This is a genomic window from Siccibacter colletis (assembly GCF_000696575.1).
Lineage (GTDB): Bacteria > Pseudomonadota > Gammaproteobacteria > Enterobacterales > Enterobacteriaceae > Siccibacter > Siccibacter colletis.
In genome coordinates this window covers 172703-229995 of record NZ_JMSQ01000007.1, presented here as the reverse complement: position 1 = coordinate 229995, position 57293 = coordinate 172703, and the positions used below count along the sequence as shown (strand labels likewise).

The 57293-nt window shown below is 58.0% G+C and carries 53 protein-coding genes and 1 pseudogene (2 of these 54 running past the window's edge); 17 read left to right on the top strand and 37 right to left on the bottom strand.

The genetic code is table 11. From position 1 onward, the window contains the following. Nucleotides 1–1273, bottom strand: the 5' portion of a protein-coding gene (gene pmbA / locus ET34_RS0109970) for a metalloprotease PmbA (protein WP_035891129.1). The gene continues 80 nt to the left of window position 1, outside the view; 1273 of the gene's 1353 nt are visible here — the first part of the coding sequence; its start codon is at nucleotides 1271–1273; the stop codon falls past the left edge of the window. Between the two features lie 105 nt (nucleotides 1274–1378). On the opposite strand from pmbA, the gene yjgA reads away from it, so the two are divergent. Next, nucleotides 1379–1930 (top strand): ribosome biogenesis factor YjgA, encoded by a 552-nt coding sequence (yjgA, locus tag ET34_RS0109965; protein ID WP_031521646.1) that lies wholly within the window; start codon nucleotides 1379–1381, stop codon nucleotides 1928–1930. A gap of 49 nt (nucleotides 1931–1979) precedes the next feature. Here the strand turns inward: yjgA and mpl are convergent, their stop codons facing one another. Further along, nucleotides 1980–3362 carry a UDP-N-acetylmuramate:L-alanyl-gamma-D-glutamyl-meso-diaminopimelate ligase gene (mpl, locus tag ET34_RS0109960; RefSeq protein WP_031521645.1) on the bottom strand — a complete coding sequence of 461 codons (1383 nt, stop codon included), beginning with the start codon at nucleotides 3360–3362 and terminating at the stop codon, nucleotides 1980–1982. Between the two features lie 252 nt (nucleotides 3363–3614). On the opposite strand from mpl, the gene fbp reads away from it, so the two are divergent. Next, nucleotides 3615–4613: a class 1 fructose-bisphosphatase gene (gene fbp / locus ET34_RS0109955; protein ID WP_031521642.1), complete on the top strand. Its 999-nt coding sequence runs from the start codon at nucleotides 3615–3617 to the stop codon at nucleotides 4611–4613. A gap of 46 nt (nucleotides 4614–4659) precedes the next feature. On the opposite strand, the gene ET34_RS0109950 is transcribed toward fbp, so the two are convergent. From ET34_RS0109950 to ytfQ, 5 genes are all read right to left on the bottom strand, one after another. After that, nucleotides 4660–6225: a methyl-accepting chemotaxis protein gene (locus tag ET34_RS0109950; RefSeq protein ID WP_031521641.1), complete on the bottom strand. Its 1566-nt coding sequence runs from the start codon at nucleotides 6223–6225 to the stop codon at nucleotides 4660–4662. Between the two features lie 100 nt (nucleotides 6226–6325). Next, nucleotides 6326–7327, bottom strand: coding sequence for a galactofuranose ABC transporter, permease protein YjfF (gene yjfF / locus ET34_RS0109945; RefSeq protein ID WP_031521639.1), 1002 nt, complete (start codon nucleotides 7325–7327; stop codon nucleotides 6326–6328). Then, entirely contained in the window at nucleotides 7314–8339 is a 1026-nt protein-coding gene (gene ytfT, locus ET34_RS0109940) for a galactofuranose ABC transporter, ATP-binding protein YtfT (RefSeq protein WP_152548378.1), read from the bottom strand. The genes yjfF and ytfT overlap by 14 nt, the downstream gene beginning before the upstream one ends. A 10-nt stretch (nucleotides 8340–8349) precedes the next feature. Beyond that, entirely contained in the window at nucleotides 8350–9852 is a 1503-nt protein-coding gene (gene ytfR / locus ET34_RS0109935; RefSeq protein ID WP_031521635.1) for a galactofuranose ABC transporter, ATP-binding protein YtfR, read from the bottom strand. A 115-nt stretch (nucleotides 9853–9967) separates the two neighbouring features. Beyond that, nucleotides 9968–10924, bottom strand: a complete 957-nt coding sequence (gene ytfQ / locus ET34_RS0109930) for a galactofuranose ABC transporter, galactofuranose-binding protein YtfQ (RefSeq protein WP_031521634.1) — start codon at nucleotides 10922–10924, stop codon at nucleotides 9968–9970. Nucleotides 10925–11325: 401 nt separating this feature from the next. On the opposite strand from ytfQ, the gene ppa reads away from it, so the two are divergent. Next, the gene (ppa, locus tag ET34_RS0109925) at nucleotides 11326–11856 is read left to right on the top strand and encodes an inorganic diphosphatase (RefSeq protein WP_024550899.1); all 531 of its coding nucleotides are present in this window, start codon (nucleotides 11326–11328) and stop codon (nucleotides 11854–11856) included. Nucleotides 11857–12085: 229 nt separating this feature from the next. Continuing rightward, entirely contained in the window at nucleotides 12086–13675 is a 1590-nt protein-coding gene (locus ET34_RS0109920) for a methyl-accepting chemotaxis protein (protein WP_031521631.1), read from the top strand. A gap of 83 nt (nucleotides 13676–13758) precedes the next feature. Here ET34_RS0109920 and ET34_RS0109915 read toward each other — a convergent pair whose 3' ends face one another. From ET34_RS0109915 to tamA, 3 genes are read right to left on the bottom strand one after another with little or no spacing between them, the layout of a single operon-like run. Continuing rightward, nucleotides 13759–14100, bottom strand: coding sequence for a gamma-glutamylcyclotransferase family protein (locus ET34_RS0109915; RefSeq protein WP_035891124.1), 342 nt, complete (start codon nucleotides 14098–14100; stop codon nucleotides 13759–13761). 2 nt (nucleotides 14101–14102) lie between these two features. Beyond that, the gene (tamB, locus tag ET34_RS0109910) at nucleotides 14103–17879 is read right to left on the bottom strand and encodes an autotransporter assembly complex protein TamB (protein ID WP_031521628.1); all 3777 of its coding nucleotides are present in this window, start codon (nucleotides 17877–17879) and stop codon (nucleotides 14103–14105) included. Continuing rightward, nucleotides 17876–19597: an autotransporter assembly complex protein TamA gene (gene tamA, locus ET34_RS0109905; protein WP_201770430.1), complete on the bottom strand. Its 1722-nt coding sequence runs from the start codon at nucleotides 19595–19597 to the stop codon at nucleotides 17876–17878. The genes tamB and tamA overlap by 4 nt, the downstream gene beginning before the upstream one ends. A 360-nt stretch (nucleotides 19598–19957) precedes the next feature. Between tamA and msrA the strand changes: the two genes are divergently transcribed. Continuing rightward, nucleotides 19958–20605 (top strand): peptide-methionine (S)-S-oxide reductase MsrA, encoded by a 648-nt coding sequence (gene msrA, locus ET34_RS0109900; RefSeq protein WP_031521625.1) that lies wholly within the window; start codon nucleotides 19958–19960, stop codon nucleotides 20603–20605. Between the two features lie 64 nt (nucleotides 20606–20669). Here the strand turns inward: msrA and ET34_RS0109895 are convergent, their stop codons facing one another. After that, nucleotides 20670–20951: a hypothetical protein gene (locus ET34_RS0109895; protein WP_031521622.1), complete on the bottom strand. Its 282-nt coding sequence runs from the start codon at nucleotides 20949–20951 to the stop codon at nucleotides 20670–20672. Between the two features lie 7 nt (nucleotides 20952–20958). Then, nucleotides 20959–21486, bottom strand: coding sequence for a hypothetical protein (locus tag ET34_RS20945; RefSeq protein WP_330217972.1), 528 nt, complete (start codon nucleotides 21484–21486; stop codon nucleotides 20959–20961). A gap of 541 nt (nucleotides 21487–22027) precedes the next feature. On the opposite strand from ET34_RS20945, the gene paeA reads away from it, so the two are divergent. Next, nucleotides 22028–23359, top strand: coding sequence for a polyamine export protein PaeA (paeA, locus tag ET34_RS0109885; protein WP_031521620.1), 1332 nt, complete (start codon nucleotides 22028–22030; stop codon nucleotides 23357–23359). A 70-nt stretch (nucleotides 23360–23429) separates the two neighbouring features. Here the strand turns inward: paeA and ET34_RS0109880 are convergent, their stop codons facing one another. Further along, entirely contained in the window at nucleotides 23430–23636 is a 207-nt protein-coding gene (locus tag ET34_RS0109880) for a DUF1107 domain-containing protein (RefSeq protein WP_024548455.1), read from the bottom strand. A 329-nt stretch (nucleotides 23637–23965) separates the two neighbouring features. Between ET34_RS0109880 and ET34_RS0109875 the strand changes: the two genes are divergently transcribed. After that, a complete protein-coding gene (locus ET34_RS0109875; RefSeq protein ID WP_031521618.1) occupies nucleotides 23966–24523 on the top strand; it encodes a YtfJ family protein in 558 nt (185 codons plus the stop codon). Here ET34_RS0109875 and cysQ read toward each other — a convergent pair. Next, complete coding sequence (gene cysQ, locus ET34_RS0109870; RefSeq protein WP_031521616.1) at nucleotides 24513–25256, bottom strand: 3'(2'),5'-bisphosphate nucleotidase CysQ; 744 nt, start codon at nucleotides 25254–25256, stop codon at nucleotides 24513–24515. The two genes, ET34_RS0109875 and cysQ, sit on opposite strands and share 11 nt — an antisense overlap. A gap of 218 nt (nucleotides 25257–25474) precedes the next feature. Here cysQ and ET34_RS0109865 point away from each other — a divergent pair, with 218 nt between their 5' ends. Next, a complete protein-coding gene (locus ET34_RS0109865; protein ID WP_031521614.1) occupies nucleotides 25475–27418 on the top strand; it encodes a bifunctional 2',3'-cyclic-nucleotide 2'-phosphodiesterase/3'-nucleotidase in 1944 nt (647 codons plus the stop codon). Nucleotides 27419–27455: 37 nt separating this feature from the next. Here the strand turns inward: ET34_RS0109865 and ET34_RS0109860 are convergent, their stop codons facing one another. After that, nucleotides 27456–27845, bottom strand: coding sequence for a winged helix-turn-helix transcriptional regulator (locus ET34_RS0109860; protein WP_031521612.1), 390 nt, complete (start codon nucleotides 27843–27845; stop codon nucleotides 27456–27458). A gap of 87 nt (nucleotides 27846–27932) precedes the next feature. Between ET34_RS0109860 and ET34_RS0109855 the strand changes: the two genes are divergently transcribed. From ET34_RS0109855 to ET34_RS0109840, 4 genes and pseudogenes are all read left to right on the top strand, one after another. Next, complete coding sequence (locus ET34_RS0109855) at nucleotides 27933–28781, top strand: SDR family oxidoreductase (protein ID WP_031521610.1); 849 nt, start codon at nucleotides 27933–27935, stop codon at nucleotides 28779–28781. A gap of 111 nt (nucleotides 28782–28892) precedes the next feature. After that, nucleotides 28893–29264, top strand: a complete 372-nt coding sequence (locus ET34_RS0109850; RefSeq protein ID WP_031521608.1) for a lysozyme inhibitor LprI family protein — start codon at nucleotides 28893–28895, stop codon at nucleotides 29262–29264. A gap of 215 nt (nucleotides 29265–29479) precedes the next feature. After that, a pseudogene (locus tag ET34_RS0109845) lies at nucleotides 29480–30298 on the top strand (AraC family transcriptional regulator); the annotation flags it as partial. An 84-nt stretch (nucleotides 30299–30382) separates the two neighbouring features. Further along, nucleotides 30383–31363 carry a DMT family transporter gene (locus ET34_RS0109840; protein ID WP_031521604.1) on the top strand — a complete coding sequence of 327 codons (981 nt, stop codon included), beginning with the start codon at nucleotides 30383–30385 and terminating at the stop codon, nucleotides 31361–31363. Between the two features lie 42 nt (nucleotides 31364–31405). Here ET34_RS0109840 and ET34_RS0109835 read toward each other — a convergent pair whose 3' ends face one another. Continuing rightward, nucleotides 31406–33070 (bottom strand): methyl-accepting chemotaxis protein, encoded by a 1665-nt coding sequence (locus ET34_RS0109835; RefSeq protein ID WP_031521603.1) that lies wholly within the window; start codon nucleotides 33068–33070, stop codon nucleotides 31406–31408. Between the two features lie 389 nt (nucleotides 33071–33459). Here ET34_RS0109835 and ytfE point away from each other — a divergent pair, with 389 nt between their 5' ends. Next, the gene (gene ytfE / locus ET34_RS0109830; RefSeq protein WP_031521602.1) at nucleotides 33460–34122 is read left to right on the top strand and encodes an iron-sulfur cluster repair protein YtfE; all 663 of its coding nucleotides are present in this window, start codon (nucleotides 33460–33462) and stop codon (nucleotides 34120–34122) included. 62 nt (nucleotides 34123–34184) lie between these two features. Here the strand turns inward: ytfE and cycA are convergent, their stop codons facing one another. Both cycA and fklB read right to left on the bottom strand, forming a co-directional pair. After that, a complete protein-coding gene (gene cycA, locus ET34_RS0109825; RefSeq protein ID WP_031521601.1) occupies nucleotides 34185–35597 on the bottom strand; it encodes a D-serine/D-alanine/glycine transporter in 1413 nt (470 codons plus the stop codon). 316 nt (nucleotides 35598–35913) lie between these two features. Further along, nucleotides 35914–36534, bottom strand: a complete 621-nt coding sequence (gene fklB / locus ET34_RS0109820) for an FKBP-type peptidyl-prolyl cis-trans isomerase (protein ID WP_031521599.1) — start codon at nucleotides 36532–36534, stop codon at nucleotides 35914–35916. A 326-nt stretch (nucleotides 36535–36860) separates the two neighbouring features. Between fklB and ET34_RS0109815 the strand changes: the two genes are divergently transcribed. After that, the gene (locus ET34_RS0109815) at nucleotides 36861–37424 is read left to right on the top strand and encodes an OapA family protein (RefSeq protein WP_031521598.1); all 564 of its coding nucleotides are present in this window, start codon (nucleotides 36861–36863) and stop codon (nucleotides 37422–37424) included. 73 nt (nucleotides 37425–37497) lie between these two features. Here the strand turns inward: ET34_RS0109815 and rplI are convergent, their stop codons facing one another. The 5 genes from rplI to yjfP form a co-directional block, all read right to left on the bottom strand. Further along, entirely contained in the window at nucleotides 37498–37947 is a 450-nt protein-coding gene (gene rplI, locus ET34_RS0109810; protein WP_031521596.1) for a 50S ribosomal protein L9, read from the bottom strand. 41 nt (nucleotides 37948–37988) lie between these two features. Further along, nucleotides 37989–38216 carry a 30S ribosomal protein S18 gene (gene rpsR, locus ET34_RS0109805; RefSeq protein ID WP_000135199.1) on the bottom strand — a complete coding sequence of 76 codons (228 nt, stop codon included), beginning with the start codon at nucleotides 38214–38216 and terminating at the stop codon, nucleotides 37989–37991. A gap of 4 nt (nucleotides 38217–38220) precedes the next feature. Beyond that, nucleotides 38221–38535, bottom strand: coding sequence for a primosomal replication protein N (gene priB, locus ET34_RS0109800; protein WP_024548317.1), 315 nt, complete (start codon nucleotides 38533–38535; stop codon nucleotides 38221–38223). Between the two features lie 5 nt (nucleotides 38536–38540). Further along, nucleotides 38541–38936: a 30S ribosomal protein S6 gene (gene rpsF, locus ET34_RS0109795; protein ID WP_031521594.1), complete on the bottom strand. Its 396-nt coding sequence runs from the start codon at nucleotides 38934–38936 to the stop codon at nucleotides 38541–38543. 138 nt (nucleotides 38937–39074) lie between these two features. Further along, nucleotides 39075–39833 (bottom strand): esterase, encoded by a 759-nt coding sequence (gene yjfP, locus ET34_RS0109790; protein ID WP_031521592.1) that lies wholly within the window; start codon nucleotides 39831–39833, stop codon nucleotides 39075–39077. 201 nt (nucleotides 39834–40034) lie between these two features. Between yjfP and bsmA the strand changes: the two genes are divergently transcribed. The 3 genes from bsmA (at nucleotide 40035) to ET34_RS0109775 (ending at nucleotide 42863) form a co-directional block, all read left to right on the top strand. Continuing rightward, nucleotides 40035–40343 carry a biofilm peroxide resistance protein BsmA gene (gene bsmA, locus ET34_RS0109785; RefSeq protein ID WP_035891118.1) on the top strand — a complete coding sequence of 103 codons (309 nt, stop codon included), beginning with the start codon at nucleotides 40035–40037 and terminating at the stop codon, nucleotides 40341–40343. Between the two features lie 124 nt (nucleotides 40344–40467). Next, nucleotides 40468–40755 (top strand): DUF1471 family protease activator YjfN, encoded by a 288-nt coding sequence (gene yjfN / locus ET34_RS0109780; RefSeq protein WP_031521589.1) that lies wholly within the window; start codon nucleotides 40468–40470, stop codon nucleotides 40753–40755. A 182-nt stretch (nucleotides 40756–40937) separates the two neighbouring features. Further along, entirely contained in the window at nucleotides 40938–42863 is a 1926-nt protein-coding gene (locus ET34_RS0109775; protein WP_031521587.1) for a methyl-accepting chemotaxis protein, read from the top strand. A gap of 6 nt (nucleotides 42864–42869) precedes the next feature. Here the strand turns inward: ET34_RS0109775 and ET34_RS0109770 are convergent, their stop codons facing one another. The 14 genes from ET34_RS0109770 to miaA all read right to left on the bottom strand — a co-directional run. Then, the gene (locus ET34_RS0109770) at nucleotides 42870–44504 is read right to left on the bottom strand and encodes an isovaleryl-CoA dehydrogenase (RefSeq protein WP_031521585.1); all 1635 of its coding nucleotides are present in this window, start codon (nucleotides 44502–44504) and stop codon (nucleotides 42870–42872) included. A 90-nt stretch (nucleotides 44505–44594) separates the two neighbouring features. Next, complete coding sequence (locus ET34_RS0109765; RefSeq protein WP_031521583.1) at nucleotides 44595–45767, bottom strand: glutathionylspermidine synthase family protein; 1173 nt, start codon at nucleotides 45765–45767, stop codon at nucleotides 44595–44597. Next, nucleotides 45768–46406, bottom strand: a complete 639-nt coding sequence (locus ET34_RS0109760; protein WP_031521581.1) for a DUF1190 domain-containing protein — start codon at nucleotides 46404–46406, stop codon at nucleotides 45768–45770. It abuts the gene before it with no gap. A gap of 19 nt (nucleotides 46407–46425) precedes the next feature. Then, on the bottom strand, nucleotides 46426–46824 hold the full coding sequence (locus ET34_RS0109755) for a DUF350 domain-containing protein (protein WP_081826921.1): 399 nt from the start codon (nucleotides 46822–46824) through the stop codon (nucleotides 46426–46428). 308 nt (nucleotides 46825–47132) lie between these two features. Then, nucleotides 47133–47864 carry a 23S rRNA (guanosine(2251)-2'-O)-methyltransferase RlmB gene (gene rlmB / locus ET34_RS0109750; protein WP_031521578.1) on the bottom strand — a complete coding sequence of 244 codons (732 nt, stop codon included), beginning with the start codon at nucleotides 47862–47864 and terminating at the stop codon, nucleotides 47133–47135. Between the two features lie 75 nt (nucleotides 47865–47939). After that, a complete protein-coding gene (gene rnr / locus ET34_RS0109745) occupies nucleotides 47940–50405 on the bottom strand; it encodes a ribonuclease R (RefSeq protein WP_031521576.1) in 2466 nt (821 codons plus the stop codon). Nucleotides 50406–50546: 141 nt separating this feature from the next. Beyond that, entirely contained in the window at nucleotides 50547–50972 is a 426-nt protein-coding gene (gene nsrR, locus ET34_RS0109740) for a nitric oxide-sensing transcriptional repressor NsrR (RefSeq protein ID WP_031521574.1), read from the bottom strand. 298 nt (nucleotides 50973–51270) lie between these two features. Beyond that, complete coding sequence (locus ET34_RS0109735; protein WP_031521572.1) at nucleotides 51271–52569, bottom strand: adenylosuccinate synthase; 1299 nt, start codon at nucleotides 52567–52569, stop codon at nucleotides 51271–51273. 102 nt (nucleotides 52570–52671) lie between these two features. Further along, nucleotides 52672–52869, bottom strand: coding sequence for a DUF2065 domain-containing protein (locus ET34_RS0109730; RefSeq protein WP_031521570.1), 198 nt, complete (start codon nucleotides 52867–52869; stop codon nucleotides 52672–52674). A 121-nt stretch (nucleotides 52870–52990) separates the two neighbouring features. Continuing rightward, complete coding sequence (gene hflC / locus ET34_RS0109725) at nucleotides 52991–53995, bottom strand: protease modulator HflC (protein WP_031521568.1); 1005 nt, start codon at nucleotides 53993–53995, stop codon at nucleotides 52991–52993. Between the two features lie 3 nt (nucleotides 53996–53998). Further along, nucleotides 53999–55261 (bottom strand): FtsH protease activity modulator HflK, encoded by a 1263-nt coding sequence (hflK, locus tag ET34_RS0109720; protein WP_031521566.1) that lies wholly within the window; start codon nucleotides 55259–55261, stop codon nucleotides 53999–54001. A 90-nt stretch (nucleotides 55262–55351) separates the two neighbouring features. After that, nucleotides 55352–56632, bottom strand: coding sequence for a ribosome rescue GTPase HflX (gene hflX, locus ET34_RS0109715; protein WP_031521564.1), 1281 nt, complete (start codon nucleotides 56630–56632; stop codon nucleotides 55352–55354). A gap of 75 nt (nucleotides 56633–56707) precedes the next feature. Continuing rightward, nucleotides 56708–57019, bottom strand: a complete 312-nt coding sequence (gene hfq, locus ET34_RS0109710; protein ID WP_031521563.1) for an RNA chaperone Hfq — start codon at nucleotides 57017–57019, stop codon at nucleotides 56708–56710. Between the two features lie 93 nt (nucleotides 57020–57112). Continuing rightward, a protein-coding gene (miaA, locus tag ET34_RS0109705) for a tRNA (adenosine(37)-N6)-dimethylallyltransferase MiaA (protein WP_031521561.1) crosses the window boundary here: on the bottom strand, nucleotides 57113–57293 show its 3' end. Its footprint extends 770 nt past the window's final position; the window shows 181 of its 951 coding nt (coding positions 771–951); the start codon falls outside the window, past its right edge — the gene reads right to left on this strand; the stop codon is at nucleotides 57113–57115.

The window sequence follows — 57293 nt, the reverse complement described above, 5'->3', positions numbered from 1 at the left end:
TGGTCACGATATTGCTCCACATATCCTTCAGGTTGCCGGCAATGGTGATTTCGCTCACCGGATACTGGATTTCGCCGTTCTCTACCCAGAAGCCCGCCGCGCCGCGCGAGTAGTCGCCGGTAATACCGCTGACGCCCTGGCCCATCAGCTCGGTGACGATAAGCCCGGTGCCCATCTCTTTTAGCAGCGCGTCAAAGCCGAGGCCCTGGCCCTGGATGCGCCAGTTGTGGATGCCGCCCGCGTGACCGGTGCTTTTCAGCCCCAGCTTGCGCGCGGAATAGTTAGTAAGCAGCCACTGCGTCAGAATGCCGTCTTTGATGATGTCGCGACGCTCGGTGCGCACGCCTTCGCTGTCGAACGGCGTCGAGGCGAGGCCTTTAAGCAGGTGCGGGTGCTCTTCGATGGTGAGCCACGACGGCAGGATCTGCTTGCCAAGGGAGTCCAGCAGGAAGGTGGACTTGCGGTAGACCGCGCCGCCGCTGATGGCACCTACCAGATGTCCGAACAGACCGGTCGCCACTTCACGGGCAAAGATCACCGGCGCTTTCATGGTCGGCAATTTGCGCGGCGACAGGCGCGACAGGGTACGACGGGCGCACTCCTGGCCGACCCACTCCGGGGACTCCAGATCGCCCAGCGCGCGGCCAATGGTATAGGCGTAATCGCGCTCCATGTCGCCGTTCTCTTCAGCAATCACGCAGCTGGAGAGCGAGTGGCGGGTCGAGCAGTAGCTCTGCAGCATGCCGTGGCTGTTGCCGAATACCTTCACGCCGTAGTGGCTGTTAAAGCTGCCGCCCTCGGTGTTGGTGATGCGCGGATCGCCGTTCAGGGACGCCTGTTCGGCGCGGGCCGCCAGTTCGATGGCGCGATCCGGGTCGATGTCCGCCGGATGGAACAGGTCGAGATCCGGTGCTTCAAAGGCCAGCAGTTCTTTCTCCGCCACGCCAGCATACGGGTCCGGAGAGGTGTAGCGCGCAATGTCCAGCGCCGCCTGCACGGTACGGGCAATGGCCTGCGGGCTTAAATCGGTTGAGGAGGCGCTGCCCTTGCGGTTCTGGTGGTACACCGTGATGCCGAGTGCGCCATCGCTATTAAATTCAACGTTCTCCACCTCTCCGTAGCGGGTGCTGACGCTGATGCCGGTGGTTTTACTTACCGCCACTTCGGCGCCGTCTGCTTTACCGGAAGCAAGTTCAAGTGCCTGAGATACCGCCTCTTCCAGCGCTTTGCGCTGCTGCGCTACTTGTGTGATTACTTTCATCGCGAATGCCATAATGTAGGATGGAGTGTTAGTACGTCTTTTTGAGTCTAACAGAGAACCATTTCGCAGTGCGCGCCTTAACTGGTAGTATTAGCCTCTTTTTTAAGGAGCCTGAGAATGACTAAGCAGCCCGATGACTGGCTCGATGAAGTCCCTGATAATGAAAACGAAGACGACGATGATGAAATTATCTGGGTCAGTAAAAGCGAAATTAAGCGCGACGCCGAAGAGCTGAAACGCCTCGGCGCCGAGATGGTTGAGCTGGGCAAAAACGCCCTGGATAAAATTCCGCTGGATGACGATCTGCGTGCCGCCATTGAGCTGGCGCAGCGCATCAAGAAAGAAGGCCGCCGCCGCCAGATGCAGCTGATTGGCAAAATGCTGCGCCAGCGCGACGTGGAGCCGATTCGTCAGGCGCTCGACAAACTGAAAAACCGCCACAACCAGCAGGTTGCGCTGTTCCATAAGTTAGAGCAGCTGCGCGATCGCCTGATTGAGAACGGCGATGACGCGGTGCCGGAAGTGCTGAACCTATGGCCGCAGGCGGATCGCCAGCAGCTGCGTTCGCTTATCCGCAACGCCAAAAAAGAGAAAGAGGGCAATAAGCCGCCCAAATCCTCGCGCCTCATCTTCCAGTACCTGCGCGAACTGGCCGAAGGTCAGCAGTAACGCAAAAAAAACGCCTCTCATTGAGAGGCGTTTTTCATTTCCGGCGGGCTTAAAACCGGTCGTTAGCTGCGTCGGCTTTTTTTGCCAGCGCGTCGAGCAGCTTCTGATGAATGCCGCCGAATCCGCCGTTGCTCATCACCAGAATGTGGTCACCCGGCTGCGCGGCTTTGGTGATCATCTCCACCAGCGTGTCGATGTCGGCACTCCAGTGCGCCGGCTGAATGCAGGCTTCCGCCACTTCCGCCACCTGCCACGGAATATGCTGCGGCTGCAGCAGGAACACTTCATCGGCGCGGCCCAGCGACGGGGCGAGATCGTTCTTGCTGATGCCCATCTTCATGGTGTTGGAGCGCGGCTCCAGCACCGCGAGAATACGCGCGGTACCGCCCACTTTGCCGCGCAGCGCGGCCAGGGTAGCCAGAATTGCGGTCGGGTGATGGGCGAAATCGTCATACACGCACACGCCATCCGCTTCGCCACGCAGCTCCAGACGACGACGGGCATTGATGAACGAGCCCAGCGCCTGCGCTGCGTCCGCCGGGGTGATACCGATATGGCGTGCCGCCGCGATAGCCATCAGGCCGTTCTGCATGTTGTGCTCGCCCACCAGCGACCAGTTGACCTGGCCGACGCACTCGCCCGCCAGCCACACTTCCCAGGAGGCCGCGTCGTTGGTCAGCTTTTTCGCCTGCCACATACCCTGCTCGCCGGTCAGCTCCTGCTCGCTCCAGCAGCCCATCGCCAGCGTCTGCTTCAGGTTGATGTCGTTCTCCGGAGAGATGATACGCCCCTGCCCCGGCACGATACGCACCAGGTGATGGAACTGCTTCTGGATCGCTTTCAGATCGTCAAAGATATCCGCGTGGTCAAACTCAAGGTTGTTGAGGATCAGGGTGCGCGGCGCGTAGTGCACAAACTTGGAACGCTTGTCGAAGAAGGCGCAGTCGTATTCGTCGGCTTCAATCACGAAGAACGGCGTGTCGCCAAGACGCGCAGAGACGTCGAAGTTCCCCGGTACGCCGCCGATCACAAAGCCCGGTGCCATGCCGCAGGATTCCAGAATCCAGGTGAGCATGCCGGCGGTGGTGGTCTTGCCGTGGGTACCGGCAACTGCCAGCACCCAGCGGTCGCGCAGCACGAAGTCATGCAGCCACTGCGGCCCGGACAGATACGGAATGCCCTGCTCCAGCACCGCTTCGACGCACGGATTGCCACGCGTCATGGCGTTGCCGATGATCACCAGATCCGGGCGCGGCTCAAGCTGGCTCGGATCGTAGCCCTGAATTAACTCGATGCCCTCTTTTTCAAGCAGGGTGCTCATCGGGGGATAAACATTGGCATCCGAGCCCGTTACCTCGTGGCCAAGCGAACGGGCCAGTACGGCCAGGCCGCCCATGAAGGTGCCACAAATCCCCAATATGTGAATGCGCATACGTCACGATCCTTTATATGTGCCTGTCCCATCAGGCGCTGCTGTTGCTGCCCGCCAGTGATACAGCGGAGGAAAAAGGCCTGATGGGACAGGCGCGAAGTTCGGCGCACATTCTAACGCCTCGTTTGCAGGGGATAAATGCATTTCAGGATAATCCGCATTTTGCTGGCGCGATTCACCTGTGCGCTACTATTCGATAGTTTGTTACTATCACGGCATCGCTTTACTCAATCTCAGAGCAGGGAAAGTGTTATGAAAACGTTAGGTGAATTTATTGTTGAGAAGCAGCATGAGTTCTCGCACGCCACCGGGGAACTGACCGCGCTGCTGTCGGCAATAAAGCTCGGTGCGAAAATTATCCATCGCGACATTAACAAAGCCGGTCTGGTGGATATTCTTGGTGCCAGCGGCGCTGAAAACGTCCAGGGCGAAGTGCAGCAGAAACTCGATCTGTTCGCTAATGAGAAGCTGAAATCGGCGCTGCGCGCCCGTGATATCGTCGCCGGTATCGCTTCTGAAGAAGAAGATGAAATCGTGGTGTTCGACGGCTGTGAACACGCGAAATACGTGGTACTGATGGACCCGCTGGACGGCTCGTCCAACATCGACGTTAACGTATCGGTAGGCACGATTTTCTCCATCTACCGCCGCGTCACGCCGGTCGGAACCCCGGTCACCATGGAGGACTTCCTCCAGCCGGGCAACAAGCAGGTTGCCGCCGGTTATGTGGTGTACGGCTCGTCCACCATGCTGGTCTACACCACCGGCTGTGGCGTGCATGCCTTTACCTACGACCCGTCGCTGGGCGTGTTCTGCCTGAGCCAGGAGCGCATGCGCTTCCCGGAACGCGGTAACACCTACTCCATCAACGAAGGGAACTACATCCGTTTCCCGCTGGGTGTGAAAAAGTACCTGAAATACTGCCAGGAAGAGGACAAAGCCACGCAGCGCCCGTACACCACGCGCTACATCGGCTCACTGGTGGCGGACTTCCACCGCAACCTGCTGAAAGGCGGCATCTACCTCTACCCGAGCACCGCCAGCCACCCGGAAGGGAAACTGCGTCTGCTGTACGAGTGCAACCCGATGGCGTTCCTGGCTGAACAGGCCGGCGGCAAGGCGAGCGACGGTAAAGAGCGTATTCTCGATATCCAGCCGGAAAGCCTGCACCAGCGCCGTCCGTTCTTTGTCGGCAACGAGCACATGGTGAATGACGTCGAGCGTCTGATACACGACTACCCGGACGCGTAAGCTTCGCCGGAAAAAACAAAGGGCAGCCGAGGCTGCCCTTTTGCATTTACGCCTGAGGCTGCAACCGGAAAGAAGCCATCGCTTCGGTCAGCTGCTGAGACTGCTCCTCCAGCGAGCGCGTGGCCGCGGACGACTCCTCCACCAGCGCGGCATTCTGCTGGGCTGATTCATCCATCTGGCTGACGGCGATATTTACCTGTTCAATACCGCGACTCTGTTCGTGCGAGGCGCTGGCGATCTCTTTCATCAGACGCGTCACGCGCATTATCTCGGCGGCGATATCATCCATCGTCTCACCGGCCTGCTGCGCCAGCTCGCGCCCTTCCCCGACGTGGGTCCGGGAGTCGCTGATCAGCGTGCGGATCTCTTTCGCGGCTTCACCGCTGCGGCTGGCGAGGTTGCGCACTTCGGTCGCCACGACCGCGAAACCACGCCCCTGCTCGCCGGCACGCGCCGCTTCCACCGAGGCGTTGAGCGCCAGAATGTTGGTCTGGAAAGCGATACCGTCAATTACGCCGAGAATGTCAGCGATACGATCGGAGCTGGTGGCGATGTCGCGCATTTTCTCGATGACGTAGCACACCATCTCGCTGCCGTGATCGGCGGTGTCGGAGACCGCCTGCGCCAGCTTGTGCGCCTGCTCGGCGTTCTCTGCGTTCTGCTTCACGGTAGCGGTGATCTGCTCCATGCTGGCGGCGGTTTGCTCCAGCGAGGTGGCGGTGGACTCGGTACGCTGAGACAGATTCAGGTTACCGGCGGTCAGCTCGCGGCTGCCGGTATCAATCTGTGAGCTGGCATCGCGCACGCGCTGCACCGACTCGCGCAGCGCCTGGCGCATGGTTTCGATGGCGTGCGCCAGCCGACCCAGTTCGTTATCGCTGGCGGGTGGCAGCTCGCGGCTAAGATCCCCCGCCGCGACGTATTCCAGCTGCGCTATCGACTGTTCAAGCGGCTTCAACAACAGGTGGCGCAGCGCCAGCCACACCAGCACGATGATGCCCGCGGTCAACGCCGCAGCAATGATCATCAGCGTCAGCACCACGTTTTTCTGGGTGGCAACCGCAGCTACTTCCGCTTTACCCCGCGCGTCGCCCCAGGCCTTGAAAGCCTGCATGGCGTTGTTGAAATCCCGGGCCACCGGGATCAGGCCGTTTTCCAGCAGGTCATAATATTGATCCGGACTCTGGGCGTGCAGCGCCGCCAGCATCGGCGTGATGCCGTTGCTGTCATAAGCGCTGAACGCTTTCGCCAGGCTGGCGACCAGCCGCTGCCCCTCTTCATCATCGACCGGGGTGGCGATAACGGCTTTCAGCTGCGCCCTGGCCTTAACCACTTCATTTTCGATGGCTTTAGTGGCGGCCGCCGCATCGTCGAGCATGCCGACTTCCATCTGGCGTACCGCCTGCCCGGCTTCGTTGCGGGCGCGCAGCATCAGGGTATAGCCATCGCTGAGCTGCACCATCTGCTCACCCTGGAGATGATTGATACGTTGCAGCGCGTTGGAGCTTTGTGTGAGGGAGTAAATACCGATACCACTAACTACTAACAGCAGCAGCGTCATAACTGCCAGCAGGGACAACAAACCAGTACGAACAGACAGATTTTTCAGCATGTGACGTTTCCCGGTCATCGCGATAGCGTGTGAAATGGTCAGAAAATCGTTATCGGCAATAACCGGGGAAATATTAGGTATTTCTTTCCATAACAAAAACTTATGGAAGGCGCGGGGCGACGTTAACCCGCGTTACGGCGGCATTCTGGCGGTTTTCCCACAGCACTGTCAGACCCCGTTGCAACGCAATAAAAATGAACAGCAGCAGGCCAATGGCGATTTTGGTCCACCACGAACTGAGCGTGCCGTCAAAGTTGATATAGGTCTGGATCAGCCCCTGAATTGCCACGCCAAACAGCGTGCCCAGTACCGTTCCCACCCCGCCGGAAAGCAGCGTACCGCCGATGACCACCGAAGCGATGGCGTCCAGCTCCACCCCGACGCCAGCCAGCGCGTAACCTGCCTGGGTATAGATGGAGAAGACAATGCCGGCCAGCGTCGCCAGCCCGGTGGAGAGCATATAGATGCGGATCGTGGTGCTGCGGGTGGAAATCCCCATCAGGTTCGCCGAGGTGGCGTTACCACCGATGGCGTACACCTGATTGCCAAAGCGGGTGCGATGGGCGAGGAAGATACCGAGTACCACCACGCCCAGCATCAGCAGCCCCATCGCACTCAGGCGTCCGCCGCCGGGGATCTTCCACGCCAGGCTGGAAAGAGTATCGTAGATGGGGTGATCGATGGGGATCGACTCCTCCGACACCAGATAACTGACGCCGCGCAGAAAGAACATGCCGGCGAGGGTGATGATAAACGCCGGAATTTTCAGCGCATCGATCAGCAGCCCCATAAAGGCACCGAAGGCGCAGCCCATCGCCAGCACCAGCGGGAACGCCACCAGCGGCGACAGACCCCAGTAGCCGATGGCTTTAGCAAGGAATACCCCGGTAAAGGCGATCACCGACCCGACCGAGAGATCGATACCGCCGGAGAGGATCACAAAGGTCATACCGACGGCAATAATGCCGAGAAAGGCGTTATCAGTCAGGATATTGCAGATCACTCTCGTCGAGGCGAAACCGGGGAACTGCGTCAGGCAGTAGAGATACCCCAGCACGAACACCGCGAGGGTAATCATCAGCGGCAGGTTACGTTTTATCATGGCGTCGTGCTCCCTTAATCAGCGTAATAAAGCGCGGCGACTGGACAATCAGCACGCAGAGCACCACCACCGCTTTCACTACCTGGTTCAGCTCCGGCGGGAAGCCGGACAGCAGAATCCCGGTATTCATGCCCTGAATAATCAGCGCCCCGACAACCGACAGCGCCAGGTTAAAGCGCCCGCCCATCAACGACGCGCCGCCAATCACCACCGCGAGGATGGCATCCAGCTCCAGCCACAACCCGGCGTTGTTGGCATCCGCCCCGCGAATATCGGCGGCGACGATAATCCCGGCGATGGCGGCGCACAGACCGCTCAGCACGTAGCTCAGCATCACTACGATGCGGGTGTTTACCCCGGCGTTTTTCGCGGCGCGGATGTTGATGCCCACCGCTTCGATAAACATGCCGAGCGCGGTTTTGCGGGTCAGCACCCAGAACAGGATCAGCGTGACCAGGGCGATGGTGACCGGCGTCGGGAACAGCAGCAGCGAGCCGCTGCCGAGCCAGGAGAGCGACGGCGAGTTGAAGGTCACGATCTGACCGGAGGTGATGAGCTGCGCCACGCCACGCCCGGCAACCATCAGGATCAGCGTGGCGACAAACGGCTGGATTTTGAGAATGGCGACCAGCACGCCGTTCCACAATCCGCACAGCACGCCGGCACCAAGCGCGGCGAGGATCACTACCGCCAGGCTATGGCCTTCAACAGTGAGCGTTGCCGCTGTGGCGCCAGCAATGGCGATGATCGCCCCGACGGAGAGATCGATGCCGCCGGTGGCGATCACCAGCGTCATGCCGATGGCGAGCAGCGCGACCGGTGCGGCACGGTTAAGAATATCGATCGGGCTGCCGAACAGGCGGCCATCCTGCAACAGGATCTGGAAAAAATGCGGGGCGACGAGGCTGTCCACCAGCAGGATCAGCGCCAGCGCTGCCAGCTGTGGGACACCCGGCGGCCAGCGGAAGCGGCGTTCAGCTCGCCCGGTTTGAGGCAGGGAACGGGGCATCACGTCTCTCTCCTTACGCCGCAATGGCATTCATGATGGCCGGGACCGACAGCTCGCTGAGCGGGATCTCCGCCACGTGCTTGCGGTCGCGCAGAATAATGACCCGGTCGGCGTAACCCACCAGCTCCTCCAGTTCAGACGAGATGACCAGCAGCGCCAGACCATCAGCGCACAGGGTTTCAATCAGGCGAATAATTTCGGCGTGAGCGCCCACATCGATGCCGCGCGTGGGTTCATCAAGGATCAGGAACTGCGGGCGCGTCAGCAGCCAGCGCGACAGCAGCACCTTCTGCTGATTGCCGCCGGAGAGAAACTCCACCGGCTGTTCGGCGCTCGGGGTGCGAATGCCTAACTGGCGGATAAAACGTTCGGCGATCTGATTCTGCTCCCGGCGCGGGATGGGCCGCAGCCAGCCACGCTGGGCCTGCAGCGCCAGGATGATGTTCTCGCGTACCGATGCGGCAGCGATGATGCCATCGGTTTTGCGATCTTCCGGGCAAAAGCCGATCCCGACCCGGGAGGCGATGGCCGGCGATCGCAGCGTGCGCGGGCTACCCTTGATCAATGCGCTGCCGCTGTCGGCAGGCCGGATACCGAAGATCACTTCGGCGGTTTCGGTGCGGCCGGAACCCAGCAGGCCGGCGAGGCCGACGATCTCACCGGGGCGAACCTCAAGATCGAACGGGGTAATCACGCCTTTCTTGCCGAAATCCTTAAATGCCGCCACGGGTTTCTCACTCAGCAAGGTACGCCCGGCGCGCTGCAGCGCGTTGGTTTCCAGCTCGCGGCCCAGCATCATTTTGACCAGCTCGATCTGCGGCAGATCGGCGGTGTCGCGCGTGCCGACAAACTGCCCGTTGCGCAGGATGGTAATGCGGTCAGTGACCTCATACACCTGATCGAGGAAGTGGGTGACGAAAATCAGACTGACGCCCTGATCCCGCAGCTGACGCATCAGGGTAAACAGCATCTCAACCTCTTTGGCATCGAGGCTGGCGGTGGGTTCGTCGAGGATCAGCACCTTCGCTGAGAGATCGATGGCGCGGCAGATGGCGACGATCTGCTGCATCGCCACGGAAAAACGGTTCAGCGGCTCGCGCACATCAAGGGCAAAGCCATAGGACGCCATCAGCGCCGTGGCGCGTTTTTCCATCTCTTTACGTTGCAGAAAGCCGAAGCGCCGTGGCTCCCGGCCAATAAACAGGTTATCCGCCACCGACATATTCGGCAGCAGGTTCACTTCCTGATAGACGGTGCCGATACCCAGTTGCTGGGCATGGGCGGTATTTTTAGGTGCAATGGGCTGGCCTTCCAGCCAGACGGTCCCGCCATCCGGTTGATAAACGCCGGTCAGGGATTTAATCAGCGTCGATTTTCCGGCACCGTTTTCCCCCAGCAGCGCCATGATTTCGCCGCGCCGCAGGTTGAAGTCCACCCGATCGAGCGCCTTCACGCCGGGAAAGGTTTTACTTAATCCTTCGGTGCGCAAAATTTCCTGATATTTGTCATGGGGCATGGCCACCTCCTCACTGCCTGCATGCTGCCAACAGCGTGGATGCGCTAACGCTTATCCACCCATGTAGCCTGAATGTCGGGATGGATAAGCGCAGCGCACCCGCCGCCACGCGGGATCAGTACCCCATGTTTTTCTTCTTCTCTAACTCTTCTTTTGCCGTATCCGGCAGGTAGAGCGTCGATTTGGTCATGGTCATTTTTTCAGGCTCGGTGCCGTCTTTTTTGAATTTTTCCAGCGCATCGAACGCCGGCCCGGCCATGTTTGGCGTCAGCTCCACGCTGGCGTTGGCTTCGCCGTCAATCATGGCTTTGAAGATGTCCGGCACGCCGTCGATAGATCCGGTGAGAATATCTTTGCCAGGTTTCAGGCCGGCTTCTTTGATGGCCTGGATTGCGCCAATCGCCATGTCGTCGTTATGGGCATAGACCATGCAGATGTTTTTGCCGTTGTTCTCAGCCTTGATAAAGCTTTCCATCACCTCTTTGCCTTTAGAGCGAGTAAAGTCGCCGGACTGAGAGCGGATGATTTTGATGTTGGAGGCGTTGCTGATGGCTTCCGCGAAGCCTTTCTTGCGGTCGATGGCCACGCTGGCACCCACCGTACCCTGCAGCTCCACCACGTTACACGGCTTGCCGTTTACGGTTTTGATCAGCCACTCACCGATAAGCTTCCCTTCCAGCACGTTGTCTGCGGTTACGGTGGTCATGTAGAGCGATTTATCTTTCACATCAATGGTGCGGTCGAGCAGGAAAACCGGGATTTCAGCGTCTTTCGCTTCTTCCAGCACCGGTTGCCAGCCAGTCGCCACCACCGGTGCGATGAAGATGGCATCCACGCCCTGAGCGATGAACGAACGCACCGCTTTGATCTGATTTTCCTGTTTCTGCTGCCCATCGGCGATTTTCAGCGTGATGCCGCGCTTTTCAGCTTCGCTTTTGGCAACGTTCGTTTCCGCTGCGCGCCAGCCCGATTCGGAGCCGACCTGAGAGAATCCCACGGTTAATGGAGCGGCCATCGCGAAAGACGACATCGCCGCCGACACTGCTGTGACAAGAAGTAAGCGCTTCCACATATTTTTATCCTCGTAGGGTAGTGTGAGTGACGACTTCACCTGCGGGATGACTATAGACAACGTGCTATGTAACTGAATGCGTTACATCACAAATCGAAAAAGTAACGAAAATGTTAAAGTCAGGTATAGCGCGGCATGACGGCGAACAAGCGCAGTGGCGCGCCTGGCCCGCTATCTCACTGATGAGGAAAAAGTTATAGCGATATGCGCAAAAAAACGCGCTTTGTAAGCGGTTACAAGAATTTATAAATGATGCGGCTGTGATTATGGACAAATCACTCCGAATAACGTTCTGAAAAACAGGCCGCGGGCCGCCCGCGGGTAAAAACAACCTGAGACAATTAGCCGCAGTTAGCTATAATACCCGGCACTTGTTTGCCATACATTTTAAGGAAACAGACATGAGCCTTCTCAACGTTCCGGCGGGTAAAGATCTGCCAGAAGATATCTACGTTGTTATCGAAATCCCTGCCAACGCAGATCCAATCAAATACGAAATCGACAAAGACACCGGTGCGCTGTTTGTTGACCGTTTCATGTCCACCGCGATGTTCTATCCGTGCAACTACGGTTACATCAACAACACCCTGTCTCTGGATGGCGACCCGGTTGACGTCCTGGTCCCGACCCCGTACCCGCTGCAGCCGGGTTCTGTTATTCGCTGCCGTCCGGTTGGCGTGCTGAAAATGACTGACGAAGCGGGCGAAGATGCCAAGCTGGTTGCCGTTCCGCACACCAAGCTGAGCAAAGAATACGATCACATCAAAGACGTGAACGACCTGCCGGAACTGCTGAAAGCGCAGATCGGCCACTTCTTCGAGCACTACAAAGATCTCGAAAAAGGCAAATGGGTTAAAGTTGAAGGCTGGGCCGACGCCGCTGCTGCGAAAGCAGAGATCGTTGCCTCCTTCGAGCGTGCTGCGAAGAAGTAATTCTTCCGCTTACGCAAAAAGCACCGCCTTCGGGCGGTGTTTTTGTTTGTGCTGTCATATTCTTGTCATATAACTGCAATAAAACCCTGATATCACGACATATCACCGCCAGATCCTGTATTTAAACGTAAATTTCCCGCCGTTTTTATAAAGTCTTATACTTAATTTCCGATAACATCGGCTTAAGCCCCGGTTAAGTCGGGTTTGATGTTCACCTCGGAAATCATCTATGAAACTCAATCATCTCACCATCGGACAGCGCCTCGGCTTGCTGGCTACCCTGCTGCTGCTCGCTACGCTGTTCATTGGCCTGCGCGGCATCACCATTAACGCCGACAGCCTGGCGCAGAGCAATGACACCATGCGTACCCAGATGCTGATCGCGCAGAGTATCGATACCGCCAGAAATGCGCAGGTGCAGTTCAAAATCCAGGTTCAGGAGTGGAAGAACACGCTGCTGCGCGGCACCCAGGGGGAGGAAGCGTTCACGAAGTATCACACCGCCTTTGTGGCGCAGAGCGAGAAAACCCAGGCGCTGCTTGCGCAGCTGATCACCCTGCTGCCGCAGCTCGGTATGGACACCGCCACAGCGCAGCAGACCCGCACACTGCATGCCCAGCTGGAGCGGGAATACAGTGCGGCGCTGAAGCAGTACGTGCCAGGTGATATCAACAGCTCGCAGCACGTCGATAAACTGGTGACCGGTATCGACCGCCAGCCGACGAAGATGATCGACGATCTGGTGGCGGCCACCCTCGCCCACGCTGCGCAGCTGCATCAGCAGATTGACGCCCGCAACCTGGCGCAGTTTGAGAAAACACGGCTGATGCTGGTTATCGCCATGGCGTTCACGCTAATTGTCGGGGCGCTGATCACCATGTGGCTGATCCGCAGCATTACCCGTCCGCTGGCCCAGGCGGTAAACATCGCCCGCACCGTTGCCGCCGGCGATCTGCAGGCCGATATTCCGGTAACCGGGCGTGATGAAACCGCCGAGCTGATGCGCGCGCTGCGCGAGATGAACCATAACCTGACCGACATCGTCTATGGCGTGCGCGAAGGCACCGAAACCATCGCCACGGCTTCCGCACAAATCGCGCAGGGCAGCCGCGAGCTGTCATCACGCAATGAGGCGCAGGCCAGCGCGCTGGAGCAGACGGCGGCCTCAATGGAAGAACTGACCTCGGTAGTGAAGAACAATGCTGATAACTCGCGCCACGCCAGCACGCTGGCGCGCAATGCCTGCGACGTCGCGGGCCAGGGCGGCGATGCGGTAGAGAAAGTCGTCCACACCATGAGCGAGATCCATCAGTTCTCCACCGAAATCAACAGCATCATCAGCGTGATCGACAGCATCGCCTTCCAGACCAACATTCTGGCGCTCAACGCTGCGGTGGAAGCCGCGCGAGCCGGCACTGAAGGGCGCGGTTTCGCCGTGGTCGCCGCCGAAGTTCGCGCCCTGGCGCAGCGCTCGGCCTCGGCCGCCCAGGATATTCGCGTGCTGATCGACCGCTCGGTATCACGTATCGCCGACGGTAATCAGCTGGTGAAAGAGGCGGGAGATGCGATGGACGAGATCCTGCAGCGCGTGAAGCAGGTGAGCGAGCTCATCGACACCATCTCAATGGCGAGCCATGAACAGAGCACGGGTATCGACCAGGTGAATGTGGCCGTGACGCACATGGATGCCGCTACCCAGCAAAACGCCACGCTGTCTCAGGAGTCGTCCAGCGCAGCGCAGTCGATGCATAGTCAGGCGGAACGTCTGCTGGCGTCGGTTAGCGTATTCAAACTGCGCGGTGCGGTCGACCACGCCTGATGCGTTAAACGTAAAACGGATAACCACAGCGAGTAACAGCCCCAAAAAAACAACGCCACCCGAAGGTGGCGTTGTGCGTTTTATTACGGGGTTCTGTCTAACCAGTTCCCGCTTTCTATTCTTGTGCGTCCAGCGACCGAATGTTGGTACACGTACATCCATGCACTTCCATACGGCGTCTGAATCAGCTGACGCTTATATTCACCGCGTGCGGTGCGCAGGGCATCAAGCTCAGCGAGGGTGCTGGCATCGATTCGATACACTTCGCCTTTCACGCTACCTTCGCCAGGTACCGCGCCCGGATAGTGGCCCAGGCTAAAAAGCTGATAGTTATCGACGTCGAAGTCCCCCAGCCACTGGGCGTTGGTCATCCAGTGGCTGTTGCCTTGTTTGCGTCGTAAACTGCCGTAGACAAATATTCGCATTGCTAAAACTCGAACTGATAGAGCAAATCGAGTGCCTGATCGACCCCAGACACGGCTTCCAGATATAGCTTAGGCATCAGGCGATAGCGTAGGGTAAGCGTCGCCAGAGAGTCAAAAATGCCCACCCCATATTTCACCTGCAGACCCGGCAGCACATAGCCGCTGACCACCACCTGGGAGGAGTCGCCCACCCCTTCGGTGTCCAGCGCCAGATTGCTTACGCCAAACGTCTCGCCGATTTTACCCACAACCTGCCCACTTTGTGCAACCCCCAAGCCAATAAGCATGGAGGTCATGGCTTCGCTGTCGCTCTGCGTACTCTCCAGACCCTGGCCGCGAAGCAGGTAGGACAAGGCTTCCTGCTGCGACATCGCCGGATCGGAGAACACTTCTGCCTTCGGCTCATCCGCCGACCCGGTCACCCTGACGCCGGCAATAACGTCATTTTCCGTGGCGTCCGGGTTACGAATCGCTTCGATATTCAGCAACGGCTGGTCCGGCGGGCCGGAGAACAGCAGCTCGCCCTTGCGCACAATCAAATCCTGGCCGTAGGCATGGAAGCGCCCTTCCGGGATGTTGATCTGGCCGTTAAGCCCCAGCCCCTGGCTGTCCTGCGCCACTTTCAGATCGCCGGTAAGGCGCGCTTTCAGCCCGAAGGCGTCGAGCCGCACGTTATTGCCGACGTGGACGATCAGGTTGCTGTTAATCGGAATTCCCGCGCTCTGCGTCTCTTCCGGCTTAAGGTTGTTATCGAGCAGCACCTCATCGCTGGAGACACCGACCGCGCTCTCCGGCAACTCATGCACTACGATACGCGCCCAGGGCACATCAACGCGGCCATCCAGCGTAAACAGGTTCGGCGTGGCTTCAAACACCACATCCGGCGAGACGTCGAGCCGTACCATCGGCGGCACGGTAATGCGTACCCGGCTGCCTTTGGCGGCAATACGCGCCCGCCAGTTATCGATCTGGCTCCAGTTGGCGTCGCCGCTCAGGGCGATTTCACCCTGGCGGGTGCGCACCACGCCCTGCAGGGTGGAACTCATGCCGTTGAAGTTCAGCGCCAGCTGGCTCGGCTGCATGTCGAACGGCATAAAGTTTCCGTCAACCTCTGCGCCATTGAGCTGCATCTGCCCGAACAGCTGCGGCTGCTCAACGTTGCCGCCGAGGCGCAGGCTGGCCCCCAGCGTACCGGTCACCTTCTCGCCACGGGAGAAGATCGGGTTCACCATCGCCAGCGAGAAGTTGCGGATGTTGATGTTACCGCCGAGATTGCGGCGGTTCTGCGGGTCGGTAACCTCGACCTGGCCGTCAAACTGGCCGTTGTTCGCCAGGCGAATCAGCCAGTCGAGACGGGCGCGGTTGTTACGCAGCTCGGCGTTGAGGTTGAGCGTATCAAAGGCTACCGGCAGCGCCGCATCGTTCACCGTCTGGGTCACCTTCACGCCGCGCCCGGCCAGGCGAACCTGCCCCTGCGGCAGCCCTTCCTGGGTGGTATCCCAGCTGACATCCGCATTCCCGGTAAAGACGCCGCTGGCCTGAGTGGTTTCCGGCATAAAGGGTTTCAGCATCGCCAGGTCGAAACGGTTGAGGTTCACCTGGGCACGCCCCGCGGCGCCCGCGTCGATGGTCTGCGGCACGCACAGCTGGGCGTTCGGGTTATTCCAGCAGTGCGGCCCGATGCTGACCTTCTGCTCTTTACCGCGGTAATCGAGCGCGATAGCGCGGCTGATCGACCACGGGCCTACCGGCGTGTCGAAACGGGTATTGTTCAGGTTGCCGCGCCAGCGCTGTTCAGCGCGATCGAAGCTGCCTTCAAGATTCAATTGGCCCGCTACCGGCTCGCCCTGCACGCGCAGCGCCAGCTTATGCTGCTTCTCGCTGCCGCTGGCATCCAGCGTCACCAGACCGATATTCACGCCCGGCTGCACCACGCGCTCCACGCGCAGATTCAGCTTGCCGCCCAGTTGGTCGGTAGACTTAACATCCCCTTTCAGCTGCATCTGAGCCACGCTCAGTTCCTGCCAGCGCAGCCCGCGGGCGGTAACGTCCGCCTGCAGCTCCGGCGCATCCACGGTGCCGCGAATGTTGACAAGCCCTTTCGCCGTGCCGCCAAGACCCGGCAGCGCATTATTCAGATTGGGGGCATCAATCTTCGCGTCCAGCGCCAGCTCTTTTACCCCCAGCTCGCCCTTCACATCGGCGCTGTTAGGGCCAAGCTCCAGATGCAGATCCGGAATGGTCCACTGCAGATAGCTGTTGCCCTTAAGCTGACCGGCGACCTTCACGCGGTTCTGCTTCACGTTGCCGTCCAGCTTCAGCTCCGGCACATCAAGCTGCCAGGTGCCGCCATAGAGGCTGCCGCGCATCTTCATCAGGCCGTTCAGTTTTGCCGGCCACTCCGGGAAGGCTTTCGCGGTATCGATGCCTTTGAGCGTCAAATCGCCACGCCAGCTGATCGCCTGCTGCCAGTCGAGCAGGGCTTTCAGCTCGGTGGTGCCTTCCAGCGCCGCCACGCGCAGGCTGTCGAGGTTAATCTGCTGCTCGTTACCTTTGGCATCGAGCGTGATGGTGGCCGGCGGGATCTGCGCGCCGCGCACGGCGGTTTTAAACGACAGCGCGTAGTCGGTCATTTTGCCGCTGAGCTTCAGCTTCAGATCGTCGGCCTGATACTGCCGTTCGCCGGTAAACGGCCAGTAGAGCTGCTCGCTGGTGATATCCAGATTAAGCGGCAGCCCGGCTTCCGCCAGCCGCGTCTGGGCGCGCAGCGCCATATCTACAGGGCCAGAGAGATTCACCCCGACGTCAAGCTGCTCGCGCAGCGCCCCGCCGATTTTCAGCTTCACCTTCTCGCCCTTCAGCGGCTCGACGTTGAGCGTGCTGTTGAGGGTGAGATCCACCGGCCAGCTGTTGCGCAGCTCGGCGGTGCCGGTGGCATTGAGCGTGCCCTGGTTGGCGTCGATATCCAGCGTGTCGAGGGAGGTTTTGCCATCAATGCTGCTCACCTTCAGCAGCAGGTTGCGCACCGTCAGCTCGGTCGGACCGGTGACGCGCAGCTGCTCGCCGCGAAACGACTCAATATTCAGGTTGAGCGGAAGATGGACATCGGTCATCTCCGGCAGCACCGGTTTGGCGAACAGGTCTTTCAGCGTCTCGCCAAGCGGTTTCTCGTCCGGCTTCGGCTGATTGATTTTCGGATCCACCACCTCTTCCTGCGCCACTTCCGCGACTTCCGGCAGCGCGATCAGCAAGCCCTGCAGGGTGGTCGGGCGCAGCGTCAGGTTTTTCTCCTGCCAGTTCAGGCCGGAGGTGAAATCCATCACCGACACCAGGGTGTCGTCGATTTTGATGTTGATGTTGTTGAGCGCTACCCGGCTCAGGGTGATGGGATATGGCGTCGAGAGATCAAGCGGGCCGCTCTCCTCCTCTTCCACCTGGGCGGCAGGCGGCATCTTTTTGGTGTCCACCACCACGTTGATGTCGCTCAGCGACAGATCGTTGACGCACAGGCTGCTGTCGCGCAGGCAGGCCAGCTTCACGCCGAGGTGTATCCGCCCGGCGTTGACGCTTACCCCCGGCTGGTCATAGCGAATATTTTGCAGCGTCAGGTCGCGCCATCCGCCGGTAACAGAGCCGATTTCCAGCCCCGGCACCCAGCGGTTCGCGGCATTAAACAGCAGGTGAAGCCCGGTGGTGGTGCCCACCAGAAAGGCCACGGTGCCCAGCAGCAGCAGGATAAACACCAGGATGCCGAGGCTGATTTTCTTCCATAAACTCATAATTCAGGTCCCAGACCGATGTAGAACTGCAGATCGTTTTTCTTCTCTTCGTCACCGATGGGGACGGCGAAATCAAGCTTGATCGGGCCTACCGGCGACTGCCAGCGCACGCCGACACCGGCCCCGGTTTTGAAGTTGCTACGGCGAATGTCCATCACCGCTTCACCCGAATCGATAAACGCGGCGCCCCACCACTTGCCGGTGACGTTGTACTGATACTCCAGCGATCCGGTGGCAAGCTTTGACGCCCCGGTCAGCTTACCTTCGCTGTCTTCCGGCGAGATGGATTTATATTTGTAGCCGCGAATGCTGCGATCGCCCCCGGCGAAGAAGCGCAGATCGGGCGGGACACGGTCGAAATCACCGGTTTCGATCCAGCCCAGGTTGCCGCGCACCACGAAGCGGTGGCGATCCTGCAGGGTGCGGATCCAGACGTTCTGCGCCTGCCACACCACGAAGTCCACATCGGATCCCCATGCGGTATTAGAGTAATCCACCGAATAACGCTGTGAATCGCCCCAGGTGGGCATCAGCCCGCCGCGCGAGCGGGTACGGCTTATCATTACGCCCGGATAGAACAGCATGGTGGTGTGGGTGACATCGGCCTGGGTAAAGTGATCGAGGCTCCAGCGCAGGTTGATGGCTCGCTGCCAGCCGCTGGAGAGATCCCAGTAGCGCGACACCGCCAGGGTGGTGGAGTCAGCTTCGGTATCATTTAAATCGGTGCGTTTCAGGCCGCCCTGCACCAGGTAATACTGCTCCAGCGGATTTTTCAGCAGCGGAATTTTGTAGCTGAAATCAAGCTGCTGCTCCGGCGCGGAGATGCTGGCGCTGGTAGTGAAGCTGTGGCCGTATGAGTTAATCCAGGGCTTGCGCCAGGTCGCTTTCAGGCGTGGCCCGACATCGGTGGAGTACCCCACCCCGGTTTCAATGGTGTTCTGGGTGCGTGGCGAAACCACGCCCTGCAGCGGCAGGATTTTGGTTTTGCGGGATTTTTCGAACTCCGGGGCTACCACCACCGAATTAAACCAGCCGGTTGCGGAGAGCCGACGGTTCAGCTCGGCGAGATCGCTGGAGGTGTAGTAGTCGCCCTCATCGAACGGCACCAGGTTTTGCAGGTATTCATCGCGGATCTGCGAGTTCCGGAAGGTTACCGGCCCAAAACGGTAGCGCTGGCCGCTGTCGTAGTCGATATCCCAGAACGCCTGACGACGCTCCACCGCCACCCCGAGCTGGCTTTTCTTATAAGCGCTGTCGAAGTAGCCCTTGCGCAGTGCGACGCTGGTGAGTCCTTTTTTGAAGCTGTCGTAGTCGTTGTGATTCAGTACCGTGCCCACCGCCGGGCGTTTTTTCAGCAGGCCGATAAAATCTTTATCATCACGCGCACCGCCGCGCAGGATCACATCCGTGCCGCCGATACGCACCGGCTCGCCGGCAGTGACTTTTGCCAGCAGCACCTGCCGACCGCCGTTAGCCGGCGGCGGACGCAGTTCGAAATCAATCGTCGGTTCGTAGTAGCCGAGGGCTTTCAGCCCTTCTCTTATCGCATCATCAACGCGCGCCTGAAAACGACGGTCTGGCGTGACCTCGTCGCTCTGGATAGTCGAGAGCTGAGCGCGGACGTTTTTTTCCAGCGCGCCGGATAACCCTTCAACCTGCAACCGCACCGACGCCGCGCTCGCGGCACCCGATGCCAGCAGCAGGCTGGCAATACACATAAGACGGAATCGTGGCACGTTCTCTCCTGAATATCCTTGTTTCCACCCCTGAAGGAAACGTGGTACCGCTCCGCGGCGTAACAAAACTCCAACAACCGGAGTTGAAAAACAGACGATCACCCAAATATTTCTTATGTTTTAATTTAGGCGGTGTGCGGCAAAAGTCACGCTGCGTCTCGCTTTACGTGAGCGAACACGCGCAGACCATACCCTGATGACCCGCGCCGCCGTTTGGCTGCCGCAGTAATCGCCTTCAGTACGTTTCGCTTAAAGCGAAAGCGTATTGTCCGCAAACAGGCACCCTGTGACAACCTTAGTAAAGGTTGTTAACACTTCATTCATTCGCGGGAGACCACTATTGTGACGTTATTTGATAAGAAACACCTCGTATCCAGCGACGAAGCGCTGCCCGGCCGCAGCACGCCGATGCCGGTTGCCACCCTGCATGCGGTTAATGGCCACTCGATGACTAACGTGCCGGAAGGGATGGACGTTGCGCTGTTCGCGATGGGCTGCTTCTGGGGCGTGGAGCGCCTGTTCTGGGCGCTGCCGGGAGTCTACAGCACCGCGGCGGGCTACACCGGTGGCTATACGCCAAACCCGACCTATCGTGAAGTGTGCTCCGGCCAGACCGGTCATGCTGAAGCGGTGCGCGTGGTGTACGACCCGTCCGTAGTCTCTTATGAGCAGCTGCTGCAGGTGTTCTGGGAAAACCACGATCCGGCCCAGGGCATGCGTCAGGGTAACGACCACGGTACCCAGTACCGCTCGGCGATTTATCCGCTGACCGCAGAACAGGATGCCGCTGCCCGCGCCAGCCTGGCGCGTTTCCAGGCGGCGATGGACGCGGCCGGTGACGATCGCCGCATCACCACGGAAATCGCCGAGGCAACGCCGTTCTATTACGCGGAAGACGACCACCAGCAGTATCTGCACAAAAAACCGTATGGCTACTGCGGTATCGGCGGGATTGGTGTCTGCCTGCCGCCGCAGTTAAACGCTGGCTGATTCCACTGTAAAAGCGCCGCACTGCGGCGCTTTTGATTTTTCAGCCTGACTGAGGTGAGGTAATTCAAAAAGCCAGAATTAACGCTAACACAACCAGTATTAATGACAGGGTACGTTCGGGGAGCAATAGCGATTTCAGCATAATAATTAACTGTGCCCCGGTAATGACTATCAGGATCAGGATACGAAATAACATGCGGTTATCGCTATCTTGCGCAATAAGAGAAGGTGATACGCCAGGGTCAACCTCTGACATCCACTCATATTTCGAGCCAGAAAAAAGCATAAGCAACACAATCCCTGCCAGATAGGTAAGATATATATCCGTTCGCCAGTACTTATTCATTTTTACATCACCATAGCAGCTGTGAATAATGGTTCCAGTTGCTGACAATAAAATCGCCGTAGCTGGTGTTTTTTCTGATTGCATCAAGCGTCAGCGCACTGCCGCGGTTGTAACGCGCACCAATTATGCGTACCTGGTCTCTGTTTATTTCACCAGTAAATCCGTCTTGATTTGCTAACTGGCGAAGGTGTCTGGCAACGATATCAATGTTGAAAGCGTCATACTCCAGACATGATGCCAGTTGGGTTAGCTGCAGGAGACTCAAATCAGCTGGGTTAAGCCCAAGCGTATGGGCAGCGGTACGCAACTGCATACTGACCGAGCCGAAGGAGGTTTTTTCTGGTGGGCTCGTTTGCGTGAGCGTTTTATCGACGATGGAAGGCCCACTCCAGTCAATCAGTCTGGCGATAAAAGCGACGCGATCGATAAAATTTGGGTCGCCTGCCACCTCGATCCAACAAACGCCAGCAATTAACTCAGCGGGTAAACGCTGCTTCTGCGCCGCTGCCCTGATGTTTTGCTTATTAAACCTCACCAGGCATTTTTGAATTCCTGAATATAATCAATGCCGCCGCCGAGTTGCTTCGATAACACTTTCCATTTAAATAAATCCACTAATCCCCAGGTCGGCGCCCGGAATTTATTCTTACAGTCAAACGTAACCGTTATTCCATTCATAATCACTCCATGCAGGGTGTATGCGTTTTCCTCAAGCGCAGCACGCGTTGGGAGTAAATTATCTGGGTCGATGACTGAACCTTCAAATTTATTATTACGGAGTGAAGATAAATCAGAATTCTGCGTGAAGTGATTTATATTTTATGTTATTTACCGTCCACCTTCAGATACCGTGCTGGGTTTGAAATCTTCTTTCCGGTACAGGCCGGTCACGAGGCTATCTACACGGTTGCGCACACCCCCTCATCACTCCCCTCTGGCAGCCCTTCCCGCCCTGCTGCTATACTAGCCGTTGAAATTATGGGCTATCGTGGTTTTTGACCCCATTTTTCACGTGGTTACCACATGGATTTTTCAACTTTCCCTTCCGAGGATCTGGCCTGCAGGCTGGATAAGATATGTTAAACAGTATTCTACTGATACTTGCTCTCATCGCCGTCAGTGCGTTCTTCTCACTCTCTGAGATCTCGCTGGCCGCTTCGCGAAAAATCAAACTTAAGCTGCTGGCTGACGATGGCAACATCAATGCCATGCGCATCCTTAAAATGCAGGAAACGCCAGGCACCTTCTTCACTGTGGTGCAGATCGGTCTCAACGCCGTCGCCATTCTTGGCGGTATCATCGGCGACGCGGCATTTTCCCCGGTGTTCCGCAGCGTACTCGACAACTTTATGTCGCCGGAACTGGCAGATCAGTTCAGCTTTATTCTCTCCTTTACGCTGGTGACCAGCCTGTTCATTCTGTTTGCCGACCTCACCCCGAAACGCATCGGTATGATTGCGCCAGAAGCCGTGGCTTTGCGCATCATCAACCCGATGCGCTTCTGCCTGTTCCTGTTCCGGCCGCTGGTCTGGTTCTTTAACGGCATGGCAAACATCATCTTCCGCATCTTCAAGTTGCCGATGGTGCGTAAGGACGACATCACTTCCGATGATATCTATGCGGTAGTGGAAGCCGGCGCGCTGGCTGGGGTGCTGCGCAAGCAGGAGCACGAGCTGATTGAGAACGTGTTTGAGCTGGAGTCGCGTACCGTGCCGTCGTCGATGACCTCGCGCGAAAACATCATCTGGTTCGATCTGCATGAAGACGAGCAGAGCCTGAAGAACAAAGTGGCCGAGCATCCGCACTCCAAGTTCCTGGTGTGCAATCAGGATATCGACCACATTGTCGGCTATGTCGATTCAAAAGAGCTGCTGAACCGCGTGCTGGGCAACCAGAGCCTGAAACTCACCAGCGGCGTGCAGATCCGCAATACCCTGATTGTGCCGGACACCCTCACGCTCTCTGAAGCGCTGGAAAGCTTTAAAACCGCCGGTGAAGACTTCGCGGTGATCATGAACGAATACGCGCTGGTGGTAGGCATCATCACCCTGAACGACGTCATGACCACGCTGATGGGCGACCTGGTGGGCCAGGGGATGGAAGAGCAGATCGTGGCGCGTGATGAGAACTCGTGGCTGGTCGAGGGCGGTACGCCGATTGATGACGTGATGCGCGTGCTGGATATCGACGACTTCCCGCAGTCCGGCAACTACGAGACCATCGGCGGCTTTATGATGTTCATGCTGCGTAAAATCCCGAAACGCACCGATTCGGTGAAGTTCTCTGGCTACAAATTCGAAGTGGTGGATATCGACAACTTCCGCATCGACCAGCTGCTGGTCACGCGGCTCGATACCAAAACCTCGCCGCTGACGCCGAAGCTTCCTGACGCGAATACCAGCGCCTGACCGCACAAACATCAACGGCCCCATCGGGGCCGTTTTGATTTACTGCTGTTTACTGCATAGCACGTTGTGGTTACGCCATCTCGGTATGCAGACGCGTAACCTGACGGTTAACTTCAGACATCACAGACAGATGCTGTTTGTCTTTCACTTTCGGGATAAGGATTTTGCCCTTATCGAACTCAAAAGCGCCTACGTCCTTGATGTATAACCGTCCACGGAACAGGATTTTCACGTACTTCGCCACCTGCAGTGGGTTGTACCGTTGGAAGATTTTCACTTTTTTACTCCTGCTTAGTATTACGCCTCAGCGGAGCCACTCTTGGTCCGACAGGGACAGGCGCAAAATTTATAGCCAGATGACTATAGACCACAAAACTCAGGAGACACAGTCTCTATAAGTTTTTTTACCTTTTGATGACATTTTTTAAGAGTATTCTTTTCAGTAACAAACCTACGCCAGAATAAGACGCCATTTTTGTGCTGTTCTGTGCGATTGCGCGCAAACTGGCATCAAGGTTGCGGGAAAAGCGGCGGGATAGCACATATGCTTTAACAGGGTCGGCGGAGTGGTCCGATCACTTATTCAACAACCTTATGGAGTTAACCATGATCCTGCGCGGTACCCTGGTAGTTACCCTCTTGCTGATGCCGCTTCTGGCCTCGGCGCATAACTTTCAGCAACATCAGCGGGTCTCGCCTGTCGGCATCAACGACAGAGGAGAGCTGATGCTGGATAACGATAAGTTTAGCTACAAAAACTGGAATAGCGCGCAGCTGCCGGGAAAAGTTCGTGTTCTGCTTCACATGGCGGGAAGAACCTCAGCCAAAGAGAAAAACGCCGGCGTAATTGAGGCCATCAAAGCCGCGAATCTGCCGCATGACACCTACCAGACCACCACTATCGTTAACACCGATGATGTGATTCCTGGCTCCGGCATGTTTGTGCGCAGCGCGCTGGAGACCAATAAGAAACAGTTCCCGTGGTCGCAGATCGTGGTTGATGAAAACGGCGCGGCGCGCGGGGCATGGCAGCTGGAAGAGGAAGGTTCTGCGGTGGTGGTGCTCGATAAAGACGGGCGCGTGCAGTTCGCCAAAGATGGCGGACTGACGCAGGATGAAGTGCAGCAGGTCGTCAGCCTGCTGCATAAGCTGCTCAGTAAATAGAGACGCGGAAGCCGGGGTTGAGGAAGGATTCACGCGGAGTGTAGTCGAGGGTTTTCCCCTGCCAGTCGTGAACCTGCGCCCCGGCGGCCATAGCGACCGCATGGCCTGCGGCGGTATCCCAGATGTTGGTCGGCCCGAAGCGCGGATAAAGCTGGGCCTGCCCCTCTGCCACCAGGCAAAACTTCAGCGAGGAGCCGACGGCCGTCGTCTGATGCTCGCCCAGCTGTTCAAGATACTCCTGCAACTCAGCGTTATTCCCGTGCGAGCGGCTGACCACCACCAGCGGCGGACGCGCCTCCCGTACCTGAATCTCTTTGCGCACGCCGCACTCCTCTTTCCAGGCTTTGCCATCCGCCGCGGCATACAGCGTATTCAGCACCGGGGCATAGACCACGCCCATTACCGGCTTGCCGTCCTCTATCAGGGCAATGTTCACCGTGAACTCACCGTTACGCTTCAGGAACTCTTTGGTGCCGTCCAGCGGGTCCACCAGCCAGTAGCGGTTCCAGCTTTTACGCACATCCCATGCCGGCGGATCTTCTTCTGAGATCACCGGAATGTCCGCCGCCAGCGCCTGTAGCCCGGCGACAATAATACGGTGCGCGGCGATATCGGCGGCGGTGACGGGAGAGTCGTCCAGCTTACTGGTGGCCTCCAGCGGTTGCTCACCCTGGTAAACCTGCATGATGGCCTCTCCTGCCTCACGCGCCAGTTGGCAAATTTGTTCTAACATCGTCCACCTCATGTTGTGCCGCAGCCAGCAGGGGCTGCTTATGAATAACTCATTGTTTTTGCGTCATAGTTTTTTTATATCGTATTGCGTCTGATTACGCTATCTGTGAAGCAATGCAGATTAACGCCGTGCGCTTTCTGGCAGCATTCACACTTTTGTAAGCAACAGACTGTAAGTACATACTTTTCTGTGGCTCAGATCGAAAAAGGACCCCTCTCATGATTAAGTTTAGCGCAACGCTCCTGGCCACGCTGATTGCCGGGAGCGTGCACGCCGCCACGGTGGATCTGCGTATTCTGGAAACCACTGACCTCCACAGCAACATGATGGACTTTGATTACTACAAAGACGCGCCGACGGAAAAGTTTGGCCTGGTGCGCACCGCGTCGCTTATCAATGCGGCGCGCGAAGAAGCGACCAACAGCGTGCTGGTGGATAACGGCGACCTGATTCAGGGCAGTCCGCTGGGCGACTATATGGCGTCGAAGGGGCTGAAAGCGGGCGAGATCCACCCGGTTTATAAAGCACTGAACACACTGGATTACGCTGTCGGTAACCTCGGCAACCACGAGTTCAATTACGGACTGGATTACCTGCATAAGGCGCTGACGGGGGCAAAATTTCCATACGTGAACGCCAACATCATTGATGTGAAAACCCAGAAGCCGCTGTTCACGCCGTGGCTCATTCAGGATACCGCGGTAAAAGATCAGGACGGGAAATCCCATACCCTGAAAATCGGCTACATCGGCTTCGTGCCGCCGCAGATCATGACCTGGGATAAAGCCAACCTTGAGGGCAAGGTGACGGTCAACGACATCACTGAAAGCGCGCGCCGCTATGTACCAGAGATGCGGGAGAAAGGCGCTGATATTGTGGTAGTGATTGCTCACTCCGGCCTTTCTGCGGAGCCATATAAAACCCTGGCGGAGAACTCGGTGTACTACCTGAGCGAAGTGCCGGGCGTCGATGCCATTCTGTTCGGCCACGCCCACGCGGTCTTCCCCGGCAAAGACTTTGCTGCGATCAAAGGCGCAGACATTGAGAAAGGCACCCTGAACGGTATTCCGGCGGTGATGCCCGGCATGTGGGGCGACCATCTTGGCGTAGTGGATCTGGTGCTCAACAACGACGGCGGCAGCTGGAAAGTGGCGCGATCAAAAGCCGAAGCGCGTCCCATCTACGATGCGGCGGCGAAAAAAGCGCTGGTAGCCGAAGATACCAACCTGGTGAAAGTCCTGAAAGCGGATCACGATGCGACCCGCGAGTTCGTCAGCCAGCCCATCGGCAAGTCAGCGGACAACATGTATAGCTACCTGTCGCTGGTGCAGGACGACCCGACCGTACAGGTGGTGAACAACGCGCAGCGCGCATACGTGGAGCACTTCATTCAGGGCGACCCGGATCTGGCGAATCTTCCGGTGCTGACTGCCGCCGCACCGTTCAAAGCGGGCGGGCGTAAAAACGACCCGGCGAGCTTTGTCGAAGTGGAAAAAGGCCAGCTGACCTTCCGCAATGCCGCCGACCTCTATCTCTATCCGAACACCCTGGTCGTAATGAAAGTGACGGGCCAGGAAGTGAAGGACTGGCTGGAGTGCTCTGCCGGGCAGTTCAACCAGATCGATATTCACAGCAGCAAGCCGCAGTCGCTGATCAACTGGGATGACTTCCGTACCTACAACTTCGACGTGATCGACGGCGTGAACTACCAGATTGACGTCACCCAGCCAGCGAAATACGACGGTGAATGCCAGGTCATCAACCCGCAGGCCGAGCGCATCAGGCAGCTCACCTTTAACGGTAAACCTGTCGATCTGAACGCTACGTTCCTTGTGGCCACGAACAACTATCGCGCTTACGGTGGCAAGTTCGCTGGCACCGGCGACAGCCATATTGCCTTTGCCTCGCCGGATGAAAACCGCGCGGTGCTGGCCGCATGGATTGGCGCGGAAACCAAACGCAACGGCGAGATCCACCCGGCAGCCGATAACAACTGGCGACTGGCACCGATCCACAGCGATACGCCGCTGGATATCCGCTTCGAAACCTCACCGGGCGACAAAGCGGCGGCGTTCATTCGCAGCCACGCGCAGTACCCGATGCAGCAGGTCGCTACCGACGATATCGGCTTTGCCATCTATAAGCTGGATTTGCAGAAGTAATTAAAAAAGCGCACGGGGCAAAGCGTGCGCTTTTTCATCACGCCGCATCCACCCCTTCACGCCCGGCGCGGTATGCCATGACGTCCGGCAGATTAAGCTCTATCCAGTCGGCCAGCGCGGCGACCTTTTCACTGACCTGCTCCCCGGATGGCGTCAGGCTGTACTCGACATGCGGCGGGACCACCGGGAAGGAGACGCGGTTCACAAACCCGTCCATTTCGAGCCACTGTAGCGTCTGGGCCAGCATTTTTTCACTGACGCCGCCGATACGGCGACGCAAATCGCTGAAGCGCAGCGTCCCGTCACGCAGCGCGACGAGGATCAGCACGCCCCAGCGGCTGGTGACATGTTTGAGCACATCGCGGGAGGGGCACTCGCCAGCAAACAGATTGCCGGTGCGCAGCTGGTCGGTGAGAGACTGGGTCATTGACACTTACCTTTTTGTGCGTACTTACTAAAAGTTAGTTTGGTTGCTATTGTGCCACAACACACACCAGACAAGAAGGACAACACCATGATTGCTGTTACCGGCGCAACCGGCCAACTGGGCCAGCTCGTTATCAATGCACTGCTGAAAACCGTGGCAGCCAGTGAGATCGTCGCCCTTGTGCGTGACCCGGCCAAAGCGCAAGCCCTGAGCGATAAAGGCGTGCAGGTACGCCGCGGCGACTACAACGACAAGGCGGCGCTGGATCGGGCGCTGCAGGGCGTGGAAAAGCTGCTGCTGATCTCCTCCAGTGAAGTGGGCCAGCGTACCAGCCAGCACCGCAACGTGATTGAGGCGGCAAACGCGGCAGGCGTTCAGCTCATCGCTTACACCAGCCTGCTGCATGCCGATACCTCACCGCTCGGCCTGGCGGCTGAGCACGTTGAAACGGAAAAGCTGCTGGCGGATTCCGGCCTCGCTTACGCCCTGCTGCGTAACGGCTGGTACAGTGAAAACTATCTGGCAAGCGTACCGGCGGCGCTCCAGCACGGCCTGTTTATCGGCAGTGCCGGTGAAGGAAAAATCGCCTCGGCGACCCGGGCAGATTACGCCGAAGCCGCAGCACGCGTGCTGACGCTCGATGACCAGGCGGGACGCGTCTACGAACTGGCAGGGGATGACGCCTGGACGCTGAGCGATCTCTGCGCTTCCCTGAGCGCACTCAGCGGCAAAACCGTGGCGTATCAGAACCTGAGCGAAGCGGACTTCGCGGCGGCGTTGATGGGGGCCGGTTTACCGGAAGGGTTTGCGAAACTGCTGGCGGACTCGGATGCTGGCGCGGCGAAGGGCGGGCTGTTTGATGACGGCCGCCAGCTCAGTGCGCTGATTGGTCGCCCGACCACGCCACTGGCCGCGAGCCTGAAAGCCATGCTGTAAGCCGCAGGCTGGCCTGTCAAAAACTGGCAGGCTGCCTGACGTTTCGTTACCCGCTATGATAGCGGCGTGGCGCATCGCCACGCCTAAAATTACAGGTAACAAGGACGAATCATGAAAGCACTTCTTCTGGCAGGTTCCCTCTTCATCGCTTCCGGCAGCGCCTTCGCCATCAGCTGCGACAGCCCGCGCACCCCTTACGATCGCGCCTACTGCGCCTCGCTGGAGCTGGTACAGAGCGATGAAGAACTCAATCAGCAGTACAAAAAAACCATCACGACGCTGAACGCCGGGCAGAAAAAGAGTCTCAAGGACTCGCAGATCGCCTGGCTGAAGGTGCGCGACCGTGACTGCACCGAAGGCGACACGCTGCTGCTGATGTGTGCCAATGAAAAAATGCGCAGCCGCATCGACCTGCTGAAGCGGATTGAGCGCGAATGCCGCAACGCCGGGTGCGACAGCGCGCAACTCTCCCGCGTCGAATAGCCCTTTCGCCTCCCCGCCGGGGTAATCCTTGTCAGTAAAGGTGATCCGCCGCTGCTGCGCATCCACCGGTGGGTGCGCTACGCTTACCCACCCTACATGCTTAACTGACTGGCATTACTCCCCGCCGGGGGAGGTTTTTCATGCTCATGTTAATAATCTGTTAGCAGCGGGCGGGCGAATTCCTATAATGGAGTGAATCCACTGAGGGGGTGACGGTGCAAGGAGTTCCTGACCAGTTTACCGATGAACGTGACCGTGCCAGCTTTCGCCAGCTCCCGCACCTGCCCGGCGTTGAGCTGTATCACGCCCATATCGCGCAGCACAGCTTCGAGCCGCACACCCATGAAGCGTTCGGTATCGGCGCGGTGGAAACCGGTGCGGAACGGTTTCGCTATCGCGGCGTGCAGCATATCGCCTCTGCCAATTCGCTGCTGACCATGAACCCGGACGAGCTGCACACCGGAAAAGCCATCACCGATGACGGCTGGCGCTATCGCATGATCTATCTTGAGCCAATGCTGCTGGAGCAGGTCACCGGGAAGCAAAACTGGTGGTTTGACGGGGTGGAGCGGCACGATCCGCAGCGCGCCCTGCGCGTCAGCCAGCTGATTAACAGCCTGTGGTACTACGACGATCCGCTCGCTCAGCAAAGCATTCTGCTGGAGCTTATCGAGGCGTTTCTGCCCTACGCCCGGCACTCGCCGGTCTCCCGGTCGTCTGCCGCTCCCCGTTTTGACCGGGTGCGTGACTACCTGCACGACAACTATGCCCGATCCCTGACGCTGGACGAGATTGCCCGCGTCGCGTCGCTCAGCCCGTATCACTTCCTGCGCCAGTTTAAGGCGCATTTTCACGTCACGCCGCACCAGATGCTGATGGCGATCCGCCTGTGGCGCGCCAAGCTGTTTCTGGCCCAGGGAATGCCGGCGGCGACGGTCGCGGCGGCCACCGGGCTCACCGACCAGTCACACCTGACCCGCGCCTTTATGCGCCGCTACGGCATCACGCCGGTACGCTACCAGAAGCAGGTCGCCGGCACGTCAGTGCGCAATCTGGTACAAGAACCGCCCTCCCTGCTGCCCTACACTCCGTCTCTTCTGACCAGAGGCGATAAGTGAATGTTAAGTGGCGTAGCGTATGCCCTGCTCGCAGGGTTGATGTGGGGGTTGATCTTTGTCGGCCCGCTGATTGTTCCTGACTATCCGGCGGCGTTGCAATCCACCGGGCGCTATCTGGCCCTCGGGCTGATTGCGGTGCCGATTGCCTGGCTGGGCCGGGCGCGTTTGCGCCAGCTCACGTCACGCGACTGGCTGACTGCGCTGGCGCTGACCCTGGCGGGCAACCTTATCTATTATCTCTGCCTGGCCAGCGCTATTCAGCGTACCGGTGCACCGGTCTCTACCATGATTATCGGCACGCTGCCGGTGGTGATCCCGGTGTTCGCTAACCTGCTCTACCGCCAGCGCGACGGGCATCTGCCGTGGCGGCGGCTGGCACCGTCGCTGGCGATCATCGCCGTTGGCATTTTGCTGGTAAACCATGCGGAATCCGCCAGCGGTAGCGCCGGAGGAGATACCTGGCGTTATCTCAGCGGCGTCGGGCTGGCCTTTATCGCTGTGGCCTGCTGGGCCTGGTATGCGCTGCGTAACGCCCGGTGGCTGCGTGAACATCCGGATAAACATCCGATGATGTGGGCCACCGCCCAGGCGCTGGTTACGCTGCCGGTGTCGCTGGTGGGCTATGTCGCCGCCTGCTGGTGGATTGCCGCAGATGATGCCGCCTTCAGCCTGCCGTTTGGGCCACGCCCTGCGGTGTTTATCGGCCTGATGCTGGCGATTGCGGTGCTGTGTTCATGGGTGGGTGCGATGTGCTGGAATGAAGCGAGCCAGCGCCTGCCGACGGTGATCCTCGGTCCGCTGATCGTTTTTGAAACCCTGGCGGGACTGCTCTATACCTTCCTGCTGCGTCAGAGCCTGCCTCCGCTGATCGCGGCGATCGGCATTGCCTGTCTGGTGGTGGGCGTGGTGATTGCGGTGCGGGCGAAGCCGATAAAAAGCGAGGTGCTGTCGTCTGAAGCGCACGCCGCTACCCGGAAGTAACGGCGTAATGCCCCGGCGGCTATGCCGGGGCGTTAAAGGGACTCAGAACGTTTCCCAGTTGGAATCGCTGGCACCCGCCGGTGCGGCAACCAGCGGCCTCTTCAGGTCTGGCTTCACCAGTTCGCTGCGCACCGCAGCGGCAGCCTGGCTACGGCTGACCTTGAACACCGCAACGGCCTGGCTCAGACGGCTGGCCTGATCTTCCAGTGCTGCTGCTGCAGAGGCAGACTCTTCCACCAGCGAGGCGTTCTGCTGGGTAACTTTGTCCATCTCAGAGACCGCCTGACCCACCTGGTCGATACCGCGGCTTTGTTCATCAGACGCCGAGGCGATTTCACCCATGATGTCGGTCACGCGGGTGACGGCCGCCACGATCTCTTTCATGGTGTCACCTGCTTCACGTACCAGCTCGGTACCCGCATCCACGCGGGAGCCGGACGCTTCGATCAGGGTTTTGATCTCTTTTGCGGCCTGGGCGCTGCGGCTTGCCAGCGTACGCACTTCCCCTGCCACCACGGCAAAGCCACGGCCCTGCTCGCCAGCGCGGGCAGCTTCTACCGCGGCGTTCAGCGCCAGGATGTTGGTCTGGAAGGCGATACCGTCAATCACGTTGGTGATCTGGGCAATCTGGCTGGAGCTGGAAGCGATTTCGGTCATGGTACGCACCACGCCATCCACCACTTTGCCGCCTTTGCCTGCGGTTTCCGACGCGTTAAGCGCCAGTTGGGTTGCCTGACGGGCGTTGTCGGCGTTCTGCTTCACGGTCGCGGTCAGCTGCTCCATGCTGGCAGCGGTCTCTTCCAGCGAGGCGGCCTGCTGTTCGGTACGCGAGGAAAGGTCGTTGCTACCAGCAGAGATTTCACCCGCGCCGGTGAAGATGGTGTCGGTGCTGTCGCGAACGGCGCTGACGGTACGCACCAGCGACTGCTGCATCTCTTTCAGGTTAGAGGAGAGCAGGCTCATTTCGTTGCGGCCACTTGCGTCGATCTCTTTGGTCAGATCGCCGGCAGCGATAGTGCGGATGTGTTCGATAATCTGCTTCAGCGGCGTGAGCAGCACGCGCTGCAGACCGATCCAGCTCATTACGATGACGGCAATCACGATCGCCATGATGGCGCTCAGCCCCCAGATCATGCTGCGGAAGCCCTCTTCGTTCTCGACCACGCCTTTCTCAGCCAGTTTGGTCTGGGCTGCGCGCCAGTCGAGATAGACCGCCTGCATGGCGTTCTGTTTCTGCTCAGCGTTGAGTTTGAACATCGCTTCCAGCTGATTGGCGGCCATAAGCTTATTCATCTCAGTCAACGTACCGTGATAAATGGCGTATTGCTCTTCCAGATCTTTCGTCAGCTGAGGGTCAAGGCCCGGGGTTTCCGGAATGGCTTCGTAATTTTTATAGTGCTTCTGCGCCTGGGCCAGCAGACGATCGGCATTTTTCACCAGCGCATCGAGATCGCCACCGTTGATGGCGCCCGCCATGCTGCTTTGCAGGCGCAGCATACCGCGGTTGAGGGTGATACGCGTCTGGTTCAGGCTGATCCAGGCGTCGGTAAATTCCGTCACGTTATTGCTGGAAATTTGTGATAAAGCGAAGTTGTCTTTATCTTTTGTCAGCGCGCTAAGGAATAGCCCCCCGGAGATTAATTGCAGGGAGCCCAACACTGCCAGCACCAAAATTAACATGGTGATAACTTTAATTTGCTTAAACATATTTAACCTTATTGTTTTGCAGGATATTGCCTTCACAGGTTATATCGGCAAAATATGATATATGTTTGATTAAAAGCGCTTATGCGAATGACTAAAACCTTTAAATACAATAATTTAATATGATAATTTTTATTTCACCTCGCCGCTAATTTTAATGACGCTGATAACCCTTTGCAGGGTTAATAATTATTTATTCAGTTGTGCTATTCCCTTATTCATTTCTGACTGGAATTACGCCTTACAAATACCTTTCCATAACTTGCTGGTAATAAATAAAAAACCTTTTATTAACCTCAACAAAAATGGTGGTACTGACCCCAAAGAGTAATAGCGTCGCCTTAAAGTTGCATTTAATATGCATCTTATATTTTCAACTAAGGGTATCGATGATGAACTTCCGTGACCGCTCTTTAGGGGAACTGGCGCTGTCTGTCCCTCGCGCTTCCGCCCTGTTTCGCAAACACGATCTCGACTTCTGCTGCGGCGGCAGGCAGACGCTGTTAAAGGCGGCGACGCGCCAGAATCTGGATCTGGAAGCGATTGAGGCCGAGCTGGCTGCGCTTTCTGCCACGCCGCTGGAGAAAGACTGGCGCAGCGCGCCGCTGCCGGAGATCATTGACCACATTATCGTGCGCTACCATGACCGCCACCGCGAGCAGCTCCCGGAGCTGATTCTGCAGGCCACAAAAGTTGAGCGCGTGCACGCCGCGAAAGCCTCGGTGCCGCGCGGGCTGACCAAATATCTGACGATGCTGCACGAGGAGCTGACCAGCCACATGATGAAAGAGGAACGCATCCTGTTCCCGATGATCAAACAGGGGATGGGGAGCCAGGCGGGCGGGCCGGTGAGCGTGATGGAGAGCGAGCACGATGAGGCGGGCGAACTGCTGGAAGTGATCAAGCACACCACCAATAACGTCACCCCGCCGGACGATGCCTGCACCACCTGGCGTGCGCTGTATAACGGCATTAATGAGATGATTGACGATCTGATGAACCACATCAGCCTGGAAAACAACGTTCTGTTCCCGCGTGCCCTCGCAGGCGAATAAAAAAAGGTGCCCGAGAGCACCCTGATTTATGCATGTTTACGGCCGCCTGGGCGGCCGTTTTTTTATTTTCCGAGGCGCGCCAGACGTTTCTTGCCGATAAACCACCAGCACAGACCCAGCACAATAAACCACAGCGGCGTCACCATCAGCGCCTGACGGGTGTCGTCTTCCAGCGTCAGCAACACGATAACGAACGCAAAGAACGCCATGCACACCCAGCTCATCACAATGCCCAGCGGCATCTTGTAGATGGATTTCGCGTGCAGCTCAGGACGCTTTTTGCGGTACACCAGATAGGAACACATGATGATGGTCCAGACGAACATAAACAGGATCGCCGACACCGTGGTTACCATTGTGAACACCTTGATGACATCCGGGATGAGGTAAATCAGCACCACGCCGCCCAGCAGGCAGATGCAGGAGAACGTCAGGCCGGTGGCCGGCACCGCGCGCTTCGACAGGTTACCGAAGCTTTTCGGTGCCACGCCGTCCTGCGCCAGGCCGTAGAGCATACGACTGGTAGAAAACACGCCGCTATTCGCGGATGACGCTGCGGAGGTCAGCACCACGAAGTTGATGATGCTCGCCGCCGCCGGCAGACCCACCAGCATAAACAGCTCGACGAACGGGCTCTTGTCAGGCACCACCGAACTCCACGGGGTCACCGACATAATCATGATCAGCGAGAAGACATAGAACATGATGATGCGGATCGGGATGGAGTTGATGGCGCGCGGCAGGGATTTCTCCGGATCTTTCGTCTCGGCGGCGGTAGTCCCCACCAGCTCAATCCCGACAAACGCAAACACCGCAATCTGGAAACCGGCAAAGAAGCCGCTGATGCCTTTCGGGAACCAGCCGCCGTCATTCCACAGGTGGGCAAAGGAAGCCTCTACGCCGGCCGGTGACTGGAAGTGCATCAGCACCATTACCAGGCCGACCACAATCAGCGAGACAATGGCGACGATTTTTATCATCGCGAACCAGAATTCCATCTCACCAAACATTTTTACCGTGGCAAGGTTCAGGGAGAGCAACACCACGATCACCGCCAGCGAGGCGATCCAGTCCGACAGGCCGGGGAACCAGAACTGGGCGTAGGCGGTTATCGCGACCACGTCGGCCATGCCGGTCACCACCCAGCAGAACCAGTAGGTCCAGCCGGTAAAGTAGCCTGCCCACGGGCCGAGCAGGTCGGCGGCAAAATCGCTGAAGGACTTATATTCCAGATTCGAGAGCAGCAGTTCACCCATCGCGCGCATCACGAAGAACAGCATGAAGCCGATGATCATGTACACAAAGATGATCGACGGCCCGGCGAGACTGATGGTTTTCCCGGAGCCCATAAACAGCCCGGTACCAATCGCACCGCCGATGGCAATAAGTTGAATGTGTCGGTTTGAGAGATTGCGGCGTAGCGATTGCTCACCCTGAGCCTTCGCTACCTCAGCCACTTTAGCCTGATCTACCATGTTTTTTTCCTGTACCTGTCTGTGTTGTTCAGGCTCTGCTGGCCTGTCGTTGTATCCGGAGTTGGGGTGTCTGTCTGAAGCATTTCGATAGTAGGTAAGATTGGGCGAGATGAGTACTATGTTTTAAATATAATGTTAATTTTATGTTTAAATTGAGTATCTAATCACTCTCGCAACGCGAAATAGCTCACAAAAATACCCTTAACCCGGCTATTTGCAAGATAAAATCGCGGTTTGCGGCGTAACAACAAATTAAAGGCGCTGCGGTGCGGATTTTCCCCCGCCCGGGACGATAACGGGCGAGGGAAACGGGAGATTACAGGATCTCGAGCAACTCGACTTCAAACACCAGGGTGCTGAACGGCGGAATGGAGGCACCCGCGCCGCGCTCGCCGTAGGCGAGGTTATGAGGGATAGTCAGTTCCCATTTGGAGCCAACCGGCATCAGGGTCAGGGCTTCAATCCAACCGGCAATCACGCCGTTTACCGGGAATTCAGCCGGCTCGCCGCGTGCGACGGAGCTGTCGAATACGGTGCCGTCGATAAGCTTACCGGTGTAGTGAACGCGCACGCGGTCGGTACGCGCCGGGATAGCGCCTTCGCCCTGGGTCAGAACGCGGAACTGCAGACCGGTTTCGGTGCTGTTTACGCCTTCGCGCTCGCGGTTCTCTTCCAGATACTTCACGCCCTCTTCCGCCATTACCTGCTGGCGCTCGCGACGCACCGCGTCTGCACGCTCGTGGATTTCACGCAGCGCGCGATGTACTACATCAACCGGCACCGCGGGCTGATTCCCCTCAAGCGCATCACGCAGGCCTGCTACCAGCGCTTCCGGCTGCAGACCTTCGAGGCCAGATTCACGCAGCTGCTGACCGACCTGCAGACCGATACCGTAACTTGCTTGCGCTTCGACACTATCAAAAGAAGGGGTTGTCATGGGTTATCCTTTCATCGCGTTTATAAAAATAGCGGGCAGCATAACAGCCGCTGCCCGGTGGGTAAAACACTCTGCGTCAAAAGCCTGCCCGGACCCGCCGCTGACGAACAGTCTTAAAAATTGACCTCTGAGCGCGCAGGCGGTCACGAAAGCGGGCATTGCTACGGTCTTCAAGCAGTTAGCGATCTATAATGGCTTCATCACAGCGCGCCATTCAGGCTATTACCCTGAGCGTAAGCGCGGTTTTCTTTACGTCATGGATGAGCGGTCAGCCGGGCATAGCGCGCCGGACTGACGCCGTGACGGTTAACCTGGCAGGAGGCGTTATGCCCGGGCGATTGAATCTGAAACCTACCCTGATGCGGATCTGGAACGCGCCGGATCGTGTCCGACTGATGGATCCGCTCCCGTCCCTGCACCGCAAAGGGATCATCATTGCGGCGCTGGTGGTGATCGCCGCCGTGCTCTGGCCTTCCCCGCGTCCGCAGACCGAGCGCACGCCTGAGCCGGTAGCGATAGATCGGGACGTGATGCAGGCGCAGCCAGTCGCGCCCGCCGCGCCGGAAACCACAAACGCGCCACCAGCACAGCAGGCGCCAGCGCCGTTCCAGGAGAACGATATCGAGCAGCAGTGGCGCAGCTACCGGGTCGATTCTGGTAAAACCCTGGCGCAGCTGTTCCGCGATCACAACCTGCCTGCGGAAGACGTGTACGCGATGGCAAAGGTAGAGGGCGACGGCAAGCCGTTGAGTAACTTACAGAGCGGGCAGATGGTGCAGGTGCGGCAGAACGCCAACGGCGTGGTGACCGGACTAACGGTGGAGATGGGTGAAGGGGTGCAGGCGCTGTTTACCCGTCAGCCGGACGGCAGCTTCCTGCGGGTGCGCTAGGTTAAGCGCGCCAGAAAAGCAAAACGCCGGCACAAGGCCGGCGTTTTTACCTGATTATCGCGCAGGGGCTGAATTACTCAGCAACCACGTTGATAGTCAGTTTAGCGAATACTTCGCTGTGAACCTGGAAGTCCACTTCGTGCTCGCCAGTGGTACGCAGAACGCCGTTCGGCAGACGAACTTCGCTCTTGGCAACATCAACGCCAGCTGCAGTTACAGCGTCAGCGATGTCGCGAGTACCGATGGAACCGAACAGTTTACCTTCGTCGCCTGCTTTAGACACGATGGTAACGGTTTCCAGTGCGTTGATCTTTGCAGCGCGCGCTTCAGCAGCGGACAGAACGTCAGCCAGTTTGGCTTCCAGTTCAGCACGACGTGCTTCGAAGAATTCAACATTTTTCTTGGTAGCAGGAACAGCTTTACCCTGTGGTACCAGGAAGTTACGAGCGTAACCCGCTTTAACGTTAACCTGATCACCCAGGCTACCCAGGTTTGCTACTTTATCAAGCAGAATAACTTGCATTACCTTATCCTCTCAAAGTCGTATTAATGGACCGTGACCGATTACTGATGACGATCAGTGTACGGCAGCAGGGACAGGTAGCGTGCGCGTTTGATAGCGCGAGCCAGCTGACGCTGATATTTTGCACGGGTACCGGTGATACGGCTTGGGACAATCTTACCGCTTTCGGTGATGTAGTTTTTCAGCGTAGCGATATCTTTATAGTCGATCTCTTGAACGCCTTCCGCGGTGAAACGGCAGAACTTGCGACGACGGAAATAACGTGCCATTTGGCTAGTCTCCAGAATCTATCAATTCAATCTGCTCGGCATGCAACACCATTTTGCTCAGACCATTTCGCGCCTTGTGGCAGCTAATGAAGCCCTGCACGGTGAGTTGCGTACCGACCGTTATACTGTGAGTAATGGCCTGGTTCTCGTGCCCGCTTATTATTACAGGCATCTGGCACCACGCCTGCCGGTGAAACCCGGCTTCCTCCTGCACTGAACGATGCTCAAGCACGAACTGGCAGTGTGGAATTCCTGATGGACTGACCTTTCGTAGGGGTGTCCTGCACACGGTGCCGGACAAAACCAGACGGTTGGCCATCAGAATTACTCTTCAGAATCCCCAGCATCTGCATCATCTGCGGTTTCGTTTGCGAAATCATCGCGACGCTCACGGCGCTCGTCTTTCGCTTTAACCATCGGAGATGCTTCGGTAACTGCGTTCTTGGTACGCATTACCATGCTACGGATAACGGCGTCGTTGAAGCGGAAGTTAGTTTCCAGCTCATCGATCGCTTCCTGCGGCGCTTCAACGTTCAGCAGAACGTAGTGTGCTTTGTGCAGTTTGTTGATCGGGTAAGCCAGCTGACGGCGGCCCCAGTCTTCCAGACGGTGGATCTTGCCTTCTGCACCAGTGATAGCAGCAGAGTAACGCTCGATCATGCCCGGAACCTGTTCGCTCTGGTCAGGATGGACCATAAAAACGATTTCGTAATGACGCATCGAATTGCTCCTTACGGATTATTCAGCCTCCTGTCTGGGTCAGCCGCGGCCCGTGGAGGCAAGGAACGTTGTTAAAGGGCGGCTGAAAAATTGACGCGTAATCATACTGGCGTTCCGGGGCGAACTCAAGGTGAATGATTAATTAATTCCTGCAATCCGCGAGAAGAACGCAACGCAGCCATCCAGCGCCGCGGGCGTGATGCGGTGTTTCACTCCCGCCTCCCACTGCCAGCGCAGATTTTCGGCCAGCCCGGCGGTTTGCAGCGCCAGTTGCAGGCTGAAGGATTCCGTGGCGGGCACGACGTCATCCGCCTCGCCGTGCCAGAGAAACAGCGGGCGATGTGCCAGACGTTCAAGATTGCGCACAGCTTCGAAACGCGCGAGCGGCGCGACGATAGCCTCGAATTCCGCGCGCGCGCCGGGGCGGTTCCAGTCCACCGGTGGAAAGAGCGAGCGGGCAAGCGAGGTGTAATAGCCGGACCCCATCAGCGATGCCACCGCGTCAATCTCCGGATGCGCACTCATCAGGCCCAGCGCGGTCATTCCACCCAGCGACGCGCCGGCAACATACAGCTGCCCGGGCTGAATCAGACCAGCCTCACGCAGCGCAGCCGACAGCGGGGCGAACTCGCTGAGATTCTGCTGAAGGATCTGCCAGAACTGCTGCGCGCGAACGGCCGCATCGCCGTCAAAGCGTGCGCCGTGCTGCGGCGCATCGGGCAAAATGGCGCGAAATCCCGCCTGGGCCAGCGCAACAGCAAAATAGCTGTAGACGGTTTTTGAGGAGCTGAAGCCGTGGTAAAACACTACCGTTGGCAACGCCGCTGTTTTCATACCCGCCGGAACCGCATGCAGCGTCTCAATGCCGGCAAACCGCTCGGTATACACTTCAATCATACCCACACCTCGCTATACTTTTTTTCTGTATGCCATGATGCTGCCTGGACCGCAACCGGTCACTCAGCGCAAACGCATCGCGTGGCGGCGGGTTACCAGAATAAAAAACGTGGAAAAGCGCGTCAGAGATAACAAAACAGGGATCATTCCCTTATCGTCAGCGCGCCTGCCACTACACTTAACCTCATCAGGAAACAAAACATGCATATTCGTCGGATGGTTATACCGGTGCTGGCGCTGCTGTTAAGCGCCTGTTCCGTGCTGGAAGGTACGCCTCAGCCTGCCCCGCCGCTCACCGATGCGCCGCAGGAGATCCAGCGTAATCAGACCCAGGATTTACAGCGCATGGGAACGGTCAGCGTGATGGTACAGGGCGCGCCGAGCGACAGTGAAGCTGCCCTGCATCAGAAGGCCGTCGCGGCCGGAGCAGACTACTACGTTATCGTGCTTAACGATGAAACGGTGGTGACGGGTCAGTGGTACGCGCAGGCCATTCTCTATCGTAAGTAACGGTTTGCACGATATTTACACTGCTTTGCGCCGTTTTAGCGTTTCCTGTGCACAATGGTTTTCATGTCTGAAAAGGGATGGCCTGGCCTGCGAAGGAGTGCCCTGTCGTAACGGGGTAACGTAAATGGAGCTGACGATGAAACGATCTCTTGCCTTAACCACGCTGTTGCTATCAGTGGGACTTATTACCACCTCTGCCCAGTCGGCGGATCGCGCCTGCGCCGATCGGGTCACCGGCCTGAATGAGATCGGGCTGATTTCGGTAAATAATATTTTTGGCAGTGCGCAGGATGTGGAACGGATTATTGCCCTGAAAGCAGACGAACAGGGCGCTTCCTGGTATCGTATCGTGCAGATGCAGGAGAACCACAACCCCGATAACTGGCGGGTCCAGGCCATTATTTACGCATAAATCCGCTTTCTGATTATTACGTCACCGCTCTGCGTGACGTAATTGTCTAATCATTAAACTTGCAATGATCATGATCAACTAATTTACCTGGGAAATAATTTCTTACATTTAACAGGTAAATGTTCCCCGCCCGGTGCCGTTGAACGAGCCACCATTCGTTCGTTTACTTATTGGGCTATGTCATGATTAATTTTTTCCGGCACCTTGGACTGGGAGCAAAACTCTCATTACTGACCGGCAGCACCGTCGCGGTACTGTTCCTGTTATTTACATGGACGTTAAGCCATCAGGCAAGCCAGCAGCTGGAAGCGCTGGCGCTTGAAGATCTCCATAACCAGACCACGGGCGTGGTGGATATGGCGGTGATGTTTGACAGCAGCCTCACGGAAGAGGTCGAAAGCTTTACCCGACTTTTTACCAGTTTCCTGCCCCAGCCGTTAAGCCGGGATGCCAGCGAAACGCGCACCATCAATAACTTTACCGTTCCGCTGCTGAAAGGCGGCGACGTGGCACTGCACGAAAACAACACCATTCCGGACGACTTCCTGGCGCGCACCGGGGCGATTGCGACCCTGTTCGTGCGCAGCGGCGACGATTTCGTGCGCGTGGCGACCTCGCTGCGTAAAGAGGACGGTAGCCGTGCCATTGGCACCCTGCTCGATCGCGCCAGCCCGGCGTTTGCGCCGGTGAATAAAGGCGAGGTCTATCGCGGCCTGGCGAAGCTGTTCGGCAAGCGCTACATCACGCAGTATCAGCCGGTGAAAGACGCCAGCGGCCAGACCATCGCCATTATTTTTGTCGGCGTGGACATCAGTAATTCCTGGCAGGTGATGCGCGACAAGATCCTCAGCCGTCGCCTGGGCGACAGCGGCCACTTCTACGTGCTGGATCGCTCGCCGGGTGCTAACAATGGCAAATTCCTGTTCCATGCCAAAGAGGAAGGTAAACGTCCGCAGTGGGCTGATGAGATTCAGCAGCGCATCATGACCGACGAATCCGGCACCTTTGAGATGGAAAAGCCGGACGGTCGCACTGCCATGCTCTCCTTTACCCATCTGCCGGGCTGGAACTGGGCGATTATCGGTGAAGTGGACAGAGCTTCTCTGCTCTCCGCCGTCAACACCATGCGCAACCAGTTCCTGATTGCCGGTCTGGTGATCTCCCTGCTGTTTGCCGCGCTGTTTGTGGTGATGATCCGCCGCTGGCTGACCACGCCGCTGCGCGAAGTGATCACGCTTGGTCAGAGCTATGCCGCCGGCGATCTGCGCGCCACCATCAACTCCAGCCGTAAAGATGAAGTGGGCGAGCTGATCCAGGCGATCAACGGCATCGGCAACGGCCTGCAGCAGATCGTACACCAGGTGCGCGACGCCGCGGGCGAGATCAGCAGCGGTACCGATGCGCTGGCTGCCGACAGCGTAGAGATCAGCGAGCAGATCAACAAGCAGGCCAGCAGCGTCGAAGAGACTTCTGCCAGCATGGAGCAGATTGCCGCCACGGTGCAGCAGAATGCTGCGAACATGTCGCAGACCCAGCAGCTGGTAAATCAGGCCGCTCAGGCGGTGCATGAAGGTGGTGAAACCGTGGGCAACGCGGTGGCGACCATGAATGATATTCGCGGCGCTTCCCAGCGTATCGCCGATATTACCCACGTTATCGAGTCCATTGCCTTCCAGACTAATATCCTCGCGCTGAACGCCGCCGTCGAAGCGGCGCGTGCGGGTGAACACGGGAAAGGCTTTGCGGTCGTGGCCCAGGAAGTACGCGCACTGGCGGCTCGCAGCGCCAACGCGGTGAAAGAGATCGAGCAGCTTATCGCCGATACTCTGACCAAAGTGGGCGAAGGTCACGCCCTGTCGGAGCAGACGCGCAACGCGATGGATACCATCATCACCCACATCGATCAGATCGACCAGCTGGTGACCGAGATCAACCACGCCTCGCACGAGCAGTCGGCAGGTATCGGCCAGGTGAACATCGCCATGAGCCAGATTGGTGAAGCGACGCACATCAACGCCGAGCGCGTCTCACGCAGCGAGCAGACGTCCCAGACCCTGCGCGAGAAAGGGCACCATCTGAACGAACTGGTGAGCATTTTCCGTCTTTAAGCGGGATTAGCCCACCCCGCCGGTGGCGCGTAACAGCAGGTCATCCAGCACCTGCGTGTTAATCAGCGTGTCGCCGCGCGGATCGAGCATCATGCGGCACCAGGCTTCCGCCAGCGGCGGAGAGAGGTGCCGCAGCAGCTGCGCCCCGCAGGCAAGGTGCGCAAGCTGGCGCGTAATCTCGCGCGCCTGCGCTTCATGGGGCTTACGCAGCCGCTGCTGTAGCTGACGCCAGGCCCGGTCGAAATGGCGGTCCTGTCCCTTCACCTCATCAAACTCCGCACTGAGCATCTCCATAACCCCAGGCTGCTTCGCCAGCACCCGCAGGACATCCAGCGACATAATATTCCCTGCCCCCTCCCAGATGCTGTTTACCGGCATTTCCCGGTAGAGCCGCGGCAGCTCGCTCTCTTCGCAGTAGCCGCTGCCACCGAGGATCTCCATCGCCTCAGCAACAAAAGGAATGCCCGCTTTGCAGACGGAGAACTTCGCCGCCGGGGTAAACAGGCGGCAGAATACGGCTTCCCGCGCGTCGCTGCGCTGCTCCCAGGCGCGGGCGAGGCGAAACAGAAACGCCGTCTGCCCCTCCAGCTGCAACGCCATGCGGCCCGTCTGCTGGCGCATCAGCGGCTGATCGATAAGATTTTTGCCGAACGCCTGGCGCTGATGGGCGTGATACAGCGCCACCGACAGCGCGCGCCGCATCATGCCGTGGCTGGCCAGAGCGCAGTCGAGCCGCGTCATGCCCGCCATTTTCAGGATCTGGCGTACCCCCTCCCCCTCCTCGCCGATAAGCCAGGCGACGGCGTCGTGAAACTCCACTTCGCTGCTGGCGTTCGAGCGGTTGCCAAGCTTGTCCTTAAGCCGCTCCAGCCGTACCGCATTGCGCTGTCCGTCCGGCAGGAAGCGCGGCAGGAAGAAACAGGACAGCCCGCCTTTCGCCTGAGCCAGCACCAGGTGCGCATCGCTCTGCGGCACTGAGAAAAACCACTTGTGCCCTACCAGCCGGTACGCCTCGCCGGGGCCAGGGCACTCCAGCGGCTCCGCCCGGGTGGTATTGCTCAGCACGTCCGAACCGCCCTGCTTCTCGGTCATGCCCATGCCTATCAGCAGGCCGCGCTTCTGGCTACCGGGCTGAAGATGGGCATCGTAGCGGTCGCTGAGCAGCGGTTTCAGCCACGGGCGGAACGGCGCCGGCAGCGTCTGGATGAGCAACGGTGTGGCGGCAAAGGTCATGGTAACCGGACAGAGCGTTCCCGCTTCCACCTGGGCATGGAGCATAAAGCGGGCGCAGCGAGCGACAAACGAGCCGATGCGGGCCTCCTCCTGCCAGGGCAGATTATGCACCCGGTTGGCGCACAGCCCCTGCATCAGCAAATGCCAGGCGGGATGAAAACGTACATCGTCGAGTCGCTCGCCGGTGGCATCGTAGCGCAGCAGTTCTGGTGGGTTAGCGTTGGCGAGCCGCCCCAGCTCCAGCGACTCGGCGGTGCCGAGCTGCTGGCCGATGCTGGCGAGCAGTTCCGCATCCCACTGTGCGCTTTCACGGCTGACCGCCTCGCGCAGCGGGATATCAGAGAGAAAAAGGTTACTGTTGTTAAGGGCTGCAACCTGATTAAACACGGTATGGGTTTGCCAGCGCATTGTGAGTCCCTCCCCGAAGTGGCAACGCCACTAAGTATGGACAGCGCCAGCGTCACTGCGCCGGGGTAACGTCACAAAAAAGGGAATTCGCTAGCCGGCGATGTAGTGCGGCACAAAACGCGAGGTGTCTTTGGTCACCAGCGAGGCGTCTTCGCGCAGGCCGATACCCGCTGCCTCGTCGCCCACCAGCCAGCTACCGATAAGCGTATAGCTGTCGCCAAAGCGCGGCAGCGGGGCGAACGCCTGGTAGATCATCGGCTCGTGACCGTAATCGCCCTGCACATCCTCAATAATGCGATGGCCCCGGTCATAGACCGTGACGTTGCCGCCCTCGCGAGAAAACAGCGGCTTGCGCACGTAGCCGCGATACGCCTCCAGCGCTGAGGTCGGCGGGGTGTCGTCAGCAAACCAGGCGGGGAGCAGGTTGGGATGGTCAGGGAAATGCTGCCACAGCAGCGGCAGCAGCCCTTTATTGCTGAGAATGCTTTTCCACAGCGGCTCGTACCAGCGTTCAGCGCGCTTGCGCAGCAGCGGGCCGTAGTCGTCGCGCATCATCCACTCGAGCGGATAGAGCTTAAACGCCTGGGTAATGATCCGGTTCTGCTCGTCGGTCAGCAGCCCGCCGGTGCCAAGCCCGATATCCTCGATGAACAAAAAGCGCGTCTCCAGCCCGGCCTGGCGCGCGCAATCCTCCAGATACAGCACCGTGCCGCGATCCTCTTCCGATTCCTGACAGCAGGAGAAATAGAGCGGCTCGGCGGTAGCGATGGCGGCAAAGCGGGCAATCAGCTTCTCCTGCAGGGAGTTGAACTGATCGGCATCGCGCGGGATCAGGCCGTGACGGCGGGCGTCCACCAGCCACAGCCACTGGAAATACGCGGATTCATACAGCGAGGTGGGGGTATCGGCGTTGTACTCCAGCAGCTTCACCGGCCCGCTGCCGCTCCAGACAAAATCCATGCGGCCATACAGCGACGGATCGCGTTCGTGCCAGCTGCGGGCGATAGCGTCCCAGTAGAGCTCCGGGATGGCGAGACGCGTCATCATCGCCTCGTCGCGCACGGCGCGGTCGACGATCTCAAGGCACATCTCATGCAGCGTTTCGGTGGGCGTTTCTATCTGCGTCTCTATCTGCTGAAGCGTAAACCGGTAGGCGCGGCTCTCATCCCAGTAAATTTCATTATCGATGATGTGAAAGTTGAAGCCGTGTTCCCGGGCAATGCGTTCGAGGCCGGGTCGCACCGGCACATTATGGCGAAGCATTTAGCCTCCGAAGCTGTGGTGCGCGCTGGCGCGACCAAAGCCCCCGCGGGACAGGGTATCGGCGGTTTTACTGGCGTAGCCGTTGACGCTGCCAGGAGATCGCGAACGCCAGGTATAGCGCCCCTGCGTATCGCGCCAGGCCGGACGAGAATAGTAGTAATGACTGCCGCTGGAGTAGTACGTTGAGCTGGTATAGCCGGACCCGCTCTGGCTGCTCTGCTCCTCCTGCTCGCGCTGCGCCAGCAGGAATCCCGCCATCACCGGCACCCAGGTTTTACGCTCGGCGTTGTAGTTGCAGTTCTGATAGCTGTTGAAGCACTGCTCCCAGCTCATCGGAGAAGGGATGCCCTTCTCGAACTCCTGGCGCGCATTTTCCCAGGCGGCGTTACACGCCTCCAGCGGATGATCGTCGGCGTGGCAGGCTTCCGGTGAACCATAGTAGAGGCCGTCGCCGTCATTGGCATTGGCCTCGTCGCTGTTGCCGCGCAGCACGAAAAAGGCGGCACCGCCCATGATCGCGAGGGTGAGAATGGTGGGGCCTTTGCGTTTTTTCTCCCACGACCCCTTTTCGAGGTCGGATGCCCGCATTACCGGGCTGGGGAGATTCCTTTTTTTGCGCGTCTTCCTTGCTGCCGCCATGCTTATCCCTGTGTTGTGTTTACCATGTCATACATGCCGCATTGAGAATACCACCGGCGATAGACGCCGCGCCCATAAAGATGCCGGCAGCAAGATTGCGGTTGATGATTTTTTCACTCAGCTTCGGCATATACATCAGCACGCCGCCGTAGATTATAAGCTGAACCACCAGCGCGATCGCCCCCCAAATCAGATAGTCGACAATGCTGACGGAGTTGATGGCAGCACTGGCCAGCGGAATGACATAGCCGATAATGGCGCCGCTGAAGGTAACAGCCGCCGCGCTGTTATTATCTTTAATCAGCTGCCACTCGTTGTGCGGCGTGATGCGGGTGTAGATAAACATAAAGCAGTTGATCATCGCCAGGCCGATAAAAAAGTAGGCGGCGAACGCCATTAATCCATGAAATGTCTGCACAATCCTGTCTCCCGAGGCGGTAAATTTTATTGGTTTGCAGGGGCAAACCCCTGTGGCGCTTATAGTAGCAGCCCGCCTGTATATCCTCGCCGGGCTGATAAAACTTTACACTGGGGCACAGGCATAAAAAAGCCACCCCGCAGGAGGTAATGCTTGTCAGTTAAGGGGACCCGTCTCGTAGGGCGGGTAAGCCTGCGCACCCGCCGCCGCGTATCCAAAGGTGGGTGCGCTACGCTTACCCACCCTACGCGCTGGGGCGCAGGCATAAAAAAGCCACCCCGCAGGATGGCGTTTTCAGGCTGGCGGGCTTAACCGCGCTGGCGTACCGCTTCGAACAGGCAGATGCCGGTAGCAACCGAGACGTTCAGTGAGGAGACGCTGCCCGCCATCGGAATGCTGATCAGCTCGTCGCAGTGTTCGCGGGTCAGGCGGCGCATGCCTTCCCCTTCCGCGCCCATCACCAGCGCCATGCGGCCGGTCATTTTGCTCTGGAACAAGGTATGATCGGCTTCACCGGCGGTACCAACGATCCAGATGTTCTCTTCCTGCAGCAGACGCATGGTGCGCGCCAGGTTGGTGACGCGGATCAGCGGCACGTTTTCCGCTGCGCCGCAGGCCACTTTCTTCGCGGTGGCATTGAGCTGAGCGGATTTGTCTTTCGGTACGATCACCGCGTGCACGCCGGCGGCATCAGCGCTGCGCAGGCAGGCACCGAGGTTGTGCGGATCGGTAACCCCGTCGAGGATCAGGAAGAACGGGTTATCGAGTTCAGCGATCAGATCCGGCAGATCGTTCTCCTGGTACTGACGACCCGGCTTCACGCGCGCAATAATTCCCTGGTGCACCGCCCCTTCGCTCTTGTCGTCGAGCCACTGACGGTTGGCGACCTGAATTACCACGCCCTGGGCTTCCAGCGCGTGGATAAGCGGCAGCAGACGTTTATCTTCGCGGCCTTTCAGAATAAACACTTCCTGAAAGCGCTCCGGCGCACGTTCCAGCAGGGCCTGCACCGCGTGGATGCCGTAAATCATTTCACTCATGAAAATACTCGTATTAACTCTGTTATTGGTTTACTCCCGGGGGCGCACCTGAGGAACGCCGCCGGGAGAAGATACTCAGTCGGTCGCTTTCTTGCGCGACCCGCGTTTCGCTTTGGTCGCGGCGGCAATCTTCTGTGATTTCGCCGACGGTTTTTTACTGCTTCTTGCCGGTTTTTCGCTCTTTTCCGGGCGGGCAGCGCTCTCTTTCTTCACTTTGCCTCTACCCTTCTCGCTGCGAAACGCGCTGTCCGGCTCAAAGTTGGCTTTTTTGCCCACCTGACGACGGCCACCGCTTTTGCCACCGGGCGCTTTTTTCCCGCGTTCACGTTCGGTTTTACCGACGTTGCGCGGCGCGCGCTGGCTGGAGATCAGCGTGAAGTCGATCTTACGCTCGTCCATGTTGACGGCTTCGACGCGCACTTCCACGCGGTCGCCGAGGCGGTAGGTCTGGCCGCCGGATTCGCCAATCAGACGCTGGCCCACCTGGTCGAAACGGTAGTAGTCGTTGTCGAGCGAGGAGACGTGCACCAGACCGTCGATAAACAGCTCGTTGAGACGCACAAAGAACCCGAAGCCGGTGACGCTGGCGATAACGCCGTTAAACACCTGGCCCACCTGGTCCTGCATAAAGTCGCACTTCAGCCAGTCGGCAACGTCGCGGGTCGCTTCGTCGGCGCGACGCTCGGTCAGGGAGCAGTGCTGCCCCAGCTGAAGCATCTCTTCCATGCTGTAGTGCCAGCCGCCGCTCTCGGTGCTGTTGCCTTTGTGGCCCTGCTCTTTCGCCAGCAGATATTTGATGGCGCGGTGCAGCAGCAGGTCCGGGTAACGGCGGATCGGCGACGTGAAGTGCGCGTAGTGCTGAAGCGCAAGGCCGAAGTGACCGCGGTTTTCCGGATCGTAGATCGCCTGTTTCATGGAGCGCAGCAGCATGGTTTGCAGCATTTCATGGTCCGGACGCCCGGCGATGGACTCCAGCAGCTGCGCGTAGTCGCGCGGCTCCGGCTTGTTGCCACCCGGCAGCTCCAGGCCCAGCTCAGCCAGTACGGTGCGGAACGAGGTAATCGCTTCGTTAGTCGGACGGTCGTGAATACGGAACAGCGCCGGCTCTTCTGCTTTTTCAACGAAGCGTGCGGCGGAGATGTTCGCCAGAATCATGCACTCTTCGATGAGCTTATGCGCATCGTTACGCTGGGTCTGCTCGATACGCTCAATGCGGCGCTCGGCGTTGAAGATAAACTTCGCTTCTTCACTTTCGAAGGAGATGCCGCCGCGCTGGGTGCGCGCCTGCTCCAGCGCTTTATACAGGCTGTGCAGCTCTTCGATAGGCTTCACCAGCGGCGCGTACTGCTGACGCAGATCCTGGTCGCCCAGCAGCATCTGCCAGACTTTGTTATAGGTCAGACGCGCGTGGGAGCTCATCACCGCTTCGTAGAAGCGAGAGCCGGTCAGACGTCCACCGACGGAGATGGTCATTTCACAGACCATACACAGACGGTCAACCTGCGGGTTGAGCGAGCACAGACCGTTGGAGAGCACTTCCGGCAGCATCGGGATCACCTGCGACGGGAAGTAGACCGAAGTACCGCGGTTACGCGCTTCGTTGTCCAGCGGGGTTGGCGGACGCACGTAGTAGCTCACGTCGGCAATCGCCACCCACAGGCGCCAGCCGCCGCCGCGTTTCTTCTCGCAGTAGACCGCGTCATCGAAGTCACGGGCGTCTTCGCCGTCGATGGTGACCAGCGGCAGTTTGCGCAGGTCAACACGGCCAATCTTCGCCTCTTCCGGCACCTCTTCTTTCAGGGAGGCAATCTGCTGTTCGACCGCTTCCGGCCAGACATACGGGATTTCATGGGTGCGCAGCGCCATATCGACCGCCATGCCGGTGCCCATGTTGTCGCCCAGCACTTCCACAATCTTACCCACCGCTTTGGTGCGGCGGGTCGGACGCTGGGTCAGCTCGACCACCACCACGAAGCCCATGCGTGCGCCGTTAATCTCTTCTGGCGGGATCAGGATGTCGAAGCTCAGGCGGCTGTCGTCCGGTACCACAAAGCCGACGCCCGCATCGGTGAAGTAGCGGCCAACGATCTGGCTCATTTTTGGTTCCAGCACGCGTACCACGCGCCCTTCGCGGCGGCCTTTACGATCCGCGCCCAGCGGTTGCGCCAGCACCACGTCGCCGTGAATGCAGGTTTTCATCTGTTCGCTGGAGAGATACAGGTCGTCCTTGCGGCCTTCCACGCGCAGGAAGCCAAAGCCATCGCGGTGACCAATGACGGTCCCCTTGAGCAGATCAAGGCGCTCCGGCAGGGCATAGCACTGGCGGCGGGTAAAGACGAGCTGACCGTCGCGCTCCATCGCGCGTAAGCGGCGGCGCAGCGCTTCCTGCTGCTCTTCGCCTTCAATGCCCAGCTCAACGGCCAGTTCATCACGACTGGCGGGTTTTTCACGCCGGGTTAAGTGTTCAAGGATGAATTCCCGGCTCGGGATAGGGTTGGAATACTTTTCGGCTTCTCGTTCCTGAAAAGGATCTTGTGACATATCGGTTCCTCCGTTGTCATTTCTGGTGGAATTACGCGTCGTTTCAGGCTGTTGGCTTATGTTTTTACCTTCTGACATAGTTATCTATGCCGCAAGGATCGTCCAGTCAATGCTGTGACGCAGCCTGAAATCCGCGGATATTTATTCCACCAGCAGTAATTTATAAAGCGGCTGGTTTTGGTCGACCATGTCCGCAAGCGTGTAGTTGTCCAGTTCCTGGAGGAAGCTTTGTACTGCTTTTGCCAGCACCTGCTTAAGACGGCAGGCGGGCGTGATGTGACAAAACTCGCTACTACAATTCACCAGCGCCAGCGGTTCGAGTTCACGGACCACATCGCCGATACAGATTTCATGTGCTGGTTTACCCAGCCGGATACCGCCGTTTTTTCCGCGTACTGCAGCCACATAGCCTGAACGGCTCAGTTGATTGACTATTTTCACCATGTGATTGCGTGACACACCGTACACGCTGGTCACTTCGGAAATGCTGGTCATGCGCCCCTCGGGCAGCGATGCCATGTAAATCAGTGCTCGCAAACCGAAATCGGTAAAACTCGTTAACTGCACATCAACCTCAGACTATGGGAAATAACGCGGTCGCCATCGGGCGACATACCCTTAATGATTTGGATTACAGGAAAATGACACCGCCGCGCTTAAGGTGACCATTTCTATCATCGCCTGCGATACGGTCTGAACCCGGATGGATAAAGGGTATGTATCATATTGATGATAAACCAGCCAGCTATGGAGCCGCTAATTTATTTGCGCTTCGTCGGGGTGAGAAAACGGCGTGAAATCAGTGGAAGAGGCAAAGCAGGATAGCATAAAAGTAACAAGGGGCGCATAGCGCGCCCCTCAATGATTATGCGTCGAACGGGTCGCGCAGGATCATGGTTTCTGAACGGTCCGGGCCGGTTGAAATAATATCAACAGGCACGCCGGTCAGCTCTTCGATACGCGTGATGTAGTTCAGCGCTGCCTGCGGCAGGCCACTGCGCGTTTTCACGCCGAAGGTGGTTTCAGACCAGCCCGGCATGGTTTCGTAGATCGGCTCGATGCCTTCCCAGTCGTCCGCCGCCATCGGGGTGGTGGTGACTTCACGGCCATCCGGCATACGGTAACCGACGCAGATTTTTACCTCTTTCAGGCCGTCCAGCACGTCCAGCTTGGTAAGGCAGAAGCCTGACAGGGAGTTGATCTGCACTGCGCGACGCACTGCAACCGCATCCAGCCAGCCGGTACGACGACGACGACCGGTAGTGGCGCCGAACTCGTTACCCTGCTTGCACAGGAACTCGCCGATATCGTCGAACAGTTCGGTCGGGAACGGACCGGCGCCAACGCGGGTAGAGTAAGCCTTGATGATGCCCAGCACGTAATCCACATAGCGCGGGCCAATACCGGAACCGGTCGCCACGCCACCGGCGGTGGTGTTGGAGGAGGTCACGTACGGATAGGTACCGTGGTCGATGTCGAGCAGGGTACCCTGCGCGCCTTCGAACATGATGAAGTCGCCGCGCTGACGTGCCTGATCCAGCAGGTCAGAAACGTCCACCACCATCGCGGTCAGGATGTCGGCGATAGCCATCACGTCATCCAGCACTTTCTGGTAGTCAACGGCGTCAACTTTATAGAAGTTCACCAGCTGGAAGTTATGGTATTCCATTACTTCTTTCAGCTTGTCAGCGAAGGTGGCTTTGTCGAACAGGTCGCCAACGCGCAGGCCGCGGCGGGCCACTTTATCTTCATAAGCCGGACCGATACCACGACCGGTGGTACCAATCGCTTTCGCGCCGCGTGCTTTTTCACGCGCCACGTCAAGGGCGACGTGATAATCAAGGATCAGCGGGCAGGCTTCAGATAACAGCAGACGTTCACGAACCGGGATACCGCGGTCTTCCAGTTCCTTCATCTCTTTCATCAGCGCAGCTGGCGACAGCACTACACCATTACCAATGATGCTGGTGACGTTATCGCGAAGAATACCTGAGGGGATAAGATGGAGAACGGTTTTTTCACCGTTGATTACGAGAGTATGGCCTGCGTTGTGACCACCCTGGTAGCGCACAACATATTTAGCCCTTTCAGTCAGGAGATCGACGATCTTCCCTTTACCTTCGTCACCCCATTGGGTGCCCAGTACGACGACGTTGTTACCCATTTTTCAAAATCACCGTTTGCTTAAAAAAGGATTCTACCATCGGTTTTCATGATGATCAGCACTTTTAGACAACTAAAATCGGCGATAAACCCAGAATTGTGCTCAGTTAATCGTTTTCGTCAACATGTAGTAGATTACAACGCCTGCAACCACAAGACCGCCGCCAAAGCGACGTAAAAGCGTATCCGGTTGCTGGCTAATGCTGAGCACCATTCGTTTCCACAGGCGCGGAAACAGCAGTGGCCCAAGGCCTTCCAGTACCAGTACCAGGGCGAGCGCCAGCCAGATTGTTGAATTCATTGGGTGTTCCTTTATATCAGGTTGCTGCGCAGCATACCCGAAGCGCTTTACCGGAGGCCAGAAAAAGAAAACCACCCGCCGGTAAACCGGAGCGGGTGGTTTCGTTATGCCTGACGCGGGATCAGCGAGTGCTGTTGCCCGGCGACTTCATAAAGCGGAAGAAATCGCTGTCCGGGCTGAGTACCATCACATCCTGATTGCTCTGGAAGCTACCTTCATAAGCACGCAGGCTACGGATAAAGGCGTAGAAGTCCGGATCCTGGCTGAACGCGTCAGCAAACAGTTTCGCCGCTTCGGCATCACCTTCACCGCGCAGGATCAGCGCCTGACGCTCGGATTCTGCCAGCGTACGGGTAACTTCATAGTCCGCCGCCGCGCGCAGTTTCTCGGCCTCTTCCTGACCCTGTGAACGATGACGACGCGCTACCGCTTCACGCTCGGCGCGCATACGGCTGAAGATCGCCTCGGATACTTCGGTCGGCAGGTTGATCTGCTTGATACGCACATCCACCACTTCAATACCTAACGCTGCCATGCTGTTCGGGTTAACCACCGGGATTTTACCGTTGGTTTCCGCCGCTACGCGCTCGGCGGCTTTAGCAATAGCGTCGTCCGCTGCCGGGGTTTCCACTTCGTCTTCGGTGCCGGCAGAACCGGAGTTCAGCGCCTCGCGCACTTCAGAGGTCAGACGACCACGGGAGTCGGTAACGATGTCTTTCACATCCAGACGCCCGATTTCTGAACGCAGACGGTCAGAGAACTTACGCTTCAGCAGCACTTCGGCCTGGGAGATGTCGCCCCCGCCGGTTGCCAGGTAGTAACGGCTGAAGTCGCTGATGCGCCACTTGATGTAGGAATCGACGATCAGGTCTTTCTTCTCTTTGGTCACAAAGCGGTCGGCCTGGTTATCCATGGTCTGGATACGCGCATCAAGGGTCTTCACTGATTCAATCAGCGGGATCTTGAAGTGCAGGCCCGGCTCGTACACCTGCGGCTTGTTGTCTTCATCACGCACCACCTTGCTGAACTGCAGGGTAATACCGCGCTCGCCCTCTTTCACCACGAAAATCGAGCTATAGAGCACGACCAGCACGATGATAATTATCGCAATAACTGACTTCCTCATCGTTTATTCCCCTGGGCGTTGGTAGTCGTTACGCTGCGCGTTGGCGCGGCGTTGGTCCATGATATCGGCATTCGATGATGACGACGATGCGCTGCTGGCGCGGTTGCTGCCGGTATTGGATGACGCCGGCGGCAGACGCAGCAGAGAGTTATCACCGCTGTTATCATTTTTTGCAGCCGGAGCCGCATTGCCTTTCAGCATCTGGTCGAGCGGAAGCACCATCAGGTTGCCGCCTTTATCGTTGACCAGCACTTTACGGGTATGGCTCAGCACGCGCTCCATGGTCTCGATGTAGAGACGCTCGCGGGTGATTTCCGGTGCCGCTTTATACTCCGGCAGGATTTTAGCGAAGCGTGCAACTTCACCCTGCGCTTCCAGCACGGTCTGGGTCTTATACGCGCGCGCTTCTTCAAGAATACGCTGCGCCTGACCGTTAGCCCGCGGCTGAACTTCGTTGCTGTAAGCTTCTGCCTCACGGATGTACTGCTGCTCGTTTTCACGGGCGGCAATGGCGTCATCAAATGCGGCCTTCACCTCTTCCGGCGGACGGGCTGCCTGGAAGTTGACGTCCAGCAGGGTGATACCCATGTTGTACGGCTTAATGGTCTCTTCCAGTTCACGCTGGGTATCGCTACGAATAACGGTACGGCCTTCGGTCAGGATGCGATCCATGGTGTATTTACCGATAACGCCACGCAGCGCGCTGTCGGTAGCCTGACGCAGGCTGTCGTCGGCGCTGGTTACGCTGAACAGATAATGACGCGGATCGGTAACGCGGTACTGTACGTTCATCTCCACGCGCACCACGTTTTCGTCCGAGGTCAGCATCACGCCTGAGGCGGCCAGCTCGCGTACGGACTCAACGTTCACCGCAACCACATCGTCGATAAACGTCGGCTTCCAGTTCAAACCCGGCTCAACCAGACGGTTGAACTCGCCGAATCGGGTAACCACACCGCGCTCGGCTTCTTTAATGGTATAGAACCCGCTGGCCGCCCAGATAATCACAGCAGCGGCGGCAGCGATAGTGACAATACGCCCGCCCATATGGTTACGCGGCCCCTGCGGTGCGCTACCGTTATTGTCGCCTGAACCTTTACCACCGCCGAAACCACCGAGCTTTTTGCTCAGCTTACGGAAGATATCATCCAGATCGGGCGGCCCTTGTTCACGTCCACCCTTATTTCCCCCAGAGTTGCCGCCTGGTTTGCTGCTTCCCCACGGGTCGCGGTCCTGTCCGTTATTACCGGGCTGATTCCACGCCATGTTTATGCTCCATAATTGTTGTGCGGTGATATACCCGACATCTTTTGGGTACCCCCCAGAGAGGGGAAAATTCTTCAGGCAGCCAGCCGGTCAGATAACGTAATCCACCAGGGCTGGTTCTTGTTTACAGAGACGACGCCAGTCAACTACCGGCATACGGATCTGTATGCCAACGCTGCCGTCCTCTTCCATCCACTCTTTTTCTATCGCCTGAAGCTGATAAAAACGGCTCCGCAGACGCCCGGCATCTGGTGGCAGGCGCAGCGTGTGCTGCGCAATTTCACCTGACAGCCGTTCCGTCAGAGCCTGGAAAAGCAGTGGCACTCCCTCACCCGTCTGCGCAGAAAGCCAGACGCGTATGGGCTTGTTCTCTTCATCACGGTCGATGCGCGGCTGGAAATCCTCCAGCGCGTCGATCTTGTTCATCACCAGTAACGTCGGGATCTCGTTAGCATCGATCTCTTCGAGCACGATATTCACCGCGTCGATGTTTTCCTGCATGCGAACGTCCGCCGCGTCGATGACGTGCAGCAGCAGCGTCGCCTGACGCGTCTCCTGCAGGGTCGCTTTAAATGCCGCAACCAGGTCGTGCGGCAGATGGCGGATAAACCCTACGGTATCGGCAAGCACCGTTTCACCGACGTCGGCGACGTCGATGCGGCGAAGCGTCGGGTCGAGCGTGGCGAACAGCTGGTCCGCCGCATAGACGCGGGCTTCGGTTATCTGGTTAAACAGGGTGGATTTACCGGCGTTGGTGTAGCCCACCAGCGAGACGGTTGGCACATCGGCTTTGGTTCGTGACCGGCGCCCCTGTTCTCGTTGTTTTTCTACCTTCTCAAGGCGCGAGAGGATTTGCATGATTCGGTTGCGCAGCAGGCGACGGTCGGTTTCCAGCTGGGTTTCACCGGGGCCGCGCAGACCAATCCCGCCTTTCTGACGCTCAAGGTGGGTCCAGCCACGCACAAGGCGAGTGGCGAGATGGCGCAGCTGCGCAAGCTCAACCTGCAGCTTCCCTTCATGGGTGCGGGCACGCTGAGCAAAAATATCAAGGATCAGGCCAGTGCGGTCGATAACGCGGCACTCGCATAAACGCTCAAGGTTACGTTCCTGAGCAGGTGTCAACGCATGGTCAAAAAGCACGACTGATGCCCCAGTGGCTTTTACTGCATCGGCAATTTCGACTGCCTTACCTTCACCAACAAAATACTTGGGGTGCGGTGCTTTGCGGCTACCGGTAACCACCTGCAACGTTTCGACACCAGCGGAAGAGACCAGAGATTCAAACTCCTGGAGGTCTTCCATGTCTTTATCTTGCGTAAAATAGATGTGTACCAGCACCGCCTGCTCACCGGCATCATAACGGTCAAACAAGCGTAAACCCTCATAAAATACCAGCGGGGAACACAGCTGAACTGGTTCCCCGACATGGAACAACAGCCGTCAGCCTTACTCGGCGTCTTCGCTGTCTTGCTGCGGCGCAGCACTACCCTGCGCGTTGCTACCGTGATGGTAGTTATTGTTGGAACCGCCGCCGGTGTTATTGCTGTGATGAGAGACCGGACGAGACGGAACAACAGTAGAAATGGCGTGCTTATAGACCATCTGGCTAACTGTGTTTTTCAACAGGATCACAAACTGATCGAAAGACTCAATCTGACCTTGCAGCTTAATACCATTCACCAAATAAATAGAAACTGGAACACGTTCGCGACGCAGTGCGTTCAAGAACGGATCTTGTAAAGATTGCCCCTTAGCCATTCTATCTTTTCCTTATATGCTTGTTTTGTACTTAGAACCATGTGGTCCTGAAAACTACCTAAAATCCGCGCAATACGAGTTGATTGTACACATTTAGTGTTGCCCGGCACCAACAACCTGGAGAACGCTGTCGAGAGCCTGTTGAGGCTGTTCACTGTCTAACCAGTGCACCTCTTTCCAGCCTCGCAGCCAGGTCATCTGGCGCTTCGCCAACTGCCTCGTGGCGCAAATACCTCGATAAACCATTTCATCGTGTGATATTTCACCCTCCAGA

Excerpts from the sequence above, each read along its gene's own strand:
- yjgA (WP_031521646.1), top strand. The coding sequence starts at position 1,379 with ATGACTAAGCAGCCCGATGACTGGCTCGATGAAGTCCCTGATAATGAA.
- mpl (WP_031521645.1), bottom strand. The coding sequence starts at position 3,362 with ATGCGCATTCACATATTGGGGATTTGTGGCACCTTCATGGGCGGCCTG.
- fbp (WP_031521642.1), top strand. The coding sequence starts at position 3,615 with ATGAAAACGTTAGGTGAATTTATTGTTGAGAAGCAGCATGAGTTCTCG.
- ET34_RS0109950 (WP_031521641.1), bottom strand. The coding sequence starts at position 6,225 with ATGCTGAAAAATCTGTCTGTTCGTACTGGTTTGTTGTCCCTGCTGGCA.
- yjfF (WP_031521639.1), bottom strand. The coding sequence starts at position 7,327 with ATGATAAAACGTAACCTGCCGCTGATGATTACCCTCGCGGTGTTCGTG.
- ytfR (WP_031521635.1), bottom strand. The coding sequence starts at position 9,852 with ATGCCCCATGACAAATATCAGGAAATTTTGCGCACCGAAGGATTAAGT.
- ytfQ (WP_031521634.1), bottom strand. The coding sequence starts at position 10,924 with ATGTGGAAGCGCTTACTTCTTGTCACAGCAGTGTCGGCGGCGATGTCG.
- ppa (WP_024550899.1), top strand. The coding sequence starts at position 11,326 with ATGAGCCTTCTCAACGTTCCGGCGGGTAAAGATCTGCCAGAAGATATC.
- ET34_RS0109920 (WP_031521631.1), top strand. The coding sequence starts at position 12,086 with ATGAAACTCAATCATCTCACCATCGGACAGCGCCTCGGCTTGCTGGCT.
- ET34_RS0109915 (WP_035891124.1), bottom strand. The coding sequence starts at position 14,100 with ATGCGAATATTTGTCTACGGCAGTTTACGACGCAAACAAGGCAACAGC.
- tamB (WP_031521628.1), bottom strand. The coding sequence starts at position 17,879 with ATGAGTTTATGGAAGAAAATCAGCCTCGGCATCCTGGTGTTTATCCTG.
- tamA (WP_201770430.1), bottom strand. The coding sequence starts at position 19,597 with ATGTGTATTGCCAGCCTGCTGCTGGCATCGGGTGCCGCGAGCGCGGCG.
- ET34_RS0109895 (WP_031521622.1), bottom strand. The coding sequence starts at position 20,951 with ATGAATAAGTACTGGCGAACGGATATATATCTTACCTATCTGGCAGGG.
- paeA (WP_031521620.1), top strand. The coding sequence starts at position 22,028 with ATGTTAAACAGTATTCTACTGATACTTGCTCTCATCGCCGTCAGTGCG.
- ET34_RS0109875 (WP_031521618.1), top strand. The coding sequence starts at position 23,966 with ATGATCCTGCGCGGTACCCTGGTAGTTACCCTCTTGCTGATGCCGCTT.
- cysQ (WP_031521616.1), bottom strand. The coding sequence starts at position 25,256 with ATGTTAGAACAAATTTGCCAACTGGCGCGTGAGGCAGGAGAGGCCATC.
- ET34_RS0109865 (WP_031521614.1), top strand. The coding sequence starts at position 25,475 with ATGATTAAGTTTAGCGCAACGCTCCTGGCCACGCTGATTGCCGGGAGC.
- ET34_RS0109860 (WP_031521612.1), bottom strand. The coding sequence starts at position 27,845 with ATGACCCAGTCTCTCACCGACCAGCTGCGCACCGGCAATCTGTTTGCT.
- ET34_RS0109855 (WP_031521610.1), top strand. The coding sequence starts at position 27,933 with ATGATTGCTGTTACCGGCGCAACCGGCCAACTGGGCCAGCTCGTTATC.
- ET34_RS0109850 (WP_031521608.1), top strand. The coding sequence starts at position 28,893 with ATGAAAGCACTTCTTCTGGCAGGTTCCCTCTTCATCGCTTCCGGCAGC.
- ET34_RS0109840 (WP_031521604.1), top strand. The coding sequence starts at position 30,383 with ATGTTAAGTGGCGTAGCGTATGCCCTGCTCGCAGGGTTGATGTGGGGG.
- ET34_RS0109835 (WP_031521603.1), bottom strand. The coding sequence starts at position 33,070 with ATGTTTAAGCAAATTAAAGTTATCACCATGTTAATTTTGGTGCTGGCA.
- ytfE (WP_031521602.1), top strand. The coding sequence starts at position 33,460 with ATGAACTTCCGTGACCGCTCTTTAGGGGAACTGGCGCTGTCTGTCCCT.
- cycA (WP_031521601.1), bottom strand. The coding sequence starts at position 35,597 with ATGGTAGATCAGGCTAAAGTGGCTGAGGTAGCGAAGGCTCAGGGTGAG.
- fklB (WP_031521599.1), bottom strand. The coding sequence starts at position 36,534 with ATGACAACCCCTTCTTTTGATAGTGTCGAAGCGCAAGCAAGTTACGGT.
- ET34_RS0109815 (WP_031521598.1), top strand. The coding sequence starts at position 36,861 with ATGCCCGGGCGATTGAATCTGAAACCTACCCTGATGCGGATCTGGAAC.
- rplI (WP_031521596.1), bottom strand. The coding sequence starts at position 37,947 with ATGCAAGTTATTCTGCTTGATAAAGTAGCAAACCTGGGTAGCCTGGGT.
- rpsR (WP_000135199.1), bottom strand. The coding sequence starts at position 38,216 with ATGGCACGTTATTTCCGTCGTCGCAAGTTCTGCCGTTTCACCGCGGAA.
- priB (WP_024548317.1), bottom strand. The coding sequence starts at position 38,535 with ATGGCCAACCGTCTGGTTTTGTCCGGCACCGTGTGCAGGACACCCCTA.
- rpsF (WP_031521594.1), bottom strand. The coding sequence starts at position 38,936 with ATGCGTCATTACGAAATCGTTTTTATGGTCCATCCTGACCAGAGCGAA.
- yjfP (WP_031521592.1), bottom strand. The coding sequence starts at position 39,833 with ATGATTGAAGTGTATACCGAGCGGTTTGCCGGCATTGAGACGCTGCAT.
- bsmA (WP_035891118.1), top strand. The coding sequence starts at position 40,035 with ATGCATATTCGTCGGATGGTTATACCGGTGCTGGCGCTGCTGTTAAGC.
- yjfN (WP_031521589.1), top strand. The coding sequence starts at position 40,468 with ATGGAGCTGACGATGAAACGATCTCTTGCCTTAACCACGCTGTTGCTA.
- ET34_RS0109775 (WP_031521587.1), top strand. The coding sequence starts at position 40,938 with ATGATTAATTTTTTCCGGCACCTTGGACTGGGAGCAAAACTCTCATTA.
- ET34_RS0109770 (WP_031521585.1), bottom strand. The coding sequence starts at position 44,504 with ATGCGCTGGCAAACCCATACCGTGTTTAATCAGGTTGCAGCCCTTAAC.
- ET34_RS0109765 (WP_031521583.1), bottom strand. The coding sequence starts at position 45,767 with ATGCTTCGCCATAATGTGCCGGTGCGACCCGGCCTCGAACGCATTGCC.
- ET34_RS0109760 (WP_031521581.1), bottom strand. The coding sequence starts at position 46,406 with ATGGCGGCAGCAAGGAAGACGCGCAAAAAAAGGAATCTCCCCAGCCCG.
- rlmB (WP_031521578.1), bottom strand. The coding sequence starts at position 47,864 with ATGAGTGAAATGATTTACGGCATCCACGCGGTGCAGGCCCTGCTGGAA.
- rnr (WP_031521576.1), bottom strand. The coding sequence starts at position 50,405 with ATGTCACAAGATCCTTTTCAGGAACGAGAAGCCGAAAAGTATTCCAAC.
- ET34_RS0109735 (WP_031521572.1), bottom strand. The coding sequence starts at position 52,569 with ATGGGTAACAACGTCGTCGTACTGGGCACCCAATGGGGTGACGAAGGT.
- ET34_RS0109730 (WP_031521570.1), bottom strand. The coding sequence starts at position 52,869 with ATGAATTCAACAATCTGGCTGGCGCTCGCCCTGGTACTGGTACTGGAA.
- hflC (WP_031521568.1), bottom strand. The coding sequence starts at position 53,995 with ATGAGGAAGTCAGTTATTGCGATAATTATCATCGTGCTGGTCGTGCTC.
- hflK (WP_031521566.1), bottom strand. The coding sequence starts at position 55,261 with ATGGCGTGGAATCAGCCCGGTAATAACGGACAGGACCGCGACCCGTGG.
- hfq (WP_031521563.1), bottom strand. The coding sequence starts at position 57,019 with ATGGCTAAGGGGCAATCTTTACAAGATCCGTTCTTGAACGCACTGCGT.